General features: G+C 54.2%; 64 protein-coding genes and 1 pseudogene. 56 read left to right on the top strand and 9 right to left on the bottom strand.

Annotated features, from left to right (window positions below):
- The 43 genes from VAE57_RS17025 to VAE57_RS16815 all read left to right on the top strand — a co-directional run.
- Positions 1–104, top strand: a 104-nt coding sequence (locus VAE57_RS17025) for a hypothetical protein (protein WP_322823029.1), incomplete at its 5' end; no start/stop codon positions are given.
- 63 nt (positions 105–167) lie between these two features.
- Positions 168–476, top strand: a complete 309-nt coding sequence (gene rpsJ / locus VAE57_RS17020; protein ID WP_012258230.1) for a 30S ribosomal protein S10 — start codon at positions 168–170, stop codon at positions 474–476.
- Between the two features lie 111 nt (positions 477–587).
- Positions 588–1,220 (top strand): 50S ribosomal protein L3, encoded by a 633-nt coding sequence (rplC, locus tag VAE57_RS17015; protein ID WP_012258231.1) that lies wholly within the window; start codon positions 588–590, stop codon positions 1,218–1,220.
- 12 nt (positions 1,221–1,232) lie between these two features.
- A complete protein-coding gene (gene rplD / locus VAE57_RS17010; protein ID WP_012258232.1) occupies positions 1,233–1,901 on the top strand; it encodes a 50S ribosomal protein L4 in 669 nt (222 codons plus the stop codon).
- 2 nt (positions 1,902–1,903) lie between these two features.
- The gene (gene rplW / locus VAE57_RS17005; protein ID WP_322823027.1) at positions 1,904–2,188 is read left to right on the top strand and encodes a 50S ribosomal protein L23; all 285 of its coding nucleotides are present in this window, start codon (positions 1,904–1,906) and stop codon (positions 2,186–2,188) included.
- Positions 2,189–2,263: 75 nt separating this feature from the next.
- Entirely contained in the window at positions 2,264–3,088 is an 825-nt protein-coding gene (gene rplB / locus VAE57_RS17000) for a 50S ribosomal protein L2 (RefSeq protein WP_322823026.1), read from the top strand.
- A gap of 233 nt (positions 3,089–3,321) precedes the next feature.
- Positions 3,322–3,609: a 30S ribosomal protein S19 gene (rpsS, locus tag VAE57_RS16995; protein WP_015909214.1), complete on the top strand. Its 288-nt coding sequence runs from the start codon at positions 3,322–3,324 to the stop codon at positions 3,607–3,609.
- A gap of 91 nt (positions 3,610–3,700) precedes the next feature.
- Entirely contained in the window at positions 3,701–4,042 is a 342-nt protein-coding gene (rplV, locus tag VAE57_RS16990) for a 50S ribosomal protein L22 (RefSeq protein WP_012258236.1), read from the top strand.
- Between the two features lie 15 nt (positions 4,043–4,057).
- Complete coding sequence (gene rpsC / locus VAE57_RS16985; RefSeq protein ID WP_322823025.1) at positions 4,058–4,789, top strand: 30S ribosomal protein S3; 732 nt, start codon at positions 4,058–4,060, stop codon at positions 4,787–4,789.
- On the top strand, positions 4,776–5,231 hold the full coding sequence (gene rplP, locus VAE57_RS16980) for a 50S ribosomal protein L16 (RefSeq protein WP_012258238.1): 456 nt from the start codon (positions 4,776–4,778) through the stop codon (positions 5,229–5,231). Before rpsC ends, rplP begins: the two co-directional genes overlap by 14 nt.
- On the top strand, positions 5,218–5,424 hold the full coding sequence (rpmC, locus tag VAE57_RS16975) for a 50S ribosomal protein L29 (RefSeq protein WP_322823024.1): 207 nt from the start codon (positions 5,218–5,220) through the stop codon (positions 5,422–5,424). Before rplP ends, rpmC begins: the two co-directional genes overlap by 14 nt.
- Before the next feature lie 17 nt (positions 5,425–5,441).
- The gene (gene rpsQ / locus VAE57_RS16970; RefSeq protein WP_416208472.1) at positions 5,442–5,711 is read left to right on the top strand and encodes a 30S ribosomal protein S17; all 270 of its coding nucleotides are present in this window, start codon (positions 5,442–5,444) and stop codon (positions 5,709–5,711) included.
- A gap of 2 nt (positions 5,712–5,713) precedes the next feature.
- Entirely contained in the window at positions 5,714–6,082 is a 369-nt protein-coding gene (gene rplN / locus VAE57_RS16965) for a 50S ribosomal protein L14 (protein WP_012258241.1), read from the top strand.
- On the top strand, positions 6,082–6,414 hold the full coding sequence (gene rplX / locus VAE57_RS16960) for a 50S ribosomal protein L24 (protein ID WP_012258242.1): 333 nt from the start codon (positions 6,082–6,084) through the stop codon (positions 6,412–6,414). The genes rplN and rplX overlap by 1 nt, the downstream gene beginning before the upstream one ends.
- A gap of 54 nt (positions 6,415–6,468) precedes the next feature.
- Positions 6,469–7,011 carry a 50S ribosomal protein L5 gene (rplE, locus tag VAE57_RS16955; protein ID WP_012258243.1) on the top strand — a complete coding sequence of 181 codons (543 nt, stop codon included), beginning with the start codon at positions 6,469–6,471 and terminating at the stop codon, positions 7,009–7,011.
- A gap of 56 nt (positions 7,012–7,067) precedes the next feature.
- Entirely contained in the window at positions 7,068–7,253 is a 186-nt protein-coding gene (locus VAE57_RS16950) for a type Z 30S ribosomal protein S14 (RefSeq protein WP_012258244.1), read from the top strand.
- A gap of 55 nt (positions 7,254–7,308) precedes the next feature.
- Entirely contained in the window at positions 7,309–7,710 is a 402-nt protein-coding gene (gene rpsH, locus VAE57_RS16945) for a 30S ribosomal protein S8 (protein WP_012258245.1), read from the top strand.
- A gap of 18 nt (positions 7,711–7,728) precedes the next feature.
- On the top strand, positions 7,729–8,292 hold the full coding sequence (rplF, locus tag VAE57_RS16940) for a 50S ribosomal protein L6 (RefSeq protein WP_322823023.1): 564 nt from the start codon (positions 7,729–7,731) through the stop codon (positions 8,290–8,292).
- Between the two features lie 90 nt (positions 8,293–8,382).
- Positions 8,383–8,745 carry a 50S ribosomal protein L18 gene (rplR, locus tag VAE57_RS16935; protein ID WP_322823022.1) on the top strand — a complete coding sequence of 121 codons (363 nt, stop codon included), beginning with the start codon at positions 8,383–8,385 and terminating at the stop codon, positions 8,743–8,745.
- Between the two features lie 29 nt (positions 8,746–8,774).
- On the top strand, positions 8,775–9,311 hold the full coding sequence (gene rpsE / locus VAE57_RS16930) for a 30S ribosomal protein S5 (protein ID WP_322823021.1): 537 nt from the start codon (positions 8,775–8,777) through the stop codon (positions 9,309–9,311).
- Complete coding sequence (rpmD, locus tag VAE57_RS16925) at positions 9,311–9,508, top strand: 50S ribosomal protein L30 (RefSeq protein WP_012258249.1); 198 nt, start codon at positions 9,311–9,313, stop codon at positions 9,506–9,508. The genes rpsE and rpmD overlap by 1 nt, the downstream gene beginning before the upstream one ends.
- Positions 9,505–10,017 carry a 50S ribosomal protein L15 gene (gene rplO / locus VAE57_RS16920; protein WP_322823020.1) on the top strand — a complete coding sequence of 171 codons (513 nt, stop codon included), beginning with the start codon at positions 9,505–9,507 and terminating at the stop codon, positions 10,015–10,017. The genes rpmD and rplO overlap by 4 nt, the downstream gene beginning before the upstream one ends.
- A gap of 54 nt (positions 10,018–10,071) precedes the next feature.
- Positions 10,072–11,424: a preprotein translocase subunit SecY gene (gene secY / locus VAE57_RS16915; RefSeq protein WP_322823019.1), complete on the top strand. Its 1,353-nt coding sequence runs from the start codon at positions 10,072–10,074 to the stop codon at positions 11,422–11,424.
- 148 nt (positions 11,425–11,572) lie between these two features.
- The gene (locus VAE57_RS16910; protein WP_322823018.1) at positions 11,573–12,241 is read left to right on the top strand and encodes an adenylate kinase; all 669 of its coding nucleotides are present in this window, start codon (positions 11,573–11,575) and stop codon (positions 12,239–12,241) included.
- A 12-nt stretch (positions 12,242–12,253) separates the two neighbouring features.
- Complete coding sequence (infA, locus tag VAE57_RS16905) at positions 12,254–12,475, top strand: translation initiation factor IF-1 (RefSeq protein ID WP_012258253.1); 222 nt, start codon at positions 12,254–12,256, stop codon at positions 12,473–12,475.
- 48 nt (positions 12,476–12,523) lie between these two features.
- A complete protein-coding gene (rpmJ, locus tag VAE57_RS16900; protein WP_012258254.1) occupies positions 12,524–12,640 on the top strand; it encodes a 50S ribosomal protein L36 in 117 nt (38 codons plus the stop codon).
- 96 nt (positions 12,641–12,736) lie between these two features.
- A complete protein-coding gene (gene rpsM, locus VAE57_RS16895; RefSeq protein ID WP_012258255.1) occupies positions 12,737–13,120 on the top strand; it encodes a 30S ribosomal protein S13 in 384 nt (127 codons plus the stop codon).
- 20 nt (positions 13,121–13,140) lie between these two features.
- Complete coding sequence (gene rpsK / locus VAE57_RS16890; protein ID WP_012258256.1) at positions 13,141–13,551, top strand: 30S ribosomal protein S11; 411 nt, start codon at positions 13,141–13,143, stop codon at positions 13,549–13,551.
- 192 nt (positions 13,552–13,743) lie between these two features.
- Entirely contained in the window at positions 13,744–14,364 is a 621-nt protein-coding gene (gene rpsD, locus VAE57_RS16885) for a 30S ribosomal protein S4 (protein ID WP_322823017.1), read from the top strand.
- Positions 14,365–14,408: 44 nt separating this feature from the next.
- A complete protein-coding gene (locus VAE57_RS16880; RefSeq protein ID WP_322823016.1) occupies positions 14,409–15,365 on the top strand; it encodes a DNA-directed RNA polymerase subunit alpha in 957 nt (318 codons plus the stop codon).
- 15 nt (positions 15,366–15,380) lie between these two features.
- Entirely contained in the window at positions 15,381–15,731 is a 351-nt protein-coding gene (rplQ, locus tag VAE57_RS16875) for a 50S ribosomal protein L17 (RefSeq protein ID WP_322816389.1), read from the top strand.
- Positions 15,731–16,567 carry a tRNA pseudouridine(38-40) synthase TruA gene (gene truA, locus VAE57_RS16870; RefSeq protein WP_322823015.1) on the top strand — a complete coding sequence of 279 codons (837 nt, stop codon included), beginning with the start codon at positions 15,731–15,733 and terminating at the stop codon, positions 16,565–16,567. Before rplQ ends, truA begins: the two co-directional genes overlap by 1 nt.
- A 5-nt stretch (positions 16,568–16,572) precedes the next feature.
- Positions 16,573–17,007 (top strand): 50S ribosomal protein L13, encoded by a 435-nt coding sequence (gene rplM / locus VAE57_RS16865; protein WP_012258261.1) that lies wholly within the window; start codon positions 16,573–16,575, stop codon positions 17,005–17,007.
- An 89-nt stretch (positions 17,008–17,096) separates the two neighbouring features.
- Positions 17,097–17,495 carry a 30S ribosomal protein S9 gene (rpsI, locus tag VAE57_RS16860; protein ID WP_012258262.1) on the top strand — a complete coding sequence of 133 codons (399 nt, stop codon included), beginning with the start codon at positions 17,097–17,099 and terminating at the stop codon, positions 17,493–17,495.
- An 83-nt stretch (positions 17,496–17,578) separates the two neighbouring features.
- A complete protein-coding gene (gene rsmD, locus VAE57_RS16855; protein ID WP_322823014.1) occupies positions 17,579–18,151 on the top strand; it encodes a 16S rRNA (guanine(966)-N(2))-methyltransferase RsmD in 573 nt (190 codons plus the stop codon).
- A 9-nt stretch (positions 18,152–18,160) separates the two neighbouring features.
- Complete coding sequence (coaD, locus tag VAE57_RS16850; protein WP_322823013.1) at positions 18,161–18,646, top strand: pantetheine-phosphate adenylyltransferase; 486 nt, start codon at positions 18,161–18,163, stop codon at positions 18,644–18,646.
- Positions 18,643–19,077 carry a hypothetical protein gene (locus VAE57_RS16845; RefSeq protein ID WP_012258265.1) on the top strand — a complete coding sequence of 145 codons (435 nt, stop codon included), beginning with the start codon at positions 18,643–18,645 and terminating at the stop codon, positions 19,075–19,077. Before coaD ends, VAE57_RS16845 begins: the two co-directional genes overlap by 4 nt.
- A gap of 69 nt (positions 19,078–19,146) precedes the next feature.
- Positions 19,147–19,680, top strand: coding sequence for a YceD family protein (locus VAE57_RS16840; protein WP_012258266.1), 534 nt, complete (start codon positions 19,147–19,149; stop codon positions 19,678–19,680).
- 12 nt (positions 19,681–19,692) lie between these two features.
- Positions 19,693–19,878, top strand: coding sequence for a 50S ribosomal protein L32 (gene rpmF / locus VAE57_RS16835; protein WP_012258267.1), 186 nt, complete (start codon positions 19,693–19,695; stop codon positions 19,876–19,878).
- A 102-nt stretch (positions 19,879–19,980) separates the two neighbouring features.
- Complete coding sequence (locus tag VAE57_RS16830; protein ID WP_322823012.1) at positions 19,981–20,985, top strand: beta-ketoacyl-ACP synthase III; 1,005 nt, start codon at positions 19,981–19,983, stop codon at positions 20,983–20,985.
- Between the two features lie 203 nt (positions 20,986–21,188).
- A complete protein-coding gene (gene fabD / locus VAE57_RS16825) occupies positions 21,189–22,145 on the top strand; it encodes an ACP S-malonyltransferase (RefSeq protein WP_322823011.1) in 957 nt (318 codons plus the stop codon).
- Between the two features lie 8 nt (positions 22,146–22,153).
- Positions 22,154–22,900 carry a 3-oxoacyl-ACP reductase family protein gene (locus VAE57_RS16820; RefSeq protein ID WP_322823010.1) on the top strand — a complete coding sequence of 249 codons (747 nt, stop codon included), beginning with the start codon at positions 22,154–22,156 and terminating at the stop codon, positions 22,898–22,900.
- Between the two features lie 14 nt (positions 22,901–22,914).
- Positions 22,915–23,664 (top strand): 3-oxoacyl-ACP reductase family protein, encoded by a 750-nt coding sequence (locus tag VAE57_RS16815; RefSeq protein ID WP_322823009.1) that lies wholly within the window; start codon positions 22,915–22,917, stop codon positions 23,662–23,664.
- 993 nt (positions 23,665–24,657) lie between these two features.
- Here VAE57_RS16815 and VAE57_RS16810 read toward each other — a convergent pair.
- The 7 genes from VAE57_RS16810 to VAE57_RS16780 all read right to left on the bottom strand — a co-directional run bounded on the left by VAE57_RS16810 (position 24,658) and on the right by VAE57_RS16780 (position 33,584).
- Positions 24,658–26,145 carry a phytoene desaturase family protein gene (locus VAE57_RS16810; RefSeq protein WP_322823008.1) on the bottom strand — a complete coding sequence of 496 codons (1,488 nt, stop codon included), beginning with the start codon at positions 26,143–26,145 and terminating at the stop codon, positions 24,658–24,660.
- Between the two features lie 195 nt (positions 26,146–26,340).
- Positions 26,341–27,804, bottom strand: a complete 1,464-nt coding sequence (locus tag VAE57_RS16805; RefSeq protein WP_322823007.1) for a CpaF family protein — start codon at positions 27,802–27,804, stop codon at positions 26,341–26,343.
- Between the two features lie 91 nt (positions 27,805–27,895).
- Positions 27,896–29,275 (bottom strand): AAA family ATPase, encoded by a 1,380-nt coding sequence (locus tag VAE57_RS16800; RefSeq protein ID WP_322823006.1) that lies wholly within the window; start codon positions 29,273–29,275, stop codon positions 27,896–27,898.
- A gap of 585 nt (positions 29,276–29,860) precedes the next feature.
- Entirely contained in the window at positions 29,861–30,709 is an 849-nt protein-coding gene (locus VAE57_RS16795; RefSeq protein ID WP_322823005.1) for a tetratricopeptide repeat protein, read from the bottom strand.
- Positions 30,687–32,087: a tRNA (N6-isopentenyl adenosine(37)-C2)-methylthiotransferase MiaB gene (gene miaB / locus VAE57_RS16790; protein ID WP_322823004.1), complete on the bottom strand. Its 1,401-nt coding sequence runs from the start codon at positions 32,085–32,087 to the stop codon at positions 30,687–30,689. The genes VAE57_RS16795 and miaB overlap by 23 nt, the downstream gene beginning before the upstream one ends.
- Before the next feature lie 7 nt (positions 32,088–32,094).
- A complete protein-coding gene (locus VAE57_RS16785) occupies positions 32,095–32,715 on the bottom strand; it encodes a hypothetical protein (protein ID WP_012258277.1) in 621 nt (206 codons plus the stop codon).
- Positions 32,716–33,263: 548 nt separating this feature from the next.
- Entirely contained in the window at positions 33,264–33,584 is a 321-nt protein-coding gene (locus tag VAE57_RS16780; RefSeq protein WP_322823003.1) for a DUF4342 domain-containing protein, read from the bottom strand.
- 362 nt (positions 33,585–33,946) lie between these two features.
- On the opposite strand from VAE57_RS16780, the gene VAE57_RS16775 reads away from it, so the two are divergent.
- Genes VAE57_RS16775 through holA form a run of 3 tightly spaced genes read left to right on the top strand, consistent with a single transcriptional unit; the run spans position 33,947 to position 37,524 of the window.
- Positions 33,947–35,422 (top strand): NEW3 domain-containing protein, encoded by a 1,476-nt coding sequence (locus VAE57_RS16775; protein ID WP_322823002.1) that lies wholly within the window; start codon positions 33,947–33,949, stop codon positions 35,420–35,422.
- A gap of 10 nt (positions 35,423–35,432) precedes the next feature.
- Entirely contained in the window at positions 35,433–36,578 is a 1,146-nt protein-coding gene (locus VAE57_RS16770) for a hypothetical protein (RefSeq protein ID WP_322823001.1), read from the top strand.
- Complete coding sequence (gene holA / locus VAE57_RS16765) at positions 36,553–37,524, top strand: DNA polymerase III subunit delta (protein ID WP_322823000.1); 972 nt, start codon at positions 36,553–36,555, stop codon at positions 37,522–37,524. Before VAE57_RS16770 ends, holA begins: the two co-directional genes overlap by 26 nt.
- Before the next feature lie 104 nt (positions 37,525–37,628).
- On the opposite strand, the gene rpsT is transcribed toward holA, so the two are convergent.
- Entirely contained in the window at positions 37,629–37,913 is a 285-nt protein-coding gene (gene rpsT, locus VAE57_RS16760) for a 30S ribosomal protein S20 (RefSeq protein ID WP_322822999.1), read from the bottom strand.
- Positions 37,914–38,014: 101 nt separating this feature from the next.
- On the opposite strand from rpsT, the gene murJ reads away from it, so the two are divergent.
- Complete coding sequence (gene murJ / locus VAE57_RS16755; RefSeq protein WP_322822998.1) at positions 38,015–39,580, top strand: murein biosynthesis integral membrane protein MurJ; 1,566 nt, start codon at positions 38,015–38,017, stop codon at positions 39,578–39,580.
- A 540-nt stretch (positions 39,581–40,120) separates the two neighbouring features.
- On the opposite strand, the gene VAE57_RS16750 is transcribed toward murJ, so the two are convergent.
- The gene (locus VAE57_RS16750; RefSeq protein WP_322822997.1) at positions 40,121–41,605 is read right to left on the bottom strand and encodes a phytoene desaturase; all 1,485 of its coding nucleotides are present in this window, start codon (positions 41,603–41,605) and stop codon (positions 40,121–40,123) included.
- A gap of 905 nt (positions 41,606–42,510) precedes the next feature.
- Here VAE57_RS16750 and VAE57_RS16745 point away from each other — a divergent pair.
- The 9 genes and pseudogenes from VAE57_RS16745 to VAE57_RS16705 all read left to right on the top strand — a co-directional run bounded on the left by VAE57_RS16745 (position 42,511) and on the right by VAE57_RS16705 (position 49,941).
- Positions 42,511–43,152, top strand: coding sequence for an SCO family protein (locus VAE57_RS16745; RefSeq protein WP_322822996.1), 642 nt, complete (start codon positions 42,511–42,513; stop codon positions 43,150–43,152).
- A gap of 16 nt (positions 43,153–43,168) precedes the next feature.
- Complete coding sequence (locus VAE57_RS16740) at positions 43,169–43,330, top strand: hypothetical protein (RefSeq protein WP_322822995.1); 162 nt, start codon at positions 43,169–43,171, stop codon at positions 43,328–43,330.
- Positions 43,327–43,815, top strand: coding sequence for a cytochrome c oxidase subunit II (locus VAE57_RS16735; protein WP_322822994.1), 489 nt, complete (start codon positions 43,327–43,329; stop codon positions 43,813–43,815). The genes VAE57_RS16740 and VAE57_RS16735 overlap by 4 nt, the downstream gene beginning before the upstream one ends.
- Positions 43,816–43,854: 39 nt before the next feature.
- The gene (locus VAE57_RS16730) at positions 43,855–45,534 is read left to right on the top strand and encodes a b(o/a)3-type cytochrome-c oxidase subunit 1 (RefSeq protein ID WP_322822993.1); all 1,680 of its coding nucleotides are present in this window, start codon (positions 43,855–43,857) and stop codon (positions 45,532–45,534) included.
- Positions 45,535–45,720: 186 nt separating this feature from the next.
- Positions 45,721–46,536, top strand: coding sequence for a heme ABC transporter ATP-binding protein (locus VAE57_RS16725; protein WP_322822992.1), 816 nt, complete (start codon positions 45,721–45,723; stop codon positions 46,534–46,536).
- Positions 46,517–47,581 (top strand): annotated as a pseudogene (locus VAE57_RS16720) (heme/hemin ABC transporter substrate-binding protein). The gene VAE57_RS16725 and the pseudogene VAE57_RS16720 overlap by 20 nt, the downstream one beginning before the upstream one ends.
- A complete protein-coding gene (locus tag VAE57_RS16715) occupies positions 47,578–48,642 on the top strand; it encodes an iron ABC transporter permease (RefSeq protein WP_322822991.1) in 1,065 nt (354 codons plus the stop codon). The pseudogene VAE57_RS16720 and the gene VAE57_RS16715 overlap by 4 nt, the downstream one beginning before the upstream one ends.
- Positions 48,643–48,658: 16 nt before the next feature.
- A complete protein-coding gene (locus tag VAE57_RS16710) occupies positions 48,659–49,024 on the top strand; it encodes an antibiotic biosynthesis monooxygenase (RefSeq protein WP_322822990.1) in 366 nt (121 codons plus the stop codon).
- A gap of 221 nt (positions 49,025–49,245) precedes the next feature.
- Complete coding sequence (locus tag VAE57_RS16705; protein WP_322822989.1) at positions 49,246–49,941, top strand: metal-dependent transcriptional regulator; 696 nt, start codon at positions 49,246–49,248, stop codon at positions 49,939–49,941.
- Positions 49,942–50,878: the final 937 nt, after the last annotated feature.

The following is a 50,878-nucleotide window of genomic DNA, read 5'->3' as shown; positions in this document are numbered from 1 at the left end:
TTGAGCTGATTGTACCGGTGGCTATCGAAGAGGGCTTGCGCTTCGCTATTCGCGAAGGTGGTCGCACCGTCGGTGCTGGTGTTGTAACCAAGATCCTGGATTAGCATAGCGTAAACCGGTGACGGGGGCGTGGTTCTCCACCACGTCCCCGTTGATTGGAGAAAAAGATGGCTAAACAGAAAGTTCGTATTCGCCTGAAGGCGTATGACCATAAGATCCTCGATCAGTCTGCACGTCAGATTGTCGAGGCAGCCGAGCGAACAGGTGCGCTCGTTGCCGGACCTGTTCCGCTTCCTACCAAGATCGAGCGCTATAGCGTGATCCGGTCTGGTTTTATTGATAAGGACTCTCAAGAGCAGTTTGAGATTCGCACGCACAAGCGACTGATCGATGTGCTTGATCCAAGCCAGCAAACGATTAATGCTTTGATGAAACTCAATCTGCCGGCTGGCGTCGATATTGAGATTAAGTTGTAGAAGAAATGTAGACGTAAGTGCTCTGGTGACACTTTCGTTCTTTGTTAATCAGAGTAACGAGCGTCGGAAATGCAGCCGCTGCGCAAAGACGCACGCTGCGGAGGTGCATCAATGATTCACGGATTGTTAGGTCGTAAAATCGGGATGATGCAGTACTTCACCGCCCAAGGCATGGCCATTCCGGTGACGGTCATTGCTGCCGGCCCCTGCATCGTCACCCAGATTCGCACGCCGGAGCGCGATGGCTACAGCGCTGTGCAGCTCGGTTATGAAGAAGTTGAGCCGCGCAAGCTGACCAAACCGCAACAGGGTCACCTGAAGGCATCGGGTGGCAAAATGTTGCGTTATCTGCGCGAATTCAGCGCCGATGATCCCCAGGCGCACACCCCTGGTGAGGTGGTGACTGTTGAGTTGTTCCGGCCTGGCCAGAAGGTTGACATCTCTGGTACGTCAAAGGGCCGCGGGTTTGCCGGTGTCGTCAAGCGTCACGGTTTCCGCGGTGGTCCAAAGACGCACGGTCAGAGCGACCGCCATCGTGCTCCTGGTTCTATCGGTGCTGGTACAACTCCGGGCCGTGTATGGAAAGGTCAACGCATGGCCGGTCGTATGGGTGGCACTCGGGTTACTATCCAGAATCTGGAGGTCGTCGAGGTGTTGCCCGAACAGAATTTGCTACTGGTGAAGGGCTCCGTTCCTGGCGCCCGCAATGGCCTGCTTCAGATCCGCAAAGCGGTGAAGGGCTAGAGGAGAAAAGTGATGCAGGCAACACTCTATAATCAGGCTGGCGAACAGGTGGGCGCCATTGAGGTTAGTGACTATATTTTCGGCATTGAGCCGAACGTGGCTGTTATGCATCAATACGTTGTGATGCAAAACGCCAATGCCCGCCTTGGTACTCACAACACACGTGGTCGCGGCGAGGTAAAGGGATCAACACGCAAGCTTTATCGCCAAAAGGGCACCGGACGCGCCCGTCAGGGTTCGATCCGTGCTCCCCATCACAAGGGTGGTGGTGTAGCCCACGGCCCCCATCCACGCTCGTATCGCCTGGCTATGCCGCGAAAGATGCGTCGGCTAGGTGTACGCTCGGCACTATCGGCGAAGTTTGCCGCCGATCAAATTCGCTTTGTTGATGAGCTGACATTTGAACGGCCACGCACCAAAGATTTTATCGCTTTCCTCAAGGCGCACGGCCTTGCCGACAAGAAAACCCTGGTCGTGATTGATAGCAAGAGTCCGGCGAATGAAAATCTGCGCCGCTCGGCCAACAATTTGCCGCAAGTGAAAACATTGCTGGCACACTACCTCAATGTGCGCGATCTTCTCGTCTACGATCATATCGTGATGCCAAAGGCTGCCGTTGAAGTAGTGGAGAGCTATCTCGGCGAGCGTACTCGCGTGGCAACGCCGGCGCAGGAGGAATAACCATGCTGACGCCGTATGATATTCTGATCCGTCCGCTGATCACTGAGAAGAATACCAGCCTCATGGAACTCAACAAGTATACGTTTGAGGTGCACCGTGAGGCGACCAAACCGCAAATCAAGCATGCGGTTGAGACGATCTTCAACGTGAGGGTTACGAAAGTCCACACGATGAATGTTCGTGGCAAACTTCGTCGGCGTGGTCGCTCAATGGGCTATACTCGCGATTGGAAGAAGGCGATAGTAACCCTTGCCGAAGGCGATCGGATCGAGATCTTCGGAGCATAAATCACTGCCGGAATGAAGGTAGTGATTGGCGACGGTTCGCACTGAAGAGCCGTCGCCCGTAAAGGGAGAACAACAATGGGAGTTCGCATCTACAAACCAACCTCGGCCGGTCGCCGCAATATGTCGGTTTCGACCTTCGAGGAGATTACAAAGAAAAAACCAGAGTCACGCTTAATCGAACCGTTGCGCAAGAAAGCTGGCCGTAACAACCAGGGCCGGATTACGGTGCGCCATCGCGGTGGTGGCCATAAGCGCTTCTATCGCATTATCGATTTTAAGCGCAACAAGTTTGGCATTCCCGCAAAGGTACAGGCCATCGAGTACGATCCGAATCGTACCGCTCGCATTGCGCTGTTGGCGTATGCCGATGGTGAGAAACGCTACATCATTGCGCCACTTGGTCTGAAAGTTGGTGACACAGTGATGAGTGGTCCTGATGCGGAAATTCGGATCGGCAACGCATTACCGCTGAGCGCTATCCCGCTCGGTACCCAGATTCACAATATCGAGCTTGAAATCGGGCGTGGCGGTGTGCTGGTTCGTTCGGCTGGTACCGCAGCCCAATTGATGGCTAAAGAAGGTGATTATGCCATCGTGCGCATGCCCTCCGGTGAGATGCGCATGATCCACCTGCGCTGTATGGCTACTATCGGCCAGGTTGGTAATGTTGATCACCAGAACATTCGTCTCGGCAAGGCTGGGCGTTCGCGCTGGCTGGGCCGTCGTCCGCGCGTGCGTGGTGCTGCTATGAACCCCCGTGACCATCCCCACGGTGGTGGTGAGGGTCGCGCACCTCGCGGTATGAGCACGCCAAAGACGAAGTGGGGCAAGCCGGCACGTGGCGTCAAGACACGTCACAACCCGCGCTTCGACCGCTTCATTGTTCGCCGGCGCAAGTAATGCTGTCTTGTCGGGTGACAATCGTTGTTGCCCAGCTGTATTGGGCAACAACGATTGGTTGTCGGATGCGCTGAGAGTCTTGATAGTCGCCGAAACAGGTTCACGGAGACTATAAACGGGCGTGGAGAGATTGTACAACCGCTTGCGGTTAATCTCGTTGAAGCGTCAAACGTGGCTGGAGAAAGGCAGCCTTCCAGGTCTGCACTTGTCGCAGGACTGGTAAAGCAGGAACTATGTCCCGCTCGTCGAAGAAGGGGCCATACGTCGATATTAAATTACTCGATAAAATTGAAGCGATGAATAAGGCCAATGAGAAGCGGGTGATTCGCACATGGTCGCGTGATTCGACCATCTTCCCGCAGATGATTGGTCATACAATTGCGGTGCATGATGGCCGTCGGCACGTGCCCGTCTATATTACAGAGAACATGGTCGGGCATAAGCTGGGCGAATTCGCGCCCACACGTTTCTTCCGCGGCCATGGTGGCAAAAAGGCCGATAAGCGCGGGAAAGTGAAGTAGCTCCCGCTGATAGGCTCGATTGCATCTTACCAGAAACGTGGTAAAATAGCACGCTTGTGGTGATGCTTCGGGTAGCAATACGAGAAGAGCAATGGAAGCAAAAGCTGTTACCCGCTATGTGCGAATCTCACCATTGAAGGTTCGCCTTGTCATGGATGTTGTGCGCGGTATGAATGTCGATCGTGCGCTGGCAACTCTCCGCTATATGCCACAAAAGGCAGCACGTGAGGTTGCACGCACTATCAAGTCGGCTGCTGCAAATGCCGAACACAACTTTGACATGGATCGCGAGTCGTTGTACATCAAGACCATTTATGCCGATCAGGGTCCGGTCTTGAAGCGCATTATGCCACGGGCGCGTGGTATGGCGAATCGCATCCGCAAACCGACCACTCACATTACTGTGGTGGTAGCCGACAGGTCGGAGTACTAGTAGAGGGAGGCTCGCTTGGGGCGCAAAGTACATCCGATTGGCTTCCGGCTCGGCTATATCAAGGACTGGCAATCGAAGTGGTTCGCCGAAGGCGAAGAGTACACTCGTCAGCTCCACGAAGATATCGAGCTGCGCAAGCTGATTAGCAAGGAATTGCAAAGCGCTGGCGTGTCGCGGATCGAGATCGAACGCTCGGCCAATAAGATCGAGATTTCGGTCTACACGGCTAAACCCGGCATTGTGATCGGGAAACGCGGCACGAATGTTGACACGTTGAAGAGTGCATTGGAGCGCAAGACCGGGAAGAAGATTAAGCTCAATATCAAAGAGATTCATCAACCCGAACTTGACGCTCAGTTGGTCGCGGAGAGCATTGGTGAACAAATCACCAGGCGCGTGAGTTATAAGCGCGCAATGAAGCAGGCAGTTCAACGCGCTATGCGTCTTGGAGCGCAGGGAATAAAGGTGCGGTGCTCGGGTCGCCTTGGTGGTGCCGAGATGTCGCGTGTACATGAAGAGGCAGAGGGTCGCGTGCCACGCCATACGCTGCGCGCTGATATCGATTACGCCCAGGTACATGCGCATACTACCTATGGCCGGATTGGAGTAAAGGTCTGGATTTACAAGGGAGAGGTCTTCCCGAACCAGGTCGCTAAAGTCCCGGCTGAACCACCAGCAGCCGCGCCCACGCCCGCCCCCGAGCGGCGTGAACGCCAGCCGAGGAGGAATAGCAATGCTTCTGCCTAAGCGCACGAAGTACCGCAAGATGCAGAAAGGGCGTAGCCCCGGCCTCTCGTACCGCGGCAATAATGTCGTGTTCGGCGAGTATGGCCTGATGGCACTCGAACCGAGCTGGATTTCCAGCCGCCAGATCGAGGCTGCCCGTCGTGCAATCACGAACTATGTCAAGCGTGGTGGTAAGGTCTGGATCCGTATCTTTCCAGACAAACCCGTTACCCGCAAGCCAGCTGAAACCCGTATGGGTGGTGGCAAAGGTTCAGTCGATCACTGGGTTGCTGTCGTTAAGCCCGGTCGAATTATGTTCGAGCTGGCCGGTGTGCGCGAAGATGTAGCTCATGAGGCCCTGCGTCGCGCTGCGCAAAAATTGCCGATTAAGTGTAAGGTGATTGATCGCGAAGAGCAGGGAACGATGGCAAAGCCCGAGGAGGTGAGCAGTGAAAGCGAATGAACTGCGCACCCTTGACGATGCGCAATTGCGCGAGAAGTTGGCCGAGTATAAGGTCGAGTTGTTCAATTTGCGCTTCCAAAAGGCTACTGGCAAGTTGACCAACACGGCACGGCCGCGATTGGTGAAAAAAGAGATTGCGCGCATTCTCACCATTCTGCGCGAACGTGAATTGGCGCAGGCTGAGCTCGGCTAACGAATATGGAGCAGAGCATGATGACCGTAGAACAAAAGCGCAAGACGACAAAAGTTGGTCGTGTCGTCAGCGATAAAATGGACAAGACGGTAGTGGTGGCCGTGGATTATCTCAAACCACACCCACTCTACCGCAAGATTATTCGACGCACGAAGAAGTTTCACGCCCACGATGAAGAAAATGTCTGTAAAGTGGGTGATACGGTACGGATTGAAGAAACCCGTCCGCTAAGCCGCACAAAGCGCTGGCGGGTGGTAGAAATTCTGAAGCGTGGCGAGGAGGAATAGCCATGATCCAGCCTCAAACACGGCTTAAGGTTGCCGATAATACCGGGGCAAAAGAGATCATGTGTATCCGGGTCCTCGGAGGTTCACGGGTGCGCTACGGTCGAGTTGGCGATATTATCGTTGCCTCGGTAAAGGTTGCTACACCCGGCGGCCAGGTCAAAAAGGGCGATGTCGTCAAGGCGGTAATTATCCGCACGGCCAAGGAATACGGTCGGCCTGATGGCTCTCATATCCGCTTTGATGATAATGCAGCGGTGCTGATTGGTAAGGAAAATAACCCTCGCGGCACCCGTATCTTTGGCCCGGTGGCCCGTGAGCTGCGCGAGAAGCAGTTTATGCGAATCGTGTCGCTCGCCCCGGAGGTGCTGTGATGCATGTGAAGACTGGTGATGAAGTGCTGGTGATTGCCGGCAAAGATAAGGGGCGCCGGGGAAAAATTAAGCGCGCCCTGCCGGCTGTCAACCGAGTTGTTGTCGAAGGGATCAATATCGTTAAGCGCCACCAGAAGCCGCGTGGCCCTGGTCGCCCTGGCGGTATTATCGAAATGGAAGCGCCGCTCCACGCATCGAATGTGATGCTGATTTGTCCGAGCTGTGGCCGTGCCTCGCGCACGGGCAAGCGCTTCCTTGAAGAGACCGATCACAAAGGCCGACCACGCAAGGTACGCTATTGCAAGGCCTGTGATGCTGTAATTGATAAGTAGTCTGTTCAGGGCCGGCGCAGCGGAGTCTGTCGCCAAGCCCCTGGAGAAAGCGCCATGACCGTTCGATTACGAGAAAAGTATCAGAAAGAGGTCGTTCCTGCATTGATGGAGGAGTTCAAGTTCAAATCCATCATGCAAGTGCCACGCCTCGTCAAGATTGTGGTGAATGTTGGCGTCGGCGAGGCGGTACAGAATGCAAAGGCCATTGAAGCCGCCGTTAATGACCTCGCAACGATTACTGGTCAAAAGCCGGTAGTTACGCGGGCTAAGAAGTCGGTTGCATCGTTTAAGCTGCGCGCAGGGATGCCGATTGGGGCAATGGTTACCTTGCGCGGAGATCGGATGTACGACTTCCTGGATCGTCTTTGCTCGCTGGCCCTGCCGCGAATTCGCGATTTTCGTGGTGTCAGCCGAAGCTCGTTCGATGGCCGCGGAAACTACAGTCTGGGTCTGCGCGAGCAGATTGTGTTCCCAGATATTGATTACGATAAGATCGATAAGATTCGTGGGCTAGAGGTGGCAATTGTCACCAGTGCACCGAATGATGAGCAGGCGTATGCATTGCTCAAACGACTCGGCATGCCATTTCGTGATTAGTTTGAACTAAGAGCGCATTGCGCTGACTGGTTCAACGCATTTGAGGAGGTATTCCTTTGGCTAAGAAGTCGTGGATTGTTAGGGCCCAGCGGCCACCAAAGTTTTCGGTACGCGCCTACAATCGCTGCAAGATTTGCGGTCGGTCACGGGCCTATATCCGCAAGTTCGGGATGTGCCGTATCTGCTTCCGCGAACATGCGTTGAAGGGCCTCATTCCGGGCGTCGTCAAATCGAGCTGGTGAGTGCTGTGCGGCAATCAAAAGTGCTATTGACGCCCGATTGGTGAGGAGGCATACCGTGAGTGTAAATGATCCTATCGGCGATATGCTCACACGCATTCGCAATGCGTGTATGGCACGCCATACGACAGTATCGATGCCGGCATCGAACATGAAAGAGGCGATTGCCCGCATCCTCAAGCGTGAAGGTTTTATTCGAGATTATGCCGTGATTGATGATGGTAAATCGCATAAGACCATCACGATCACGCTGAAGTATCTGCCCGACCGTCGACCAGCCATCACTGGCTTACGGCGGGTAAGCAAGCCGGGGCTGCGCATCTATACCAAGCGTACCGACATTCCACGAGTGCGCGGCGGTCTTGGGCTGTGCATCCTGTCAACGCCCAAGGGAGTGCTCGCCGACCACGAAGCCTGGCGCGAGCGCGTCGGTGGCGAAGTGCTCTGCTACGTTTGGTAACGCGCACGGAGGAGTATCATGTCGCGAATTGGAAAACGACCGATTACCGTGCCGAAAGGTGTTCAGGTTACCATCGGCGAGCAGAATCTCGTGACGGTGAAGGGTCCGAAGGGAACCCTGAGCCAGCAATTGCATCCCGAGATGATTATTCGCCAGGAAGGGGACGTTATTACCGTACAACGCCCCTCTGATGGAAAGTTGCACCGCGCTTTGCACGGCTTGACCCGTACCCTGATCTACAATATGGTGGTGGGTGTAACTCAGGGCTGGCAACGAGCACTTGAAATTAATGGCGTTGGTTATCGTGCTCAGCTCGAAGGGAAAACCTTGGTTCTTAACCTGGGTTTCTCGCACCCTGTTCGCATTGAGCCACCACCGAACATTAGCTATATCGTTGGTGAACGTAAGTCGGCCAATGACCCACTGGCTCTGACCGTTGTTGGTATTGATAAGCAACAGGTAGGTGAGGAGGCGGCACGGATCCGTAGCCTGCGTCCACCGGAGCCATATAAGGGCAAGGGCATTAAGTACGCGGAAGAGAAGATTCGCCGCAAGGCCGGGAAGGCTGGGAAGGCGAAGTAGTTGGGATAGCTGCGGTTATTGTGCCGCAGCTATCACCCCGCAGCGAGCGACAGGGGATGGCATCTCTGTCGCGGCAGTGTTGAGGATCGTATGGGAAAACGAACACCACGTGAACTCCGGCTTCGCCGGCATAATCGCATCCGAAAGCGTGTCTTTGGCACGCCTGAACGGCCACGCCTTAACGTGTTTCGGAGCCATGTTCATATTTACGCACAAGTGATTGATGATACTGTTGGTCATACACTCGCGGCTGCTTCTACTAACGAGAAGGGATGGAGTGGCAGCCCTGAGTTGACTAAAACCCAAGAGGCGGCGCTGGTCGGTAAGCTGATTGCCGAGCGAGCGCTACAGGCCGGGATAACGAAGGTGGTCTTCGATCGCGGCGGCTATAAGTATCACGGACGGGTGAAAGCGCTGGCCGAGGCGGCCCGCGAAGCTGGTCTGAACTTCTAGTTGCCCAAGGGCAGCGTAGCGGAGGAACTGTGAAACGAGAACGTATTAACCCCGAAACGCTGGAGCTCGAGGAGCGCGTCGTCCAGATCAACCGCGTGTCAAAGGTCGTGAAGGGCGGTCGGCGCTTTAGCTTCAGTACGGTTGTTGTCGTCGGTGACGGCAAAGGCCACGTCGGTATCGGAATGGGGAAGGCGGCAGAAGTACCGGATGCAATTCGGAAAGGCGCCGAGGCCGCGAAGCGTAATTTGATTCGTGTGCCGCTGGTGCATGCAACCGTTCCCCACGAGGTCGTGACAAAATTTGCGGCTACGAAGGTCATGTTGCGCCCGGCAGCACCTGGAACAGGTGTTATCGCAGGTCGTGGTGTCCGCCCAGTTGTCGAAGCAGCCGGAATCAAAGACCTGCTCTCAAAAGTCTACGGTAGCAACAACCCGGTAAATGTTGTGAAAGCAACATTTAAGGCGCTCAGCGAGATGACATCGCTGCACGAGATGGCGAGCCGGCGCGATATGACGCCTCAAGAGCTGATGGATCGCCGGACACGACGGGAAACGGAGGCAGCCTGATGGGGAAGCTGCGCGTAACGTATGTGAAGAGCGCAATTGGCTATGCGCGCGATCAGAAGGAGACTCTGGCCGCGCTGGGCTTGCGCCGGTTGAATCAGAGTGTACTCAAACCGGATAATCCATCGGTGCGCGGGATGCTGTTCAAGGTGCAGCACCTCGTGAAGGTGGAAGAGGTTGAGGACGAGGTGCAGGCATGAAACTTCACGATTTACGACCCGCCGAAGGTGCGCACCGAAAGCGTAAGCGAATTGGTCGCGGCCACGGCTCGGGTAAAGGAAAAACCGGCGGTAAGGGTATGATGGGGCAGAAGGCCCGCAGCGGTCCCGGCCCTTATCGCACCTTTGAAGGTGGTCAGAACCGTCTGGTTAAGCGGATGCCCTTCAAGCGGGGCTTTGTTAATAAGTTCCGCGTTGAATATGAAGTGGTCAACGTTGGCAGCCTGGTCGATTGGCCAACTGATCTTGAGGTTACACCCGAAACGCTCCTGGCTCGCCGTCTGGTACGTCGGAAGCGAATGCCAGTTAAGATTCTTGGTGATGGTGAACTCACGCAACCACTGGTTATCAAGGCGCATAAGTTTTCGGCCAGTGCTCGCCAGAAGATCGAAGCTGCTGGTGGGAAAGCCATTGATCTGACATGGGTTGTTGAACGCCATTCGCGCTCACGCGGGCCGAATCCGAGCATGCGCAATGCCCGCCAGTCGTAATCGGTCATGTGGCGAGAACCTCACAGGTTCTCGCCATTCATAGGAAGTAGTACCATGCTACAGGCTGTACTTCGTGCTATTCAGTTGCCCGATCTACGGCGTCGCATCCTCTTCACACTGGGGATGCTATTCCTGTTTCGTCTGATCGCGCATATTCCGGTACCTAACATCAATCCGACAACACTTGAGCAGTTGCGCCAGGCGCTGGCAACCAACCAACTGGCTCAGTTACTGAACCTCTTTGCCGGTGGGGCACTGGAGAATTTCTCAGTTGCAGCAATGGGTGTGTATCCCTACATCACTGCCCAAATCATTATGCAGTTGCTGCAACCGTTGATCCCTGCTCTTCAGGAATTGCAGAAAGAAGGCGAACAGGGTCGTCTGCGACTGAATCGCTATCAGTTGTGGCTGACTGTTCCTCTTGCTTATTTGCAGGCGTATGGTCAGACTCTGACCCTCGAACGTACGATTAATCCAAACAACGACCCAACGCTGTCGTTGTTCCGTACTCCGTTCGATCTGGGTGCCAACTTTTTGCCCACATTTACCGTACTGACGACAATGGTCGCTGGTACTATGCTGCTGATCTGGTTGGGTGAGCAGATCAATGAACGTGGTATCGGTAATGGTATCTCGATCATCATATTCGGTGGGATTGTCTCACGCCTACCGGGATTGATCATCCAGGGCTTCCAGATCAGTCAGGCAGGTGATTTCAGTACCATTTTGGGTCTGATAGGCTTTGTGGCAATTGCACTGTTGACCATTGTTGGTATTGTCCTGGTACAGGAAGGTCAGCGTCGGATTCGTGTTCAGTATGCCCGGCGTGTGCGCGGCAATAAGGTCTACGGCGGTCAGAGCAGCTTCATTCCACTGAAAGTGAATTCGGCTGGCATGATCCCGTTGATCTTCGCTCAAAGTATTATCATTTTCCCTGGCATTGTGGCATCGTGGTTCTATCGCCCCGGTGCTGAAGGGATTGGGAATGCCATTGCCGGCTTTTTCTACAATACATTTAACCCAACCGGTCAGGGTGGTGGCATTGTCTACATGACGCTGCTTTTCCTGTTGACAGTAGGATTTACCTATTTCTACACGGTTGTCATCTTCACCCAGCAGGACCTGGCCGAAAATCTCCAGCGCAACGGTGGTTTCATCCCCGGTATTCGGCCGGGCAAGAAGACGGAAGAGTATTTGATGAAGGTGCTCAACCGTATTACTCTGGCCGGTGCGCTCTTCCTAGGTCTGATCGCTGTGCTTCCGTTTCTGACCCAATCGATTACCGGTGTCCAGATTGGTTTGGGTAGTACGGCGCTCTTGATCGTGGTCGGTGTTGCGGTAGATACAATGCGTCAATTAGAGGCGCAGTTAATCATGCGCGACTATGAAGGTTTTCTGACCAGATAGTCGTTGCACACAAACCGGGAAAATGTAGTACAATAAAGCTCGTTGCTCGCCGGCATGCCGGTTGGGCAGCTTCTTTGTGAGACAGGCAGATGGTCATACCGTGCAACAGATAATGTGCGGTTTTTTGAAGTTGAGCGAGCGCCGAGTCATGACCAACGTTATCTTACTAGGACCACCCGGTGCCGGCAAAGGCACCCAAGCCAAAACCCTTGCTGATCGCACAGGACTTACGCATGTAGCAAGTGGCGATCTCTTCCGTGCAGCTCTACGCGAAGGTACTGAATTGGGTATGCTGGCTAAGTCCTACATGGATCGGGGAGAATTGGTGCCTGATGAAGTCGTGATTCGGATGATCCTTGAACGCATTCAACAACCTGATTGTGCTTCAGGGGTTATCTTTGACGGTTTTCCGCGCACGCAAGAGCAGGCACGGGCACTGGAAGTGGCGCTCGCCGACCACAACGCACGTATCGATGCTGTTCTCTTTCTGGCCGTACCACAAGATGTCTTGCTGCGCCGCATTGCCGGTCGGCAGACGTGCCGCACCTGTGGTGCGATCTTCAATATCTATTACTTCCCGTCGCATCGACCGGGTATCTGCGACGCCTGCGGCGGCAAACTCTATCAACGGAGCGATGACTCGATCGAGACGGCGCAGCACCGATTAGATGTCTATTTTGCTCAGACAATGCCGCTGATTGAATATTATCAGCGACAGGGTATCCTGCACGAAATCGATGGTCAACGTGAGATCGCGCTCGTGACAGAGGCAATGCTAAAAGCGCTTGGCCCATATCTGGCTCCAGCGCAGCCGTAGGTTAGGAGACATATGTCAAAGAAGAAAGACGTCATCGAGATGGAGGGTACCATCACGGAACCATTGCCAAACGCAATGTTCCGGGTACAGCTCGATAATGGGCACGAAGTACTGGCTCACATCTCGGGCAAGATGCGGATGAACTACATTCGTATCTTGAAGGGAGACCGGGTGCTGGTTGAATTATCGCCATATGATCTGACCCGGGGACGTATTACGTATCGTTATAAGTAGGGGGCGCGACGCAGCACGGCGGCGTCCGCCGCCGCAAAGGAGGTAACAATGAAAGTGCGAGCGTCGGTAAAGCCGCGCTGCGAGTATTGCAAGGTGATTAAGCGCAAGGGCGTGATCCGGGTGATCTGCTCACGCACACCGAAGCATAAACAGCGGCAAGGATAACAACGACTAACCGTCAACCTTTCATAAGGGTAAAATGGTGCATACTCACCGGTATGAGATAGCCGGTAGAGTGTATCAGTAGCAAAGAGGTCTGGCATGGCACGTATTGCCGGGGTTGATATTCCCCGCAACAAGAAGATCGAGATTGCGATTACCTACATCTACGGTATCGGGCGCTCGAACGGCATGGAGATTCTGCGCAAGGCAAATGTGAATCCAGAACGCCGGGTGCGCGACCTGACTGAAGAAGAAGTTGGGCGTATTCGCGAAATTGTTGATCGCGAATATCGGGTTGAAGGCGATCTGCGTCGTGAGGTTCAGTTGAATATCAAACGCCTGATGGATATTGGTTGCTATCGCGGCCTGCGCCACCGCCGTGGTATGCCGGTACGTGGTCAGCGCACTCGCACCAATGCGCGCACACGCCGTGGGCGACGCGGTCAGGCGATCGGTATTAAGAAGAAGGCGACCAAGAAGTAGTTGTAATTAAGGAGTGAGGCATGCCCGCTAAGGGAAAAACGACCACCACGACACGCCAGCGCGGTAAGCGCCGTGAGCGAAAGAATGTGCCGCGGGGTCAGGCGCATATTCAGAGCACGTTCAATAATACAATTGTGACAATTACCGATCCGCAAGGTGCGGTTGTATGTTGGGCCAGCGCCGGTCAGAGTGGATTTAAGGGTTCGCGAAAGAGCACACCCTACGCCGCTCAGGTAGCTGCAGAAAATGCGGCACGCAAAGCAATGGAAAATGGTATGCGCTCGGTTGAGGTCTTTGTGAAAGGCCCTGGCGCCGGACGCGAGGCCGCTATCCGTTCATTGCAGGCCGCCGGTTTGCAGATTACTGCAATTACCGATGTGACACCGATCCCACATAATGGCTGCCGTCCACCGAAGCGGCGACGGGTCTGATCGGACGTTTTCGCTGTTGTCAAGTTACACTGTGAGACGACCGCACCTGGAACCGGAGGGCTTTGTTCCCGGACGCCCAATGCGGTAGTGTCTGCCTCGGCGGCACTAGCGCCCATCTCACAGGCTGGAACAAAGATGCGTAGCTTATAACTACGCCAGTGAAGGATTAGTGAACAAAGGATACATAAGACTATGGCGCGATATATAGGACCAGTCGGCAAGGTAAGCAGACGACTCGGCATCGGAATTACCGAAAAAGGTCAGCGCATTCTGAATAAGCGGTCGGATCCGCCGGGACAGCACGGTGCTGCGGCCCGTCGCCGGCAGTTGTCCGATTACGGTATGCAGTTGCGCGAAAAACAGAAGGCAAAATTTCTGTATGGCGTCCTTGAGCGCCAGTTCCGCTGCCTGTTTGAGCAGGCATCGCGGCGTAGTGGTGTTACCGGTGAGTATCTGTTGAGTCTGCTTGAACGCCGACTCGATAATGTTGTGTATCGCCTCGGCTTTGCCACCACACGCGCTCAGGCACGGCAATTGGTTAATCATGGCCATATCGTTGTTGATGGTCGCAAAACAAATATCCCGTCGTATACGGTGAAGGTCGGCCAGGTCATCGCAGTACGCCCGCAGAGTCGTAGCCGTACCTACTTCAAGAATCTGGTTGATAGTGGTGTGTTGAATAAGCATCGGGCGCCGGAATGGCTCCGTCTTAACGCGGCCGATCTTTCTGGAACTGTCGTTGCTTTACCACGCCGTGAAGATGCAGAGGCCGGCATTAACGAGCAGTTGATCGTCGAGTTCTATAGCCGGTAGACGCTCCCGTTTGTGGGACGTGAACAAAGAAATGGGAGGCAGCAGTGCTCGATATTGCACAACCAAAGATTGAGGTTGTTGAAGCAACTGAAACCTTTGGGCGCTTTAAAATCGAGCCGCTCGATCCGGGCTATGGGCATACGCTCGGCAATGCGCTTCGGCGCGTGCTGCTCACGGCTATTCCCGGATCGGCGATCACCCACGTGCGCATTGCGGGTGTCTATCAGGAGATGGATGTCATCCCCGGTATGACCGAGGATGTCGTAGAACTGATCTTAAACCTGAAAGGCATCCATTTACGCGGTCGCCACGAGGGAACGGTACAGGCAACGATCCAGAAACAGGGTCCAGCGATTGTGACGGCTGCTGATCTGGTGTTGCCAGAAGGACTGTCGGTCGTTGATCCTACGCACTATATCTGTACGCTTGAGCACGATCAGGCACGGATTGAGATAACGGCAACGATTGAACACGGTCGCGGGTACCTGTCAGCCGATCAACGAGGCATTCTGCCGCTTGGCGAGTTTCCAATCGATGCTATCTTTACGCCCGTACCACGGGTTAATTATGTCGTAGAAAACACTCGTATTGGACAGGCTACCGACTACGACCGGCTGATCCTTGAGGTTTGGACAAACGGTACGATACGGGCGCAAGAAGCACTTGATTACGCGGCTCGCGTCCTGGTGCATTACTACACAACAATCGCGAATTTTAACCGATTGAGGGTTGAACCGGCAGCCCAACCGGAGACCAATGGGCTGGAGATACCGGCTCACGTCTACGATACGTCGATTGAGACGCTTGACCTCTCAACCCGTACCTACAACTGCTTGAAACGGGCTGAAATTACCAAAATTGGTCAGGTGCTTCAGATGGACGAGAAGGCGTTGCTCTCGGTTCGCAATCTTGGTCAGAAGTCAATGGAAGAAATTCGCGATAAACTGATCGAACGGGGTTACATTCCGCGAGTGCTTCCGCATAGTGGAGCATCGCGCTAATACAAGGATACGACCATGCGACATCGACATGCCGGAAAATTACTGGGGCGGTCGTATGAGCATCGTAAGGCGCTCTACCGCAACTTGATGATCGCCCTGATTGAGCATAAGAAGATTAAGACAACGCTAGCAAAGGCGCGCGCTGTCCAGCCGGAAGTTGAGGCTCTTATCTCGATTGCGCGCGAAGATACGCCGCATGCCCGCCGCATGGCCCTCTCGAAGCTGGCCAGCAAGGATGCGATGCGAAAACTATTTACCTTTGCTCCTACTACCTACGGTGGCCGGAATGGTGGGTACACCCGGATCACAAAACTGGGACCGCGTCGGGGTGATGGAGCCGAGATGGCATTGATTGAGTTGATCTGATGCGCACGATTGCGCTGCTGTTAGCTTATGACGGCACCGATTTTGCCGGGTCGCAATGGCAAACTGACATCCGAACTGTGCAGGGTGCCCTGGAGTCGGCATGGGAAGCCTTGACGCAAGAGCGGCGTCGGATTGTGCTGGCAGGCCGAACCGACGCCGGAGTTCACGCAACTGGTCAGGTTGCCCACGTCCAGACCACAACGCGCCATAATTTACAAACAATCTGGCGCGGTTTGAACGCTCACCTGCCGGTTGACCTGGTAGTTCAGAATGTCGGGGAATCAGTACCAGATTTTCACGCTCGCTTTAGTGCGATCCAGCGTGAGTACCGTTACCTGATAGACTATGCAGCAGCGCCATTGCCACAACTTCGCCATCAAGTCTTGCACTACGCAGGTACACTTGATATGGCGGCAATGACGGCAGCGCTTAAATTGCTGGAGGGAACGCACGATTTTGCTGCATTTACAACAGCAACGCCTGCCCAACGTTCCACTGTTCGCACCATGTATTGGACGCGGGTTGGGGAATATGAATGGTTTGAGCGGCGTTTACTGGCCATCGAAGTAGCGGCAAATGCATTCCTCCAGCATATGGTGCGGATGATCGTCGGTACGCTCTTGCTGGTCGGGCGTGGGCGGATGACCGTCGATCAGTTTGGTGAGGTGTTGGCGAGTCGGGATCGCCGCCTGGCCGGTCCAACGGCACCGGCTCACGGCCTAACATTAACGGCAGTACGCTATCCGCCCGGCCTGATTCGCTGGGTGGAACCTTCAAAACGGCAAAATGGCACGACGAAGGTCGAACAGCCTTCGTCCTACGTACACGAGGAATAGGTGCTGTGAAGACCTATCATCAAAAACCAACAGAAGTGCAGCGTGATTGGTATGTCATCGATGCGAGTGGTAAGGTGCTCGGTCGGCTGGCAACACAGATCAGTACACTGCTGCGCGGCAAGCACAAACCAACCTTCACGCCGTCAATTGACGGTGGTGATTTCGTGATCGTGGTGAACGCTGAGAAGATCGTGTTGACCGGACGTAAACCGGATCAAAAAATCTACTACCGCCACACCGGTTATCCGGGTGGTATCAAGGCGACGCCGTACAAAATGATGCTGGCAAAGCATCCTGACCGCATTCTGCGCCTCGCGGTGAAGCGCATGTTGCCGAAAAACCGCATGGGTCGCCGATTGCTAAGTAAGCTGCGCATCTACGCCGGGCCGAACCACCCGCACGCGGCGCAGCAACCAAAACCCTATATCCCACGCTGGTAAGATGTGGGTCGCTGACTGGGAAACAATTGCGTTCCGTGTGCAGATTATGAAGTAGCACCATCGTGGTGCACAGGTGGTGAGGAGAAGGAATGGAAGGCAAGCGCTATTATCAGGGCACCGGCCGCCGCAAGACCGCAGTGGCACGTGTACGCCTCTTCCCCGGTAGTGGGGATTTTATCGTCAATGGGAAAAAGCCGGAGGAGTACTTCGGCCGTCGTGAGCTATTCCAGCACGAACTTCGCTTACCACTGGTGTTGACAAATCACCTCAACACCTTCAATGTGCTGGTAAAAGTGAAGGGTGGCGGCATTTCGAGCCAGGTTGGCGCTGTTCGCCATGGTATTGCTCGTGCGTTACTGGATTATGATAGCGAATTGCGGCCAACGCTGAAGCAGGCTGGCTTGCTGACCCGCGACCCACGAATGAAAGAGCGGAAGAAGGTCGGTCTCAAGCGTGCGCGTAAGGCACCTCAGTACACCAAGCGTTAAATGGTGCGTGTCAGGGAATGCTGTAGACGGCAGACGGTTTGCAGAACAACCGTCTGCCATCCGTTATATACCGCGGCGGAAAGATGCGAGTCATTACCGGCAAAGCTAAAGGGCATCGCTTAAAAGCACCTAAAGGCCTGGGTACACGCCCGATGCTTGATCGGGTGAAGGAAGCCCTCTTTTCAGTGCTGGAAGGATACGGCCCTATCCGTGGAGCAGTGCTCGATCTTTACGCTGGCACAGGATCGCTCGGTATCGAATGTCTGTCACGCGGCGCTGATAGTGCTGATTTTGTCGAACGAAATGCCCATGTTTGTTCAATTATTGCCGATAACTTGCGGCATACTCGTTTCGATCAGCAAGGCCATATCTACCATATGCCGGTAGATCGCTTTCTTCATCGGCAGCGTGGGATTGGACGCTATGATATAATCATCATGGATCCTCCATACGCTGATCCAACTATCGAGGCGACAATGCAACTCGTTGCGAGCAGTGGCGTCGGCAAGGAAGGGAGCTTGTTAATCGTCGGGCATTCACCTCGCGTTGAACTGGCTGATGACTATCCGGGCCTGCAGCGAATCAAATTCCGACGATTGGGCGACTCGTGTTTTTCGATCTATGAATTGATATCCACGAATACGCCCGAAACATAACGGTAACCTATGCGCATCGCTATTTACCCAGGTAGCTTTGATCCAGTTACGTATGCTCACCTCGACATTGCCCGTCGGGCAGCGCGTATCTTTGACCGCGTGATCATGGCGGTGTTTGATCGACCTCAGAAGCGATTGCTCTTTTCCACAACTGAACGCTTGCATCTGCTACAGGCTGTTACCGCCGATCTGGCTAACGTCGAGGCGACCAGCTATGAGACGCTAACCGTTGAGTTCGCTCGCCAGGTTGGAGCCTGTGCTATTGTCCGGGGACTGCGAGCCGGCAGTGACTTTGAAGCTGAGTTTCAGATGGCTCAGGTCAATCAGACGATTGATCCGAATATCGAAGTCGTTGTCTTGATGGCTGGACGCCAGTTCGCCCATATTAGCTCCACGGCAGTACGGGAAATGGCCAGCCTTGGACGTGATCCGGTCGAATTTACGCCGCCGGTTGTTGTGGCAGCTTTACGGGAGAAATTCGCACAGAGGGGGTGATCGCCATCGAACTGGATGATTTGATTGACGAGTTAGAAGAGGTGATCGCTGCCGGAATCCGCCTCCCCCTCAGTGGTGGGCGAACGTTGATCGATGAGACGCGGGTACTCGAGATTATCGATCAGATGCGCACCGTTATTCCCGAAGAGATTCGGCGTGCTCGTCGGATTATTGCTGAGCAAGAGCAACTACTCGCGACAGCGCAAGCCCGTGTCCAGGAGGTGTTAAGCGAGCGGGGGTTGCTGGCTGCTGTTGAAGCAGAACGCGAGCGCCTGCTCCAACAGGCTGAACAGGAAGCAGCAGAGGTGCGAGCTGGCGCTGATGCGTATGCCCGGCAGGTTCTCGAGGAACTTGATGAACGATTGAGTAAGCTGTTGAGTAGTGTGCGCAATGGTTTGCACGCGCTGGAAGAACGCCAATCGGGCGCTTGACAATCCTCCGCTCTCTCGCCTATAATTCGGCGCTTGTGGCGGAACAACGGTGCGCCACGGGTGGATGCTATGACTGCATTACGATTTAATCTCGCGCAATTACTGCGCGAAGAAATGGGAGCGCGACGAGACATCTCGTTTAGTGAGCCAGCCTTGCCGCTTGACGAGGAGTTGACGCTTCGTAATATTACCGGCCGTCTGCGCCTGACCCGGACTGCGGCTGGAGTGTTTGCTCAGGTAACGGTTCACGGTACCGTAACACTTACTTGTGTACGTTCACTCGAACCGTTTGATTATGAACTTGACCTCGATTTCAGCGATCAGTTTTACGCTGTTGTTGATGTGGTAAATGGGCATAAGTTACCGCAACCAGTCGAAGATGATCCTTTCATGCTCGATGAGTTGCACCATATTGATATTGGTGAAGCGATCCGTAGCTATGCGCTGATCAATCTGCCGATGAATCCAATAGCACCGGCTTATCGCGATCAGCCGGTCAATTACACTGTTGCATCTGAGGGAATTGAGGACGACGATACGCTCGTCGATGACCGTTTTGCTGCTTTGCGAGAATGGGCCAAGCGGCAACGTAATCAACATTGAGGAGTAACAATCATGGGAGCAGTACCAAAGCGAAAAGTCTCGCGCCATCGGCGTGGTAACCGCCGCCAGCATCTTGCCCTTACCCCGCCAGTTATGGTCGTGTGTCCGAATTGTGGTGAACTGATGCGTGCACATCGCGTGTGTCTGGCTTGTGGATACTACAAGGGCCGGCAAGTGCTCAAAGTGGCGTCGGAATAACCATACGCTTGTCTTCTACAGGGAATCGGGCATGAAAGGGCTGCCTGCCGGGGTTATCGGGCTGGCAGCCTTTCATCATAAGTAGATAGAAAGGGCGTGAGGGTGAGCAGGGAACGTTACGCAGCAGTGATCGGCTGGGGTATGGCCGTTCCACAGCGACTGATCACAAATGATGAATTGGCGCAACGAATTGATACATCTGACGAATGGATACGCACACGCACCGGTATTCGTGAACGACGTGTTGCTGGGCCTGGTGAAAGTACTTCGACGCTGGCCACTGCTGCCGGGCGTGAAGCGCTGGCCATGGCCGGTGTTTCGCCTGCGACTATCGATACGGTGATTGTCGCTACCTGCACGCCTGATCGACCATTTCCGGCTACTGCCTGTACTGTGCAGGCAAATTTGCAAATTCCACGCGCAACAGCGTTTGATTTAGCAGCAGCCTGTAGTGGTTTTGTCTACGGGCTGACTGTCGCTACCAGTTTGATTAAAAGTGGTGTCAGTCGACGGTTGTTGTTGATCGGAGCTGATATCTTTACTCACTACATCAACTGGAATGATCGTAATACCTGTGTTCTGTTTGGCGATGGTGCAGGCGCTGTGGTGCTCGAAGCAACCGATGAACCGCTCGGTTTGCTGGCTTCGACCCTGAGTGCCAATGGTGAACTCGAGGATTTGATGGCGGTAGATGCCGGTGGTACACGTATGCCGCTTACTGCCGATCTTCTTGAGGCAGGTCGTCAGTATGTGTATATGAACGGGCGGGAGATTTTCAAGCACGCCGTCCGTGAGATGAGTGATTCGGCATTACAGGTGATTCAAGATGCCGGCTTGACGGTTGATGACATTGCGTTGGTCATTCCTCATCAGGCGAATGTGCGGATCATTGATGCTGTCACTCGTCGCCTCGAAATCCCACCAGAACGGGTGATGATCAATCTTGACCGATACGGAAATACATCAGCAGCTTCGATTCCAATCGCACTCTACGAAGCGGCTCAACAGGAGCGAATCAAAGCTGGTGATTATGTTTTGTTAACCGCTTTTGGTGGTGGACTGACGTGGGGATCGGGCCTGGTACGCTGGGGTAAACCGAGTCGCTAGCTGTTCATCTGTTACGAGAATCCTGGTAAGATATGACGGCGATCATATTTTCAGATCGAGGAGATCAGTAATAGGCTAGATCGCAACAATATTCGTCATCAGCAAACCAGAGCATCTGGAATAGCGCGAAACCGTCACGCCGATGCACGGAAGGGGGGGGAGAAACAGGTCGTGTCGGCAGAGCAGGAAGAGGCAAACAGACCATGAGTATTGCGTGGGTATTCCCTGGTCAGGGATCGCAAGTCGTAGGCATGGGTCGCGATCTGATTGCAGTCTCACCCGCTGCGCGTCAGATCTTTGCTACAGCAGACGAAACCCTTGATTTCAACCTGAGTGAATTGTGTTTTTGTGGGCCAGAAGCCGACCTTACCGCCACTGCCAATGCTCAACCGGCGCTGCTTACCACCAGTATGGCTTTACTGGCTGCAATGACCGAATTGTTGGGAGATCGCCTTGAACAACCGATTGCCGTGGCCGGTCATAGCCTGGGTGAATACTCGGCGTTGGTGGCCGGTGGTGCACTTGACTTTAAGACTGCCCTGCAACTTGTACGACGACGCGGTGAATTAATGGCCGCTGCCCGCGAAGGGAGTATGACCGCAGTTATTGGCCTCGACGCCGCTATTCTCGAACAGATCTGTCAAGAAGTCAGTGCTGCACTGCAAAACAATCATTCTCATGGCACCGTTGTGATCGCTAACTATAATGCTCCAGACCAACTGGTCATCAGTGGTAGTGTCGTGGCTGTAGAGCATGCCAGTATGCTGGCTAAAAGCCGTGGTGCCAAACGGGTCATTCCGCTCAAGGTGAGTGCAGCCTTCCATTCCCCTCTCATGATCGAAGCTGCTGAAGGAATGGCTCAGGCTATTGCTCACGCCACCGTGCGTAACCTCTCCCTCCCTTTAATTGCCAATGTCACAGCCGAACCATTGTACGACGCCGATGATGTCCGGCGTGAGATTGTCGCGCAGATCGTCGCTCCGGTGCGCTGGATTGCCTCGGTACAACGAATGGTTGACCTCGGCGTCGAAACGTTTATCGAAATCGGGCCGGGCAAGGTGCTTACCGGCTTGATCCGACGAATTGCTCCATCAGCACGGCTGATTAATGTAGCCACGTTTGAGGATGTCCGGGCGCTAACCGCAATGCAACCTGTATAGAGCATAGTATGGAATTACAAGGTCAGGTTGCTATTGTTACCGGTGGTGCACGCGGGATTGGGCGTGCCACGACAATCGAGCTGGCTAACGCTGGCGCACGAGTGCTGATCAACTACCAGCGTAGTGCCGGTGCGGCTGAAGCCCTGGCCGCAGAAATTACTACTGCTGGTGGTGAAGCCCTACCGTATCAGGCTGATGTTGCCGACGAACAGGCAGTCAGCAGAATGATACAGGCAGCTCTGTCACGCTGGGGACGGATCGACATTCTGGTGAACAACGCTGGTATTACCGCTGATGCGCCAATGGCACGGCTACGCCCTGAGCAGTGGCAACAAGTGATTGAGACTGACCTGACCTCGGTATTTCTGTGTTGCCGTGCGGTAGTGCCGGTTATGCGAAGTGCCGGTTATGGTCGGATTGTCTCGGTTAGTTCGCTGGCGGCACTGGCCGGTAATGTTGGTCAAACGAACTATGCCGCAGCGAAGGCCGGTATCATTGGCCTCAGCCGATCACTGGCGCGTGAAGTGGCTCGTGATGGCATCACGGTCAATGTTGTAGCGCCAGGTTATATCGAGACCGATATGGTTGAGACGGTACCCGAAGCGCTACGCGCCTGGGCGTTGCAGGCGATTGCACTCGGTCGGTTTGGCCGCCCGGAAGAGGTTGCCGCTGCGATCCGCTTTCTCGTTTCGCCTCGTGCTTCGTACATCACCGGCCATGTTTTGACGATTGATGGCGGTTGGGTGATGCCCTAACGACGGATGCGATCATGATTGATTTCAACGGACAGGTAGCAATTGTCACCGGCGGTTCGGGCGGTATTGGACAGGCAGTGGTAGAGGGTCTGGCCCGTTATGGCGCCCGCGTGCTGGTGGGTTATCACCACAATGAAGTAGCCGCGACTGATGTGGTAGCGGCCGTCCAGTCCGCTGGTCGCGAAGCCGCAGCACTGGCAATCGATGTGCGCGAGCCGGGTAGTGGCAATGTGCTGGTAGCCACAGCAATGGAGCGCTGGGGGAGACTCGACATACTTGTCAACTGTGCCGGTATTGCCGATTACGGCCCATTAAGTGAGATGAGTAGTGAACGGTGGCGGCAGACGATTCAGACGAATCTGACCGGCATCTACCACACCTGCCGGGCAGCGTTACGACCGATGATGCAGCAGCGTTATGGACGTATTGTTAATCTGGCGGCGCTCTACGGTACATCGGGCTTTCCCGGTCAGGCCGATTTTGCTGCGGCGGCTGGTGGGATCATCGGGTTGACACGCGCACTGGCCCGTGAAGCTGCGTCGTGGCAGATAACAGTTAATGCTGTTGCGCCGGGTATGATCGCGACCGATCTGATAGAAGTGATTCCTGCAGAAATCCAGCAGTGGAGTGCCGGTATCATCGCGCTCCGCCGTTTGGGTAAGCCGGAGGAAGTTGCCGCAGCAGTATTGTTTCTTGCCTCGCCGGTTGCTTCATATATTACCGGACAAACGTTGATGGTTGATGGTGGCTGGACGATGGCTTGAGGGTTGCATATTACTATAACTCAAGTTGCCACCTATGCTGTGAGCAGGCCATTGAGGCGGACTGTCAGGACGAACAGCACGACGTTGCACGCAACACCGTATGGCGTACCTGCCTGCACAATGTGGGGAGCAGCCAGTTCTCATGGACGTGATGCGTCACGTCTCACGGTAGCAACCCGGATTACCCTCATCCCCTGTGTCTTCCTTGTCTCTGTAGCGACAAGGGTAGCAACTTGGGTTACTATAGGTATCTCGTACTTGCAGGGATTGAGTGATTGTCGGGTAGCCTATGTCGCTTTTGAGGAATGTGCGTTCAAGCTAAAAGTTTGCTTAAAAAACGCAGATGCGGTAGCAGCGCTACCGCATCGCGACTAGAGGTAACTTTTTGCCAAACCTACAACTTTACCTACTGACCCACCACCTCGAGAGTTCATCAGCGCACTCAGGAAGTTCTACACCACCGTACCCGCACAGCTCCTATAGCTGCTCTGCCTTCAGCAGGTAATGCGCCGGGCCAGCTTTTGCTATCGGATTGTCTCACCATCTGGCGTGGGATAGCAGTTCTTTCTTCCCCAACGCGGTGAGTTTGTGTGGGAGGTAACCGTACAGCTCGCACAGCATCCAGTTACTCCGCAGTATCCTGGCGCTTGTCTGTTCGTCTCCCCATCCCTCATCTTCATAACTTTTACATTTATTGATGAGGGAGTTTCCCCGAACTTACGCTTCACCTCTACAACTTATCCATACATAACTCTTTACACTAGAGACGAAGCGCTTGCCTTTCGGTTACACGTAAGTAGTTCGTTCCTCCTTTGCTTTCTGATGTTCTCTCGAGGCTTCGACCTCATAATAGCACTGCAATGGCCATAAATCAAGTAGTTCATCGCAACTTAACGATGATAAACCGCAATTGTTGCTACGATTTACCGTCGTAAAGTTAAAATGTAGTTCAAATTACTCTTGCTATTACCAAATGAGTGTAAAGATTTTTTGTCAGGCAGGTATATCAGCCGTGATGCGAGCGGCAACTGCCCGCCCGGACAATAGAACCAGTGGAATCCCTCCGCCCGGATGGGTTCCCCCACCTACAAAGAAGAGCTGGCGCACACGCCGTGCCCGCAGTGGCGGACGGGCGAATGCAGCGAAAGGTGTGTTTGAGCTAAGACCGTAGATTGCACCAAATGCAGCGTTATAACGTTGGGCCAGATCGCACGGTGTCCAGAAATGGCTGTAGCGAATGGCCTGTCGCAACCCTGACAAACCCATCGTCTCAAGTTTGGCAACAATGTGGTCGCGATAAGCTGGCATCACGGCTGCCCAGTCAAGCTGACCGGTATCGGCAGGTGCATTAACCAGCACGAATAGATTGAGATGACCGGGTGGTGCGTGCTCTGGGTCGGTGCGGCAGGTCACTGCAACGTAGACGGTTGGATCAAGTGCCAGTCGGCGCTCGTGCACGATGGCTTGAAATTCACCAGGATAGTCAGCGCTGAAGAAGATATTGTGATGCGCCAGTTGCGGAAACTCGCCTTCAACGCCGAGAAAAAGCACGATGCCGCTATACGATGGTTCATGACGAGCAAGACGATCCGCCTCTTGCCGGCCGTTAGGGATCAGGTGAGCATAGGCATACTGTGGGTCTGCATTTACGACCACCGCCGCGGCGGGCAGGCTGCTCCCATCGGCCAGACGGACACCACGCGCACGACCGTGATCGACGATCACCTCAGTCACCGGTGTTTGCAAGCGGATTTCAACCCCTAACTCAGTAGCTAGCCGGCTCAGCGCAACAGCCAATTGATACATGCCACCGCGGACATACCAGCCACCCTCAGCAAGTTCGATATAGGCAATCAGGTTAAATGTGGCCGGCGAGCGATAGGGTGATGAACCGTTGTAGGTCGCATACCGATTAAAGACCTGGCGTAGATGAGGGCTGCGAAAGAAGGAGCGTACTGCGGTGTCAACGCTGCGTAGTGCGTCGATCCGCAGGGCATGGCGGATCAGTGAAGGGGTCAACAGTTCGCGCAGACCATCGAATGGACGCAACAAAAATGGCCCGGAAACCGCATCATAGATGCGACTGGTATGCGCCATGAAGCGAAAGAACGCAGGAACATCAGGTGGGCTAAGGCGTTCAATCTCCTGTATCAACTGGGGTAACCGTTGCCAGGCATCGAAGCGCGTACCGTCAGGCCAGAGATAGCGACAGGTCGGTTCAATCTGTTCAAGCTGGAGATAATCGTCCATACAGCGATTGGCGACTGCGAAGAGATCGCGAATCACCCACGGCATTGTCAATAACGATGGTCCGGTGTCGAACGTATATCCGGCAGCCTGATGGAGATTGAGCTTACCACCGAGTCGTTCATTCTTCTCGCATAGAATAACCCGGCGGCCCTGGGCAGCTAGACGAATTGCGGCAGCCAGTCCACCCAGGCCACCGCCAACAACGATAATTGGGAGTGGTGAGGTTTTCATAGGGTCAGATGCATCTTTGAGACTATGGTTCTTGTCAGTACCATCTGCGATGCCCGATCTAAGGATTACTCCGCGTCGAGTGTATACTCTAGACTTTGTGCACCATCACAGAGGTAATCACCAAAAGACAAGGGCAGCCAGATGGCTACCCTGAGACTGTCAATCTCTACAACACAAACCCGGTGTACTGGTTAGCTAAAAGCGACCGCGCTGACCGGGAATCTGTGCGCCAAAGATGCTTGGCGGCAGTTTGAAGCCGTGAGCCTCCAGCCGAGGAGTAAACTTGGGCCGGACACCAGTTGGGCGTAATTCGGCCAGAATCTTACCTTCACCCGTCTTACCCAGAATCTCGAGCTTGAAGATGTCTTGCAAAACGACGGTATCACCTTCCATGCCTTGGACTTCGGTGATATAGGCTACCTTACGCGAACCATCTTCAAGGCGGGTTTGCTGGACAATCAGATCAATTGCCGAGGCAATCTGCTCACGAATAACCTTTAGCGGCATCTCCATACCTGCCATTAGCGCCATTGTCTCCATACGGGCGATAGCATCGCGTGGCGTATTTGCGTGCAGGGTCGTCAACGAGCCATCGTGGCCGGTATTCATTGCCTGCAACATGTCAAGCGTTTCACCACCACGGCATTCGCCAATCACAATCCGCTCCGGTCGCATACGCAGTGAGTTGATCACCAGATCGCGGATCGTCACCCGTCCGGTACCGTCGATCTCCGGTGGTTTGGCTTCGAGCCGTACTACGTGATCCTGCGCCAGTTGCAGCTCGGCACTGTCTTCAATCGTTACGATACGTTCGTCTTCGGGAATAAAGTTCGACAGCACGTTCAGCAACGTCGTCTTACCAGAGCCGGTACCACCGGCAACCACAATGTTCAAGCGCGAGACGACACAGGCACGGAGAAATTCTGCCATCTCGGCCGTCATCGAACCAAAGCGAATCAGGTCATCGACCTTGAGCTTGTTTTTGGAAAACTTACGAATGGTAATCGTTGAGCCATCGATAGCGCAGGGCGGGATGATCGCATTAACACGCGAGCCATCGGGCAAGCGAGCATCGACCATCGGCCATTTGCGGTCGATGCGGCGACCGAGCGGACGGATGATACGGTCGATAATCTTCATCACATGCTCATCAGATGCAAAGCGCACATCAGAGAGTTTGAGCTTGCCCTTTTGCTCGATGTAGACCTTGTAAGGCCCGTTAACCATTACCTCAGAGATGCTATCATCGTCGAGCAACTGTTGAAGCGGACCGAAGCCAAACAGCTCGTCGCAGACCATGGCGAAGAGCTTTTTGACATCCTGGTCGGAAAGCTGCACATTCGCCTGTTGATAAATACGAGCGAAGCGCTCTTGGAGTAGTCGCTCAGTTTCAGGAGATCGCTTTAATTCAGTTTGATTCCCCAACGAGGCCTGAATACGGTCAACAATCCAGAGCGACAGTTCCAGCATCCGTTTCTGATCATTTGCCGGCGTTGCGTCCTGAACCGTTGGGCGAGCTGGTGCTGGAGCAGCAGGGGTCGTCACCGGTGGGGGCGGCGCTGGAGCCGGCACCACGGTTGCCGCTACAGGCGGGGGTGTAGCAACCGCCGGAGCAGGCTCTGGCTGTGGTTGATTACCGAGACGTTTGAGCAGCGACATAGCGATAAAACCTCCTTAGTTGTCCATCCGAACTCTCGCCGAACGTCAGTAGCACTGGCTCGTACACGACGCACCTTATCTGGATGGATGTTTACCCAAGCTTGACGAAATAGGCTTCACATGCGCGATCAATCAACTCACGAGACATTGCCGGTGGGATACCCCGATACTTAGCCTCGTCGAGTATCTGATCGCACAGATCACGTGGATGACAGGCACGTAATTCACGCCCGACTTTCATGTAGTGCTCCTGGATCAAATAACGCAAACCATCGTCGCTATAAGGAATACGTTTGCTCTTGCACACAAGTTGAAAGATTGCCCGAAACTCGGTTGGTGTTGGGTTCGGTACCTCAATCTTATGGCGAATTCGTCGGAGAAAAGCGTCATCAACCAGGTCTTTTGGATTCAGGTTGGTAGAGAAGACAATCAACACATCGAACGGAACCTGGATCTTCTTGCCGGTTTGAAGAGCAAGAAAATCAACTTTCTTTTCCAAGGGAACAATCCAGCGGTTGAGCAGGTCTTGTGGACGACATTTTTGACGGCCAAAGTCATCGATCAAGAAGAGACCACCATTCGCCTTCATCTGGAATGGAGCCTCGTAGACCTTTGAAACCGGATCGAAGATCAATTCGAGTTGCTCCAGCTCAAGTTCACCACCGACCATCACCCGTGGACGTTTACACACAACCCAACGGGCATCCGGGTAGACAGTGGCAGGCATTGCGGTCATTGCGGCACCGAATGGCCCTGGTGGAACATCCGCGTGGCTGACTTCGTTGACCTGTACGACCTGATGGTTAAGTGGATCGAAGACTTTGATAATCTGACCATCAACTTCTACGGCATACGGAATGATGACCAGTCCACCCAGCAGATTCGCAATACCTTCAGCAATGGTTGTCTTCCCATTACCGGGAGGGCCGTATAAAAAGAGTGAACGCGCTGAATTGGCCGCCGGGCCAATTTTATCCAGCATCTTCTCGCTGACCACCAGGTGGCTGAATGCCTTGCGAATAGTGGCCTGATCGATCACCAGCTCGCCAATACTCTGCCGAAGTGTAACCTCGACGTATTGCTGGAGAGGAACCGGTGCCGGGCCAGTGTATTGGTTTCGATCAATGATCTCGTGAACTTTATTCCGGCCTTTGCCGGTAATCACGTATTGGAAGGAACGTTCACTAAAACCACCCTCAGCACCAATAATGTCAACGTATTCCTCAAGTTTAAGAAACTCAAGCACTTTATCAATCACGCCCAAAAACGGCAGCTTTACCGTCTCTTCGAGTTTCTGACCGGTGATTGCACCCGAAAAATAGATAACCTTCAAAATGTGGTCGGTCAAAAACCCCATCGACAGCCCGGTTTCGGCAATGCTGGTTGGTTGTGGTGGTATGTCAGGCATTCGGTTAGGCGTTGCACCAGGAGTGGTAGGAGTTGGATTTACTTCGTGTAAACGGAAGCTCATAGCCTACCCTTTCTGCCAAATGACGAGTATCGTTGGGCTGTCTGCCAGTAACGAGGCATGATGCCCGCTACAGGTAGTATAGCGATCTGGCAGGCATAGCGCAAGAGATGTTTGTGGATGGTAACTGGCTAATGGTGTCAGTGAACATCAGTCTATTGGCGATCAGGCTTGAAACCTGTGCCACGATCCGCGACAGGCAGGCATATGTCGTTCTCGTGACAAGAACTGTCGCGACGCATGACCGGCGTCAGGCACGGTGGAGGCAGAATATACCACACGTTGTACCACTTGTGTACAAGCTATCTCATTAATTACTGACAGGCTACCTGATCGTGACGAGAACACACAGCATACCCGTGACTGGCAGGGTAAACGGTATTACACGCACCTGATTGTCAGCGTGGCTGTTGCAGCAGCCACGCTGACAAGCTCTCCACTATATGAGATACGTTCTCATATCAAATGTCACCCCTACTGACTCGCCGGTGGCACACCTCAGCACGAGGCGCATCTCGTACAAAAAAACACCGGGTGATACGTCTATCGCCCGGTGTTTATGCAGATTACAGGTCTCAGACGAACATCCTACTCTTCAAGGTTGTCGTCGTCATCGCCCATGTCCTGATCGATTTCATCAAGACCGATCTCTTCCTCATCATCACTACCGACGAAGTCATCATCGAACGTTTCTGGTTCTTCAACCAATTCCTCTTCGTCGAGCACATCTTCGTAATCATCGAAGCGCAACGAGGAGAGGATTGTGGCACCTTCACCCAGCTTACCGGGAAATGAGACCCGACCGCGCTGACTCGGGTCCTGGTACACCTCGCGAATCAGAATCCGAACGTTGCGCGAGTCTGATTGCACCACGGCTGCCAGGTAACGATTACCACCGTTGATCAGTTCAACGAGACGATGGCTTAGCTTCGGCTCGATACGTCCGATCAGGTTGCCATCGAGATCGACAACATACACCATCTTGCCTTCGACCCGCAATTCAACCTTCTCACCGGTGATCAGCGCATCTACCGCAGGACCGCGTTGCACATCAACCAACGAGGTTAGCGCAGTGCGGCCAGTCTCAGTAATAAACATGCGCATATCCACTTGCTGGCGAGTCGAGCGGGTGATAGGCGCTTCGGTGATACCTCGGGCCAGCAACGCTTCAAGGCGTGCCACATTCTTGCGCGCAATGGGATTGGCTGCATTCAGACGCAATGCATTCTGATAGGCACGGTGACTATCGGCGTACTTGCCCAGCTCGAAGAGCGCTTTTCCAAGCCGATTGTAGGTCTCAACATCCTCGCCTACACGCAACAATTGTTGGTTCAAATCAGCCGCCTCTTGCCAGCGGTTAAGGGCAGCCAGTTCAATGGCTTTTTCTTGCAAGCGGCGGCGAATGCGCATCTTTTCATCTTGCTTTGACAAGGCCATTCTCCTTGGATTGAGCAGTAACAGAGTCATCTAATTGCGGCACTCCCTGCAACGACCATGGACTGGTAGCGGTGATCTTCACCGGCACCAACTGACCGGTTAGATCGGCAGGGTGACTGAAGAAGACCAGGCGGTTGCCAGGGGTACGACCACGCCATTTCCCCTTGCTTTCACCCTCAACCAATACCTCTACCGTTTGACCGAGGAAGCGAGCCATACGTTCGGTGGCAATTTGCTCTTGCAACTGTTCGAGCCGTCGGCGTCGTTCTTCTTTCACGGCAGGTGGTACAGCGAGGGCCGGGTCTTGCTCCTGTTCAGCAGCCCGTGTGCCAGGACGGGCAGAGAAGGCCGCGATATGGACTTTATCAAAACCGATTTCAGCACACAGATCCATTGTCTGACGGAAATCATCCTCAGTTTCGCCGGGATGACCAACGATAATGTCGGTCGTTAGTGAAATGTCAGGGATCGCGGCGCGAATTTTGGCAATCAACGTCTTGTAGCGAGCAACCGTATAGCCACGACGCATCAGCTTGAGGACCCGGTCAGAACCAGCCTGTACCGGCAGATTAATCTCCGGCTGGCAACGCGGCAAACGGGCAACCGTCTCGATCAGACGGTCGGTCATCCAGGCCGGATGTGACGTCAGGAAGCGCAGGCGCAGCAAACCTGGCGTGGGATCAACAGCCTCAAGCAAGTCAGCCAGTTCAGGACGACCGGGCAGATCGTGGCCCCAGGAATCGACGATCTGACCAAGGAGCGTGATTTCTTTCGCGCCACGAGCCACGATACGGCGCACCTCTTCGACAATCTCGGCGAGTGGTCGCGAGCGTTCACGACCCCGGCGAAGCGGAATCACGCAGTAGGAGCAGGTCATATTGCAGCCGTACTGAATGGGCACATGCACCGATACCGGCGGATGGCTCCAGTCACGCACGGGCAATGCCGGCTCGTCAAGCGTGTAGATGGGGTTAGGCGCCAGGGCTACCACCTCATCGACAGCCGAAGGTGAAACAAAATGATCAACCATCGGTAATTGGTCGGCGAAGATGGAGCGATTATTGGGCCCAACCATACAACCCCAGAGTACAATCCGGGTATCGGGGTGCTGCCGCTTAACCCGGACCAACTCACCGAGCTTGCCGAGGATACGCTCTTCGGCTGAAGCGCGAACACTGCACGAATTCAACACAATAAAGCTGGCATCTTCAGGACGGGTTGCCGGGCTATAGCCCACACCCTGCAGCGCAGCTTCAAGCCGTTCAGAGTCAGAGATATTCATCTGGCACCCAACAGTCCAGACGTAATAGCGCCGCTCGCGCGGCGTCTGATCACGATCTGGACGGGGGCGCTGGTCGAAAAAGATCACATCCTGCATGGAACCCTTACCAAACGATGACGGGTAAGCCACACTCGACGCTCTGACGAGCTGCCTCGCGGAGCGACTCAAGGCAGCGGAAAGCGTCCGAACGTGGGGATACACCAGCCTTGATCAACTGTGGAGCCAGCTCCGACAATTCACGCAACAATTGCACCGACGAGCCGAAGAAGGCCTGGTCTTCCTCGCCATTGTCGTCTTCAAACGGCAGATAGACAGGATCGGCAAAATCGACCGGCAGGTAATAGCTATTGATGCCTTGCAAGTTGATTAAATGACGATACCGGCTAGGTACCAGCTCATCCCAGACATCAGTCACAGCACGGTCGAGATCTTCCTCAAGCACCGGGCCGTCGGCGATAATCGGTGCCAGATCATTGCCACGTTCGAGGTGGGCAGCCATGCGAGCCAATTGATAGAGTGCACCCATCGTCTCAATTGACCCTTCCCAGACCTCGACGCCGGGCTGGCTGAGCAGATCAATATCAATTCCAAGCTCGCGCAGTTGATCCTGCACGGCGGCCACACTCTCGTATTGTTCTTCGTATTCGGCGCGATCTTCATCTGGTCGCACCATAATCAGGGACGCAACTGCCAGATCGAGTTCGGCAGGAGCATGAGTTGACATACAAGTTCTCCTCACTGAGCGCAAAACGCACAATAAAGTATACCATATTTGGACAAGGTTGTGCTGATCGGTGGAAACGTAGAACGATAAGGGAATGAACCAGGTTGAGCATCATCTGGTATGACAACTCAAACGAGAGATCAGTTCACATAAGGGCTTGTGGTCGTGGAGGAGGGTCTGACTCGGATTACGGGGTATGGTACGGCATTTGCTGGGACACACAGCGGATGCGTGGCTTCCCCATACCAAACTTGCGTCACGGTTAGCCCGGTCTGGAAGCTACATCCACAGTCGGTGCGTGATCCTACTGCGTGCGCAGTGGAGACGCTGTTCTCAATATCTGCGCTCAGGTCACCGCCAATGTGATAGTGCGATTACGAGCGCTGAATGCTTGTAAGCCGGATTTGATATGAGTTACGAGCATGCGTTTTGGGGATTAATTGCGGTGATAGATTCAAAGAACCATCCCACCAACAACCTGTTGACGGGATGGTATGTGGGGGTAAGACACCGAATGAGCGAGGCGAGGCACCGCCGATTAGACATACCTAGTAGCGTTCAAACACCGGTTCAACCATATCGAGGGCACGATCTAATTCCTCGCTCCGAGTCAATTCACCTACTGCACGTTCTGATGGGATTCGTCCTACTTCCAGAACAACACGCGGCAGTTCATCTACGATGGCTTTCACGGCAGCCAGAACCGGTCTCGTAGTGGAACCGGTGCGGATGGTGGACACCTCGATGGCGATCACCGAGTCGCCCGCTTCATTGCGAACGATTAACTGCTGCACATCTGGTTCATCAAGCAGCTCTTGCACGCGAGTAAGCAAGCGCCAGCCATGAACGACTTCTGTGGTAATGTCCATGGTTCCCCTCCTGCGCCGTGCTGGCGCCTTGAACAAGATACACTTCCCTACCGTACAGCATACTGCTACCGGCAGGTTTAGCAAGGGAGAAGATGGTTACTTGAGGTATAGATATTTTAACTATTAATATTTGATCTTTTTATCATATCGCCGAGGACTAAGAGCCGGGGCGATTTACCATGGAGAGATAACAGTGTAAGGAGAGAAAGAGCACTCGTCGCTGCCGGTGAATTCTTTTCGATAGAGGATGAACAAGAGCTAAGTAGTCGCGAAGCTCACAAAAGGTTTGACACCTATGCCGGCTTCCCTGTATAATGTAGCTGGATTCGTTGCCTTGTATGCAGTAAGAGCCGGCAAGTAGCATGAACATCTCATCACGCACGTGGAACGCTCTGGTCGCAGCATGTACGACCTTATTGATATTGCTTCTTGCCCTTCCCAAAATTCCGGTTACTGCCGCACCGCTTGCACAAACAATCGACTTTTCCTGGATTCCAACCTCGGTTTCAACCAGTGGACAACCCGGACAAATATCGCTGGTCGTTAATGCATCGCTGCAGAACCGCGGAGCTTTAGATAATTTTGGCATTTCCGCCAATATGCCGTCAGGCTGGTCGCCGTTGACCATCTCGCCCGGTCAGCCAATTAGCATTCCAGCCAATTCTACGCAGAGCTTTACCTTTTTCTTTGACATCCCAGCAACTGCTGCCCCTGGAACCTACACCATAGATGTCTCTGCATTTCGCACCAGTTCACCAAGTATCACGTCTCTCTTCCGTATTATTGTGCAGGTTGCGCAGGCAACGCCAACGGCAACAACCACTCCCGTGCCGTCCACACCAACACCGGCGTTTATTTGTAGCGATGGCTTCGAGCCAGATAACAATCCGGCGCAGGCAAAACGTATCGATGTCCAGATTCCGCAAGAACACGTGATCTGTCCGACTGGCGATGAGGACTGGCTCTTCTTTGGCGGTGTAGGTGGTAAGGTTTACACGATTGATGTGCCGGTGATGCGGCCGGGTATTGACCTTTCATTAGAATTGCTCGATAGCCAGTTGAACCGGGTGGCCTTTAACGATGACTTCTACAATCGCGATCCGGCCAATCCCAACCCCGGTGATACACGACCACGGATCACGGTTCGTATTCCGGCTGATGGTACTTATTACATCAAAGTACGTGATACTGCCGGTAGGGGTGGTACCGATTATTCATACGTGATTGTGTTGTTGGACGAGAGTTACGGCCCGACCCCAGCTACTGCTGAGTCGGTCTGTCTTGATATCTTTGAACCAGATGGCTTGCCTGAGCAGGCACGTTTGATTACGTCTAACGAAGTGCAGGAAAATCGGCACCTGTGTCCAACCGGTGATGCCGATTGGGTGACATTCTTTGCCAAGGCCGGGAAGCGCTACGTGATCTACACAGATACCCGACGCTACCGTGGGCCAAATACAGTCAATAATGATACGCAGGCTGGTGCGGATACGGTGCTAGTACTGGCTGATCGTGATGGGGTTAGTATCCTTGATATCAACGATGACGTGCCGGGAGGGAATACGCTGGACTCTCAAATTGAGTTTTCCCCTAGCGTTGACGGTTTCTACTTTGTGCAAGTGAAAAATGTTGGTGATATTGGCAATCAGTTTATCCGGTATGATCTTGTTTTGTTACTCTGTTTGCCCGGTCAAACCGATTGCCAGCGGCCAGCTTCGCCGCTACCCGGCCAGCCGGACAATCCTGTAGTGCCACCGGCGACATCAACGCCGATCAGAGCACCGGTGGTAACCGATCCAACAAATACGCCAGCACCAACACCGACACCAACACCATAGCAGAAGAGCAATGCCGGTTCGGATGATCGACAGCGCCGGCTTACTGGCTGAATTGAATGAACAAATTGGCCCGCGGAGAGCAACGTCGGCGGCAGAAGCAATAGCAGCAGCCCAAATGAATGCCCGCCTGCGCCAGGCGGGCTTTAGCGTTGATACGCGATCCTGGCCGGCAACTGATCGTCCGGGAAGCCGGTTTGTACCGGTAGCACTTCTGCTGGTGATAATCACAGTGCTGACCGGCTGGCAACCACTCGTTGGATTGATCTTTGGGCCATGGTTGATGGTACTGTTACTGGTCGATACGCTGTATGCGCAACTTCCTGTCTGGCAACGACGGCACACCAGTCAGAACATTGTAGCAGCGCGTCCGGTTACAGAGTCGGATACCCAGACCCCTCGCCGGCCACAGCACAGATTGATCATCCTGGCTCCGCTTGATACGCCTCCAGCCTGGCGTGGTATAACGATCTTTATGGCACCAACGTATGAAGGTTTGCTTGCCCGTTTGAGTGTGGCTTGTTTGCCAATCTTGGTGGCCGTTGGTACAACCATATGGCCGGAATGGCGTTGGCTATTGACCATTGGGGGCCTGGGTGGAGCATTTTGCTTTTGGTGGGCATGCCAGCATCAGCCACCATTGTCCCAGCCTGATGGTGGCCTGGCGGCACTGGCAGCACTGATACTGGCCGGTCAACACCTACCCGCGCTACAGCACGTTGAAGCGTGGGCCGTTGCCGTTGGTGCAGCACACTACGATCACAATGGTGTAAAGATGTTGCTTGAACGATATCCGTTTGATCCGGCAGATACGTCGGTCATTGGATTGGGGCCACTTGCCGGTGGTCAACTTACGGTGATTAGTCGGAGCGGAGTCTTTCGTCAGATCAGTGCCGATCCGCACCTTTTTCAGTTAGCAATGATCGCTGATCGTAACGATCCAGGTATTGATCTCGAACCGCGTCCGCTGGCAAGCGATGATGATCTGTTATCCCTATTCTGGAAGCGCGGATTTCGCACCCTGAGCATTCAAGCCATACCTCAGCGCACTTCAGTTCTCGATCCATCATTAGCCGATCGGGCTGCCCGTCTTGTAGTGGCAATTGCTCAGGCCCTTGATGCAGAGAATAACCATGATTTACCTGTTTTACGGACCTAATGAACTGGTGCGCAGTGAGGCGGTGGCTGAGTTACGGGCCGGTTTGCCCGCAGAGGTCGCTGACCTCAATATCAGTGTGCTTGATGGACGAAAGCTGACCATCGAACAACTGGTTGCGGCATGTGAGGCTCATCCGTTTCTTGCCGAGCGGCGTCTGGTGATCGTCTACGATGCGTTGAAGCATAGTAAAGCCGGGAAGGGGCGCGAAGAATTACGTGGTTATTGCGAGCGTGTACCGACAACCTGTGATCTGGTGTTTGTGGAGCAGGAAGAGATTGATCGCCGACACCTGCTTTTTACATACCTCAGCAAACATGGTGTTGTTCGTGAATTCCCGTTGCTCCAGGGAGCAGAGTTACTCCGCTGGATTGAACAGCGGGCGAAGATGTTGCATGCGACGATTGAACCTGCCGCAGCCCAACGTCTGGTTGAACTGGCAGGGAATGATAGCCGGTTACTGGCGAACGAGCTGGCCAAACTGGCCAGTTATGTGGGGCGCAATGGGAAGATCGATCTGTATGCTGTAGATCGCCTGGTTACCGACCAACAAGAGCAAAATTTGTTTGCATTTCTCGATGAATTAAGTTCGCGACGGTTACGGCCTGCATTACGCGGCGCACGGGCGTTGATTGAAGATGGGCAGGCGCCACCCTATGTGCTCTTCATGCTGGCTCGCCAGATCAGGATTCTTTTGCAGGTGAGGCAACTGCTCAGTCAACGGCATCGCGCTGATGAGATTGCTGCCGAGCTGAACCTGAAGCCATTCGTGGCCCGAAAGGCAACTGAACAGGCGCGTAATTTCAGCCTTGCCGACCTGACGCATGCCCATGATCGTCTGCTCGAACTTGATCATGCGATCAAGACCGGACGAATACAGGCAGAAACAGCACTTGAACTATTCGTTGTGGAAGTGTGTCAGATGCCGCAAGAGGTGGGGAGGCGTTAGCAGCTCTCACAGGCGTAGCAGTTAAGAAAAAAAAGGGTCTGCCTGTAAATGATGAAAGAAAAAGGGCAACACTGCTTTGCAGAAAGTGTTGCCCTTACCCAAACCTACGCTGCAGAACCAGCCTGAGCAGTCAGCGCGACCTTCTTGGCCTTCTGGGCTAACCGCGATTTACGGCGAGCAGCATTGTTTTTGTGAATAATACCTTTTACTGCTGCCTTGTCGATGGTGCTGTAGGCCAAACGCAGAGCAGTCTCATCAACGATACCATTTGCGAGTGCCTGCTCAGCCTTCTTGATCATCGTCTTCACCCGCGAGCGGTACGACTGATTGCGCAGATGCTTGCGCGCATCACTCCGAATTCGCTTTTTTGCCGATTTCGTGTTCGCCAAGGTCAAACTCCTCGGATATAATTGGCACGTTATATGACACGTTAAGCGGCGAGCAAGCGCTCGCCGCGCTAGTTCTGAAGTATAGCATAGGAACGCCGACCGTGCAACTGAGTACCGTCCTCCACCGTCTGAGCGCTCAGCGTAACAGTCTGATCGTCATGGGTGGTTTTATCTTGAGCCGGCTAACCGGGTTGATGCGGGACATCGTGGCTTCATACTATTTTGGTACTTCGGCTGAGATGGCTGCCTACGGTGCTGCTATCAGTACGGTTGATCTACTCTATCTGGTGATTATCGGTGGGGCGTTGGGGAGTAGTTTTATTCCGGTGTTTATTGAATTGTGGGAACGGGCACATCCGGCACGAGCCTGGGAGCTGGCCGGAGCGGTTGTGACCTGGGCCTTGATTATTCTCGGCGTTGCCAGTGCCATCCTGTTCCTGGCCGCGCCGTGGCTGGTGCCACTGCTGTATGGGGGAGAGGGGTTTTCGTCGGCGACGCTTGATCTGATTGTAGCACTTACCCGGCTCTTCCTGCTCTCGCCGTTGCTGTTAGGTTTGGGTGGCCTGGCAATGGCTGCGCTGAACGCACGGGATCGTTTCACCATGCCTGCGTTAGCACCGAGTATTTACAACCTCGGTATTACCGCCGGCGCATTATGCGCACCATGGTTGGGCATTTGGGGCATGGCGTGGGGGGTTGTCATTGGCGCGTTGGGGTATTTGTGCATTCAGATACCGGCACTACACGATCTAGGGATGCACTTGCGACCGCACCTTGGTCGTCACTTGCCAGAGCTGGGGAGAGTCGCCCGTGCAATGGGGCCGCGTGTTATTGGTCAGGCGGCAGCCCACCTGAGTATTGTGGCAACGCTTGCGCTGGCAGCTCGTTTGCCTGATGGTGATGCCAAACTGGCCGGTTTGCGTTGGGCGTATCAATTAATGTTGCTGCCGTATGGTGTGTTTGCATTAAGCCTGAGCACGGTTGCCTTCCCTCGTCTGGCCCGGCTGGTCGCAGAGGGGCAATTGCCGGAATTGACGGACGATGTGCGGGCCACGCTGGGACGGATTCTCTGGTTGACCCTGCCGGCAACTGCCGCGCTGATTACGCTTGGCCCGGCCCTTGCCCGTGTGCTGTTTGAACGTGGGGCGTTTGATGCAGTGTCTCTGCAATATACCGCAGCCGCGTTGACCGGCTATGCGTTTGCTTTGCCGGCGTTTGCTGCTTCAGAAATCATGATCCGCACCTTTTACGCGATGCAACGTACCTGGCCGCCCGTGTTGATTGGACTGACACAGGTAGCAATCAATATCACGCTGGGGATGGTATTGCTGGCGCGAGGCGGGGATATTGGTAGTCTGGCTATTGCCTTCAGTATGGCGAATTCGATTGAGGCGCTGTTGCTCGCGATGGTGCTGAGACGACATTTGCCGGGTATCTGGTATGCGCCAGATTTGTGGAAGCGGATGATTGCTTCCCTCATTACCAGCGTGGTTATTGGCCTGGGCTGGTGGTATATGCGAGAGCTGATACCCGGTGCGACGCCGCTTTCTGCGTATCGCTGGCCGGACGATCTTCCGGGTTTGCTCGCCGGGCTGATAGGATTGGGTGGGGGTGGGGCGGCACTGTATGTGTTGTTCGAGAGTATCAGACGACGGTTCGCCAGGTAAGTGAGCGAACTGAAAGCCGCTAGTGCTATGAGAAATGAACACCACAGAGACACGGAGGGCACAGAGAGGAGCAGAGGGGTTAGAAGTTATCTCATTGACCGTGACGAATACATATAGTATCCCCGTGACCAGCAGAGTGAACGGCGTGACCTGCGCCTGACACGAAGCACGGCTGGTGCGGCAGCACGGCTGCCGCACTCCAAACGCTGTGACACGCACATGACGAACGGGCAAGACAACTAATCCAACGAGTGATTGACCTGGCGATGGTCACCAGACCGCCTCGCTTCCATACCGGTAGATTGGGAGCAAGGTATGCTGTCGTTGGTGATTGGCAAGCGTTCATAAGCCTGGATGATGGTCGGGTAGCACGACAGCACAGTTTTATGAAATAAGTTCTGATGTCCCTCCCCTCCTACTCTCTCACACCTGTTCCTGGCTGACGCGATTGGTGGTAAGGTCGGGTTTGGGATGAACACCATAGAGAGTGCACAGAGAGGAGAAGAGGGAAAACAGGACTGTCCCTCCCCTCCTGCTCTCTCACGCCTGTTCCTGGCTGACGAGATTGGCGACAATTGCTCCTGATGCGATCACACCGGGTAAGCCGGCGCCTGGATGGGTACCGGCACCAACCAGGTAGAGGTTATCAATGTCTTCTGAGCGGTTGTGCGGGCGGAACCAGGCCGACTGCGTCAAAATGGGCTGAATTGAGAAGCCAGCGCCTAGATAGCTATTGAGTGCATCGCGATAATAGCGCGGATCGACCATGTGCTCGACCACGATATGCTGGCGTAGCCCTGGCATGTAATGCTCTTCGAGGAAGGTCAAAATTGCCTCGCGTAGGCGTGGCCCGGCGACAGACCAGTCAATCGGCGCTGCCAGATTGGGTACCGGTGTGAGGAGGTAGAGCGCTTCATGGCCAGGAGGTGCCATCGTTGGATCATTGTGCGAGGGTCGGTGCAGATAGAGCGAGAAATCATCGGCCAGTCGCTTGCGGTTAAAGATATCGTCGAGGAGACCCTTGTAGCGCTCGCTAAAGATGATATTATGCTGCACCAGCCGACCATCGTCGTAGCGGCGGTTAATGCCCAGGTAGATCACAGCCAGCGACATACTGTAACGTAACCGACGGAGCCGTCGGTCGGTTTGCACTTTGCGGTAACGAGGTGGAATGAGGCTCATGTACGTCTGTGGTACATCGGCATTCGATACCACTACGTCGGCAGGGAACAACCGGCCATCTTGCGTGCGCACTGCCTGGGCACGCCGCCCATTGATCACAAGCTCAACAGCTTTCGCATTCAGCTCAAGCTGACCACCGAGTTCGGTAAAGAGTTGAACCATCGCCTTTACAATCGAGCCGGTTCCGCCGCGAGCGTGGTACACTCCCCAACGCCGTTCGAGATAATGCACCATTGCGTAGATAGAGGTCGCATCGAAGGGATTACCGCCAATAAACAACGGATGGAACGAAAAGCAACGGCGGAGAAAATCATCCTGAAAAAACTGCGAGACGAATTGATAGACGCTCTGGTACGATTTGAGGCGAATCAGATCGGGCGCTACGCGCAGCATGTCGCCAATGTGGAGAAACGGTTTATCAATGAGACTGAAACCTTTCTCAAAGATCGGGCGAGTGCTGGCGATGAAGCGCTGGTACCCCTCAACATCAGCCGGATTCCATTGACGGATTTGTTCGAGCAATGCCTCTTCATCTTCCCCATACTCCAGATAGCGGCCCTCGTGATTGAAAAGGCGATAGTAGGGGCGACAAGGCTCCAGCGTGAAGTAATCTTCTCGCCGCTTGCCGGCAAGCTGCCATAGATCGTCGAACATGAAGGGGGCGGTGATCACCGTTGGGCCACTATCGAACGTATAACCTTTGGTTTGGTAGACATAGGCCCGGCCACCGGGACGGTCGCGCTGTTCGAGAATAGTGACCAGATGTCCCTGCGCTGCCAGGCGAATGGCTGCACTCAGCCCGCCAAATCCACTACCAATCACGACAATCTTTTTCTGCCCCATACCGCAAGTACCTCTGGAAAGGATCTGTGGCGTGCCGGAACGCCAGACGGAAGCCGGCCATGCCGATTGTAAAGAGAAGTGTGCATGTGTGTAGAAAGAATTTATTGCCGTGAAGTGAAAGGATAACAACCGGATGGGGTATGCAGGCTCCATACGTAACCATAATAACTTGAACAATCGTCAATGGGCAGAGATCGCTCTTTGTCAGGTGTAGGTAAACCACAGAGGCACGGAGCACACAGAAGTACTAAAGGTTATCTCATTGATTACATACAGACGACATGATCGTGACGAGCACCCACAGCATCGTCGTGACCGGCAGGGTACACGGCGTAACACGCGCCTGACCCGAAGCGCGTCTGGGGCGGTAGTCACGCTACCGCCCCCCACATCGCACGACACGGGGATGATAGGCGGGTAAGGCAACCGAGCCAGACCGGGAGCAGAATGTTGTCGTTGGTGATTGACAAACGTTCATACACCTATGCGACAGGCTGGGAGCACGACCGCGCAGCTTTATGAAATAAGTTCTACTTCTTCCTCTTTGACTCTGTGGTGACATAAAACCCTCAGAGGAGTCATACCCAACAATATGTAGCGCGAGGCGAAAGTGAACAAGTGACATGGTTACCAGGGGGCCAGTGCACAGTCGTTGTCGCACATAAGGTTGGTGCGCTTCCCATCGAAAACCCCGGCATAACAATTTGGTGTAGCGACGTTGCTATGCACGAGACGAATTATTCATATATCGTGGTTGAATTCACGGTGAATACAAGAGCAAACAGTTGTAAGACTACAACTGCTTGTTATAGCCGCTTTACTCTGCTGTAGGCAATAGACCTGTATACTCGACTTGCGAGAGCGTATAGCTAGACGGATTCAGCATGCGCCTGGGAATAGCCTTGATGTCAACATTACTGGCCGGACTGCTGGCAACACTGATCTGGTTCGTCGTTGCCCGTCCGGTCAAAGTGCTACCACGCGGTGAACCGTTTCCACCGTTTGCACTCACCGATCAACGGGGCACGCGCTTGCTCGACAGTGATCTGCGAGGGCGGATGGTCTTTGTCAGTCTCATGCATCGTCGGTGTGGTGACGAATGTGCCGGACAGACAAGGCGGTTACTTGAATTGCGACAGCTGCTTCAGAATAGTGGGCGATTGGGAAGCGAGGTTCTCTTTCTTACGATCACGCTCGATCCTGCTCACGATACACCGGCCGACCTTGCAGCACTGGCGGGCGAGTTGGGGGTGGATCCGCAAACCTGGCGGTTTGTGACCGGCGATCCACAAGAAATAAAAATGATCGTCGGTGGTGGTCTTGGGGTGTATTACACCGAACCTGACGAGCATGGCAAGTTGTACGCTGAGCGACGAACGTTTCTGATTGATCCCAGCGGGATGATCCGCACCTCGTACCCGGCTGAAGGGCCACCTCTGGCTACCGCCCTGCGCGACATCGATCTCATCACCCGTGAGATGGGCAGCCAGGGAGCCATGCGGCTCGTGTACGAAGCGTCTCATCTATTTGTGTGTTATCCGGAGTAAAAACGAGGAGGACAGCATGGCAGAGTATCACCGCCCGTCGGACGACGAGCACGATGACGATCATGAACCGCCACGTGGTGCGCTCATGATCACGCTCGGATTCTTGCTCGCATTGAGCATCCTATGGATGCAAGTCTATCTGACCCTGTTGAACAATGGAGGGATACCAGCGTCATGAAAGACAAAAAATTTATCAGCTATCTCTTTGAGGTGGCCTGGATTCTTCCCAGTGTCGCGATACCAGTCTCGATGATGGTCGCCATTCTGGTAACCGCTTTTGCGGTAGGTGTGCGTGTGCCTACGTCTGCGGGAAGGGTCAGTGTCAGTGCAGTGGCAGCTGGTGCTGATGCTACCTTCAGTCAGACCGGACTCCGCGAGATTGCTCCTGGGCGCTATGAGGCAATCATGCTGGCGCAGACCTTCATGTTTACGCCGAATACGATTGAGATTCCTGCCGGTTCAAAGGTTACCTTCATTCTGACCAGCAAAGATGTGATCCATGGCTTCAAAATCGAGGGCGCCCCGATCAATGTGATGGTTATTCCGGGCCAAATCTCGCGCGTGACGGCGACGTTTGATAAACCTGGCGAATACCTGATCGTGTGTCACGAGTTTTGTGGGGCCGGTCATCAGGTCATGTTCGGTAAAGTCATCGTGAACTGAGCGATAGAGCGCTCGGCTGGAATACAAGGAGAGAATTGCATGGCCAGTATCGCAGCACGTGCCCGCCCGTTGGCAATCAGCGCCGACTTGAGTGTGGAGCGTAAGCTCGCCGGGATCAACATCTTCATCGCCTTTTCTGCGCTGGCAGTAGGCGGCTTGATGGGTGTGTTGCAAATCCTGCGCTACAACGGGCTTGATCTCTATACGCCGGTCAAACCTATCCTGCCTGGTGGCTACTACCAGGGTCTGACCGTTCACGGGGTCTTGAACGTTCTCGTCTTCACCACCTTCTACATCATCGGCTTTTTGACCTACATCTTTGCTAAAGCGCTCAATCGACCACTGGCCAACAGCCGGTTGGCGTGGGCTACACTATGGGTCATGGTTGCCGGCCTGTTGCTGGCAGCAATCCCATTGCTCACCAATAACGCAACCGTGATGTTTACCTTCTATCCACCACTGAAAGCTGACTCACTGTTCTACATTGGGCTGACGCTGGTGGTGGCTGGTACCTGGTTGTTGCTGGTGAACATGATTCTCACCCGGAACGCATGGCTGGCCGATAATCCCGGTCAACGCACACCACTACCGGCATTTATGGCGATTGTGACCATGCTGATGTGGACGATTTCGACGATCGGCGTCGCTAGCGAAATGATCTTCCTGGTGATTCCGTGGTCGCTGGGTTTGGTTGGCGGTACCGATCCGGTGCTGGCACGCACCCTCTTCTGGTTCACCGGTCACCCAATTGTCTACTTCTGGCTGTTGCCAGCGTACATTTCGTGGTACACGCTGGTGCCTGCGCAGGCTGGCGGCAAGCTATTCAGCGATCCGATGGCGCGTGTTTCATTCATTCTCTTCCTCATTCTGTCAATCCCCATCGGTATGCATCATCAGGTAACCGATCCGGGTATCTCGGAGATTTGGAAGCTGGTGCATGCCATCTTTACCTTCGGTGTCTTCTTTCCCAGCCTGCTCACCTTCTTCAACGTTGTCGCCTCACTGGAATATGCGGGGCGGCGTAACGGCGGTGAAGGCTGGCTGGCCTGGATTTTCAACCTGCCGTGGGGTAAACCCGAGATTTCAGCCCAGATTGTGGCAATGATGCTCTTTGCCTTCGGTGGCATTGGTGGGTTGGTCAATGCATCGTACAACATCAATCTGGTCGTTCACAATACCTCGTGGATTTCCGGTCACTTCCACCTGACCGTCGGCACAGCGGTGGCACTTAGCTTTATGGGGATTACGTACTGGCTGGTACCGCACCTGACCGGTCGTGCTCTGTGGAGCAAGGGCCTGGGTGTGGCGCAGGCGTGGCTCTGGTTTGTGGGTATGGGACTCTTCTCGCACTTCATGCACGAGTTGGGGCTGCGCGGAATGCCACGCCGTACCGACATCGGCAGTGCACCGTATGTGCAAGACGAATGGCGCTTCTTCCTCTTCTTTGCCATGATCGGCGGCCTGATTATGTTTGTCAGTGCTATCTTCTACTACCTCAATATGATTATGACGCTGACACGAGGAAAGAAACTGGACGAAGTGCCCGATATTACCTTTGCGCGTGCCCTCTCCGGCCCGGAAGATGCACCAAAAATTCTCGACCGATTGCTGGTGTGGACGACGGTTTCTGCGGTGTTGATCTTGATTAACTATCTGCCGACGATTATTGACATCCTGAGCACGGCAACCTTCGACATACCAGGACGGCGTGTCTGGTAAAGAGCGCCGGTTCAGCGGTGAGACGAGGGGCAGGCAAACGCCTGCCTCTTTTTCTTTTCCGAACGATTTCGGTAGTTACCGGGCAATGCAAACGTTTAATTTTTACTGTTTTTAGTTGACAAAATAGTTAAATTAGATTATGCTAATAGCGTCGCTTAGTACATACCCAAACAATGGTCACCGCTTATGACACTCCTGGTTGCACAAGATATTGGCTATCACGTTAACGGACGCTGGCTGGTGCAGTCGGTATCGCTGACCCTGTCTGCCGGTGAGGTTGTTGCTCTGGTTGGCCCGAATGGTGCTGGCAAAAGTACGCTCTTGAGTTTGCTGGCCGGCGATTTGCCTCCTACTAGCGGTGAAATCTGGCTCGAAGGCGAGCCACTTCACCAACTGTCGGCGCTGGCACAGGCGCAACGGCGCACCGTGTTACGCCAGCAAATTGTCGTGACGTTCCCTTTTACCGCGCTGGAAGTGGCACTTATGGGTCGGGCGCCGCATTTACGGGGTTATGCGGAAAGCGATCATGATCGGGCCATCGCCCAGGAAGCTTTGGTGCAAACAGAAACAGCGTCGTTTGCTGCACGTCCCTTGCCGACGCTTTCCGGTGGCGAACAGGCACGGGTTCAGATGGCGCGGGTGCTGGCCCAAACCACGCCGATTCTGCTACTCGATGAACCGACTGCGGCTCTTGATTTGCGTCATCAGCATCGAGTGTTACACCTCGCCCGTCGTGCAGCCGATCAGGGTGGCGCCGCTCTGATTGTTTTGCACGATGTCAATCTGGCTGCACTCTATGCCAATCGTATTGGACTGATGCATCAAGGTGCGCTATGTGCACTTGGAACGCCATGGGAGGTACTTCGCGCTGAGTTGCTAAGCGATGTGTATGGTGTGCCGGTTACGGTGCAACCGCATCCGCGAGCGGCGACACCTCTTGTTTTGAGCTTACCAGAAGATATGACGGGGAGTAGATATACCTATGTGGCCGAAGCTCGTTAAGTCGCTAACCTTTGCTCTTGTACTGGTCTTGCTGAGCGCTTGTGGAGCCGGATCAACAGCAACAGTACCGACAGCAGTACCTGAACCAACAGCGATACCTACTGCTGTTTCCGCGCCGACTGCTGCTCCTGCGCCAACGACAGCGCCTGTCGCTGAACCCGCACCGACCACGGCTGTACTTACGCCTGTTTTACCGGCAACGGTGACCGATTATCAGGGTGAGACGGTGGTGGTTGAGTCCGTTGACCGGATCGTCAGCCTTACCGGCGATATTACCGAGATCATCTTCGCACTGGGAATGGGTGATTATGTAGTTGGTGTCGACTCCAGTGCGACGTATCCTGCCGAGAAGACCAAAGCCCTGCCTAACATTGGCTATCAACGGCGTTTGAATGCCGAAGGTATTCTGGCTTTGAACCCGACGCTAGTGATTGGTGATGAGGCTGCCGGCCCACCCGAGGCGCTGGCGCAGATTCGTTCGGCAGGTGTTCCGGTAGCGTTGGTGGCTGATCCGCCGACGATGGATGCGCCGATGCAGAAGATACTCTTTGTGGCCCGCGCCCTCGGTATTCCTGAACAAGGATACGAGCTTGCCGGCTAGGTGGAGGCTGAGATTGCGCGTGCTCGCGCCGATGCTGCAACGCTACCTCGACCACCCCGTGTATTGTTCCTCTATCTGCGAGGGACTGATGTTCAGCAGGTGGCAGGTGCCAATACTGCGATTGATGCCATGATTACCGCCGCCGGTGGTGTTAACGCGGCAACTGAGGCCGGTATCGTAAACTACGCGCCGTTGAGTGCAGAGGTTGTGATCGCTGCGCAACCTGATGTCATTCTGGTGCTCACCAAAGGCCTGGAGTCGGTTGGTGGTGTTGATGGCCTCCTGCAAATTCCCGGTCTTGCCGACACGCCAGCCGGCCAACAGCGTCGGGTGATAGATTTCGATGATCTCTATCTGTTGGGGATGGGGCCACGGACTGGACAGGCATTAGCAGAACTGGTGGCGGCATTCAAAGATGCTGTAGCACAAGCGGGTGGATCATGAGCGCAACGTCTGTTGCTCCTGGTCATCGCTTACGTTTTGCTGGGCGAGGCTGGTTATTGCCGATACTGGCAGTGGTTTTGTCAGTAGCATTCTTGTTAGGGGTCGGTATCGGTGCGGTGGCTGTTCCGCCAGATGTGGTAGTAGCCATTCTGTTGAGTAAGATCGGTGTTTCAGTTGAAACAGCGGTTTCTCAACAACAGATGGCAGTACTGTGGAATATTCGTCTGCCACGAGTCGTGCTCGGCGGGTTGGTCGGGGCGGCGCTAGCAGTGAGTGGCGCACTCTTGCAGGGGATTTTTCGTAATCCCCTGGCCGACCCTGGTTTGATCGGAGTGAGTAGCGGAGCGGCACTGGGCGCTGTCTTCACCATCATTAGTGGTCTGGCGGTATTTGGCATCTACACCTTACCGGTTGCTGCATTCCTGGCCGGTGCTGCAACGACACTGCTCGTTTACCGACTGTCGCGCCGGCATGGTCGAACCGATGTGGCGATGCTCTTGCTGGTTGGTCTGGCACTTAATGCATTGGCCGGGGCAACAACTGGTCTGCTAACTTACCTTGCCGACGATGCTCAATTGCGTTCGATTGTCTTTTGGACACTGGGTGGATTGGGAGGAGCGCTGTGGGAGACGGTTCTGGCTGCGGCTCCTCCAATCCTGATCGTGCTCGTGTTAGCACCGAGACTGGGATTCTATCTCAATCTCTTTGCATTGGGTGAGGCGGAAGCCCGCCATCTTGGTGTGAATGTGGAGTGGATTAAGCGAGCAGCGGTGTTGATGGCGGCGCTGGCGACCGGTGCAGCGGTCGCGCTGACCGGGCCAATCGGGTTTATCGGTCTGATTGTTCCCCATATGGTGCGGCTGGCTATCGGCTCCGATCATCGCTGGCTCATCCCGGCCTGTGCCTTTGGTGGCGCAACCCTGTTGATCCTGGCCGATCTGCTGGCACGCACACTGGCAGCGCCGGCTGAGATTCCGGTGGGACTTTTCACTTCATTCGCGGGTGGGCCATTCTTTTTGGCCCTGATCTTGCGTACACGCCGACATTACGGGTTCAGTTGAGACGTAAGGAGATAGCATGATCACAACTGCAAATCGCATCTTTGTGCATCCCGACTATGCAGACCTGTTTGAAGAGACGTTCCGCAATCGTGCCCGTCTGGTGGATCGAATGCCTGGCTTCATCAGTAACCAGTTACTCCGTCCGGTCAATCCGGGGGATCCCTACATCGTGCTGACGACGTGGGAGAGCCGGGCACACTTTGAAGCGTGGGTGCGCTCGGAGGAATTTCGTCAGGGGCACGCTCGTTCCGGGACATTGCCGAAAGAAGCATTCATTGCCCCCAATAAACTTGAATTGCACGAGATTATTCTCGATACAACCCGGCCCGACTTGGTGCCTGAGCCACGGGGGAAGCCGTTCAAAGTGCATCGCGAGAGATGACGCTTACGGTTTTGGCAATGATCAAACTGATCGGTATCTGGCATTGAGCGCGGATAACTACCTCGTGCATTCGAGAGGAAACTCTATTCATTGAATGTAGATCGGCGTCGTGCAGTCACTTCTAGTACCTACATGACGCCGACTTATATCAAATCGACATAATTTTGTTGATGTCATAACCCGACAGGGAGGCTGCTTGCAATTCAACAGGAGCGTCATTCATGGTTACCTCCCATCTACCGCTCTTTTTCGTACAAGGAACCATGCGTCTCGCCGCACCTGAAGCCACCTGCCTGCTCGCTCTGGCCGATCTGTCTGAACACGACAAGCCGGTCTTTGCTGACCAGTTGGTGCGTTGTTTACATATTGAGCCTGAGCAGTTGTTGCAGACATTACAACATCTGTTTACACGCCAGTTGGTTACGGCTGAAGAGCGAGGGAGATTGGTTTTAACCGCGAATGGTTATTTGCTGGCCCGACACTTGATCATCCGTCATCGCTTGTTGGAGCGGTTTTTGTTGGATGTGGTTGGTGTACCTTGGATATTTGTTCATCGCGAGGCTGCCCGGCTAGCGCCGGTTGTTTCGCCCCTATTTCTTGAGCGTGTGATTGAATTAACCCGCCATGCGACAGTGTGCCCGCATGGTAATCCGATCCCTGGGCGCAGTGTTCTGGCAACAACGGAGGTATGTTTAACGAATGCACCGATGGGTCAGCGTTGTTGTCTCACTCGTGTTGCCGAGTGGGTTGGCTATGAAACGCATCTGTTACAGCGATTGTGGAGTCATGAACTTCTGCCGGGACGTAGCTTTGTACGTGTGCCCGATCCCTTCCAGCGCTATGTGATTGTAGTGGATCAGCGAGTGCTGGTGTTGGGGCCGCGGATTGCCAGTGCGTTATTTGTCGTTGTTGAATAGTTTTCTCCGTCTCTTAGCAGAAAGTAAGATATTCTCGATAACGTGGACACCAGGAGCAGTGGCGAGATTGATCTTTACACTTCATTAGACATAAGAATACTGCGTTTAGGTCATAAACAATTCAGCTATAAACAGTGCTGATTGATCGTTCCTCATTTCAGGTATCGAATACCTCTTAAATATAACCCAAGTTGCCACCTACGTTGTGAGCAGGCCACGTGAGGCTAACTGCTACGATGAACGGCACGATGTTGTGCACAACACCGTGGAGCATCACTGTATGAACCATGTGGCTAGTAGTCAGTTCCCATGGGCGTGATTCGTCACGTCTCACGGTGACAACCTGGATTACCCCCATCCTCTGTGTCTTCCGTGTCTCTGTGGTGACAAAGGTAGCAAGCCGGGTTATCATACCGAATCTTGACTGACGCTATGTATCGCTCAGGTTGCTATGCCCGTGCTGAAACAGGGTATGTCACTGGTGGGTCGTTGCAGACGCACTGGCTGGTTCACGTGCAGCCGCATTCAGGAGCAGCGCAGGGTGGTCGTTGGATAGCGGGGCATGCGTTCGCTGTTCTCAGTGGTGCTATGCCCAGGCCCAACCACAACATGCGTGCTCCTGGAAGGAGGGCAGCCCTTGTGAATGCCAGGTGAACTATCCACCGGTGCATCTTACACACTAACCACACCCTCATACGGTCATCGTACAACCTCACCATCTTTTGCCGTGTAACTTTTGCGCTCCTGAACCGGTTTATATACAGGACGCCATCTCGTTCAGGGGTGCCGTATGTTCCAGTATTCTCTCCCAAGCGCTCGCCGCTGCTACTCTTGTTCACCGATCATTGCCAGGCAGTACGTCCAACACCGGCCTCACCCGGTGCACCGAACAGACGGTGTGATACAATACCACTCCAGAACTCGTTCCCAACCGTTA

The organism is Chloroflexus sp. (assembly GCF_034434295.1).
GTDB lineage: Bacteria > Chloroflexota > Chloroflexia > Chloroflexales > Chloroflexaceae > Chloroflexus.
This window is presented reverse-complemented; position numbering and strand designations above follow the sequence as displayed.

Coding starts and splice junctions, on each gene's coding strand:
- VAE57_RS16785 (WP_012258277.1), bottom strand. CDS start 32,715: ATGTCAACTCATGCTCCTGCCGAACTCGATCTGGCAGTTGCGTCCCTG.
- VAE57_RS16745 (WP_322822996.1), top strand. CDS start 42,511: ATGTCAACATTACTGGCCGGACTGCTGGCAACACTGATCTGGTTCGTC.
- rplO (WP_322823020.1), top strand. CDS start 9,505: ATGAAACTTCACGATTTACGACCCGCCGAAGGTGCGCACCGAAAGCGT.
- coaD (WP_322823013.1), top strand. CDS start 18,161: ATGCGCATCGCTATTTACCCAGGTAGCTTTGATCCAGTTACGTATGCT.
- rpmF (WP_012258267.1), top strand. CDS start 19,693: ATGGGAGCAGTACCAAAGCGAAAAGTCTCGCGCCATCGGCGTGGTAAC.
- rpmJ (WP_012258254.1), top strand. CDS start 12,524: ATGAAAGTGCGAGCGTCGGTAAAGCCGCGCTGCGAGTATTGCAAGGTG.
- VAE57_RS16740 (WP_322822995.1), top strand. CDS start 43,169: ATGGCAGAGTATCACCGCCCGTCGGACGACGAGCACGATGACGATCAT.
- VAE57_RS16815 (WP_322823009.1), top strand. CDS start 22,915: ATGATTGATTTCAACGGACAGGTAGCAATTGTCACCGGCGGTTCGGGC.
- rplD (WP_012258232.1), top strand. CDS start 1,233: ATGCAGGCAACACTCTATAATCAGGCTGGCGAACAGGTGGGCGCCATT.
- rpsK (WP_012258256.1), top strand. CDS start 13,141: ATGCCCGCTAAGGGAAAAACGACCACCACGACACGCCAGCGCGGTAAG.
- rpmD (WP_012258249.1), top strand. CDS start 9,311: ATGGGGAAGCTGCGCGTAACGTATGTGAAGAGCGCAATTGGCTATGCG.
- VAE57_RS16730 (WP_322822993.1), top strand. CDS start 43,855: ATGGCCAGTATCGCAGCACGTGCCCGCCCGTTGGCAATCAGCGCCGAC.
- VAE57_RS16840 (WP_012258266.1), top strand. CDS start 19,147: ATGACTGCATTACGATTTAATCTCGCGCAATTACTGCGCGAAGAAATG.
- rplQ (WP_322816389.1), top strand. CDS start 15,381: ATGCGACATCGACATGCCGGAAAATTACTGGGGCGGTCGTATGAGCAT.
- VAE57_RS16775 (WP_322823002.1), top strand. CDS start 33,947: ATGAACATCTCATCACGCACGTGGAACGCTCTGGTCGCAGCATGTACG.
- VAE57_RS16805 (WP_322823007.1), bottom strand. CDS start 27,804: ATGTCGCTGCTCAAACGTCTCGGTAATCAACCACAGCCAGAGCCTGCT.
- VAE57_RS16750 (WP_322822997.1), bottom strand. CDS start 41,605: ATGGGGCAGAAAAAGATTGTCGTGATTGGTAGTGGATTTGGCGGGCTG.
- holA (WP_322823000.1), top strand. CDS start 36,553: ATGATTTACCTGTTTTACGGACCTAATGAACTGGTGCGCAGTGAGGCG.
- truA (WP_322823015.1), top strand. CDS start 15,731: ATGCGCACGATTGCGCTGCTGTTAGCTTATGACGGCACCGATTTTGCC.
- VAE57_RS16735 (WP_322822994.1), top strand. CDS start 43,327: ATGAAAGACAAAAAATTTATCAGCTATCTCTTTGAGGTGGCCTGGATT.
- rpsS (WP_015909214.1), top strand. CDS start 3,322: ATGTCCCGCTCGTCGAAGAAGGGGCCATACGTCGATATTAAATTACTC.
- VAE57_RS16710 (WP_322822990.1), top strand. CDS start 48,659: ATGATCACAACTGCAAATCGCATCTTTGTGCATCCCGACTATGCAGAC.
- VAE57_RS16780 (WP_322823003.1), bottom strand. CDS start 33,584: ATGGACATTACCACAGAAGTCGTTCATGGCTGGCGCTTGCTTACTCGC.
- rplR (WP_322823022.1), top strand. CDS start 8,383: ATGGGAAAACGAACACCACGTGAACTCCGGCTTCGCCGGCATAATCGC.
- rpsD (WP_322823017.1), top strand. CDS start 13,744: ATGGCGCGATATATAGGACCAGTCGGCAAGGTAAGCAGACGACTCGGC.
- secY (WP_322823019.1), top strand. CDS start 10,072: ATGCTACAGGCTGTACTTCGTGCTATTCAGTTGCCCGATCTACGGCGT.
- VAE57_RS16725 (WP_322822992.1), top strand. CDS start 45,721: ATGACACTCCTGGTTGCACAAGATATTGGCTATCACGTTAACGGACGC.
- rpsQ (WP_416208472.1), top strand. CDS start 5,442: ATGATGACCGTAGAACAAAAGCGCAAGACGACAAAAGTTGGTCGTGTC.
- rplC (WP_012258231.1), top strand. CDS start 588: ATGATTCACGGATTGTTAGGTCGTAAAATCGGGATGATGCAGTACTTC.
- VAE57_RS16810 (WP_322823008.1), bottom strand. CDS start 26,145: ATGAAAACCTCACCACTCCCAATTATCGTTGTTGGCGGTGGCCTGGGT.
- rplE (WP_012258243.1), top strand. CDS start 6,469: ATGACCGTTCGATTACGAGAAAAGTATCAGAAAGAGGTCGTTCCTGCA.
- rplV (WP_012258236.1), top strand. CDS start 3,701: ATGGAAGCAAAAGCTGTTACCCGCTATGTGCGAATCTCACCATTGAAG.
- rsmD (WP_322823014.1), top strand. CDS start 17,579: ATGCGAGTCATTACCGGCAAAGCTAAAGGGCATCGCTTAAAAGCACCT.
- rplW (WP_322823027.1), top strand. CDS start 1,904: ATGCTGACGCCGTATGATATTCTGATCCGTCCGCTGATCACTGAGAAG.
- VAE57_RS16820 (WP_322823010.1), top strand. CDS start 22,154: ATGGAATTACAAGGTCAGGTTGCTATTGTTACCGGTGGTGCACGCGGG.
- VAE57_RS16770 (WP_322823001.1), top strand. CDS start 35,433: ATGCCGGTTCGGATGATCGACAGCGCCGGCTTACTGGCTGAATTGAAT.
- VAE57_RS16800 (WP_322823006.1), bottom strand. CDS start 29,275: ATGAGCTTCCGTTTACACGAAGTAAATCCAACTCCTACCACTCCTGGT.
- VAE57_RS16715 (WP_322822991.1), top strand. CDS start 47,578: ATGAGCGCAACGTCTGTTGCTCCTGGTCATCGCTTACGTTTTGCTGGG.
- rpsM (WP_012258255.1), top strand. CDS start 12,737: ATGGCACGTATTGCCGGGGTTGATATTCCCCGCAACAAGAAGATCGAG.
- infA (WP_012258253.1), top strand. CDS start 12,254: ATGTCAAAGAAGAAAGACGTCATCGAGATGGAGGGTACCATCACGGAA.
- rplP (WP_012258238.1), top strand. CDS start 4,776: ATGCTTCTGCCTAAGCGCACGAAGTACCGCAAGATGCAGAAAGGGCGT.
- rpsJ (WP_012258230.1), top strand. CDS start 168: ATGGCTAAACAGAAAGTTCGTATTCGCCTGAAGGCGTATGACCATAAG.
- rplN (WP_012258241.1), top strand. CDS start 5,714: ATGATCCAGCCTCAAACACGGCTTAAGGTTGCCGATAATACCGGGGCA.
- rplF (WP_322823023.1), top strand. CDS start 7,729: ATGTCGCGAATTGGAAAACGACCGATTACCGTGCCGAAAGGTGTTCAG.
- VAE57_RS16910 (WP_322823018.1), top strand. CDS start 11,573: ATGACCAACGTTATCTTACTAGGACCACCCGGTGCCGGCAAAGGCACC.
- VAE57_RS16795 (WP_322823005.1), bottom strand. CDS start 30,709: ATGGCCTTGTCAAAGCAAGATGAAAAGATGCGCATTCGCCGCCGCTTG.
- miaB (WP_322823004.1), bottom strand. CDS start 32,087: ATGCAGGATGTGATCTTTTTCGACCAGCGCCCCCGTCCAGATCGTGAT.
- rplX (WP_012258242.1), top strand. CDS start 6,082: ATGCATGTGAAGACTGGTGATGAAGTGCTGGTGATTGCCGGCAAAGAT.
- rpsI (WP_012258262.1), top strand. CDS start 17,097: ATGGAAGGCAAGCGCTATTATCAGGGCACCGGCCGCCGCAAGACCGCA.
- fabD (WP_322823011.1), top strand. CDS start 21,189: ATGAGTATTGCGTGGGTATTCCCTGGTCAGGGATCGCAAGTCGTAGGC.
- VAE57_RS16705 (WP_322822989.1), top strand. CDS start 49,246: ATGGTTACCTCCCATCTACCGCTCTTTTTCGTACAAGGAACCATGCGT.
- rplB (WP_322823026.1), top strand. CDS start 2,264: ATGGGAGTTCGCATCTACAAACCAACCTCGGCCGGTCGCCGCAATATG.